The 57671-nt window shown below is 35.6% G+C and carries 61 protein-coding genes, 1 tRNA gene and 2 riboswitches (1 of these 64 running past the window's edge); of the genes, 36 read left to right on the top strand and 26 right to left on the bottom strand.

The annotated features are described in order from the left end of the window. From pepF to D2K40_RS03950, 3 genes are all read left to right on the top strand, one after another. Nucleotides 1-43, top strand: partial view of an oligoendopeptidase F gene (gene pepF / locus D2K40_RS03965; protein ID WP_117153244.1) — the 3' portion only. It extends 1775 nt beyond the left edge of the window; only the last 43 of its 1818 coding nucleotides appear in the window; its start codon lies off the left edge, out of view; its stop codon occupies nt 41-43. A gap of 1485 nt (nt 44-1528) precedes the next feature. Then, nucleotides 1529-1630: riboswitch (purine riboswitch) on the top strand. Nucleotides 1631-1791: 161 nt separating this feature from the next. Continuing rightward, entirely contained in the window at nt 1792-2394 is a 603-nt protein-coding gene (locus D2K40_RS03955; RefSeq protein ID WP_117153240.1) for a xanthine phosphoribosyltransferase, read from the top strand. 15 nt (nt 2395-2409) lie between these two features. Then, a complete protein-coding gene (locus D2K40_RS03950) occupies nt 2410-3942 on the top strand; it encodes an NCS2 family permease (RefSeq protein ID WP_117153238.1) in 1533 nt (510 codons plus the stop codon). 116 nt (nt 3943-4058) lie between these two features. Here D2K40_RS03950 and D2K40_RS03945 read toward each other — a convergent pair whose 3' ends face one another. The 3 genes from D2K40_RS03945 to D2K40_RS03935 all read right to left on the bottom strand — a co-directional run bounded on the left by D2K40_RS03945 (nt 4059) and on the right by D2K40_RS03935 (nt 6026). Then, nucleotides 4059-4952, bottom strand: a complete 894-nt coding sequence (locus D2K40_RS03945) for a ClpXP adapter SpxH family protein (protein ID WP_117153236.1) — start codon at nt 4950-4952, stop codon at nt 4059-4061. Continuing rightward, entirely contained in the window at nt 4949-5350 is a 402-nt protein-coding gene (locus D2K40_RS03940; RefSeq protein ID WP_117153234.1) for a globin domain-containing protein, read from the bottom strand. The genes D2K40_RS03945 and D2K40_RS03940 overlap by 4 nt, the downstream gene beginning before the upstream one ends. A gap of 106 nt (nt 5351-5456) precedes the next feature. Beyond that, nucleotides 5457-6026, bottom strand: coding sequence for a CYTH domain-containing protein (locus tag D2K40_RS03935; RefSeq protein ID WP_117153232.1), 570 nt, complete (start codon nt 6024-6026; stop codon nt 5457-5459). A 239-nt stretch (nt 6027-6265) separates the two neighbouring features. Here D2K40_RS03935 and yjbM point away from each other — a divergent pair, with 239 nt between their 5' ends. From yjbM to D2K40_RS03920, 3 genes are read left to right on the top strand one after another with little or no spacing between them, the layout of a single operon-like run. Then, entirely contained in the window at nt 6266-6943 is a 678-nt protein-coding gene (yjbM, locus tag D2K40_RS03930) for a GTP diphosphokinase (protein WP_117153231.1), read from the top strand. Then, nucleotides 6915-7715 carry an NAD kinase gene (locus D2K40_RS03925; protein WP_229666611.1) on the top strand — a complete coding sequence of 267 codons (801 nt, stop codon included), beginning with the start codon at nt 6915-6917 and terminating at the stop codon, nt 7713-7715. The genes yjbM and D2K40_RS03925 overlap by 29 nt, the downstream gene beginning before the upstream one ends. A gap of 49 nt (nt 7716-7764) precedes the next feature. Next, the gene (locus D2K40_RS03920) at nt 7765-8655 is read left to right on the top strand and encodes an RluA family pseudouridine synthase (protein WP_117153228.1); all 891 of its coding nucleotides are present in this window, start codon (nt 7765-7767) and stop codon (nt 8653-8655) included. Between the two features lie 21 nt (nt 8656-8676). On the opposite strand, the gene prpE is transcribed toward D2K40_RS03920, so the two are convergent. Together prpE and D2K40_RS03910 are read right to left on the bottom strand one after the other, a co-directional pair. Then, on the bottom strand, nt 8677-9417 hold the full coding sequence (gene prpE, locus D2K40_RS03915; protein WP_117153226.1) for a bis(5'-nucleosyl)-tetraphosphatase PrpE: 741 nt from the start codon (nt 9415-9417) through the stop codon (nt 8677-8679). A gap of 63 nt (nt 9418-9480) precedes the next feature. Then, the gene (locus D2K40_RS03910; protein WP_117153224.1) at nt 9481-10653 is read right to left on the bottom strand and encodes an FtsW/RodA/SpoVE family cell cycle protein; all 1173 of its coding nucleotides are present in this window, start codon (nt 10651-10653) and stop codon (nt 9481-9483) included. A gap of 231 nt (nt 10654-10884) precedes the next feature. Here D2K40_RS03910 and mgtE point away from each other — a divergent pair, with 231 nt between their 5' ends. The 4 genes from mgtE (at nt 10885) to D2K40_RS03890 (ending at nt 16056) form a co-directional block, all read left to right on the top strand. Next, nucleotides 10885-12249: a magnesium transporter gene (gene mgtE, locus D2K40_RS03905; protein WP_117153222.1), complete on the top strand. Its 1365-nt coding sequence runs from the start codon at nt 10885-10887 to the stop codon at nt 12247-12249. Between the two features lie 173 nt (nt 12250-12422). Further along, the gene (locus D2K40_RS03900) at nt 12423-14276 is read left to right on the top strand and encodes a monovalent cation:proton antiporter family protein (RefSeq protein WP_117153220.1); all 1854 of its coding nucleotides are present in this window, start codon (nt 12423-12425) and stop codon (nt 14274-14276) included. Nucleotides 14277-14408: 132 nt separating this feature from the next. Further along, nucleotides 14409-15188: an enoyl-ACP reductase FabI gene (gene fabI, locus D2K40_RS03895; protein ID WP_117153218.1), complete on the top strand. Its 780-nt coding sequence runs from the start codon at nt 14409-14411 to the stop codon at nt 15186-15188. A gap of 304 nt (nt 15189-15492) precedes the next feature. Continuing rightward, nucleotides 15493-16056, top strand: coding sequence for a CotO family spore coat protein (locus D2K40_RS03890; protein ID WP_117153216.1), 564 nt, complete (start codon nt 15493-15495; stop codon nt 16054-16056). A 100-nt stretch (nt 16057-16156) separates the two neighbouring features. Here the strand turns inward: D2K40_RS03890 and D2K40_RS03885 are convergent, their stop codons facing one another. Then, on the bottom strand, nt 16157-16609 hold the full coding sequence (locus D2K40_RS03885) for a CotY/CotZ family spore coat protein (protein ID WP_117153214.1): 453 nt from the start codon (nt 16607-16609) through the stop codon (nt 16157-16159). 255 nt (nt 16610-16864) lie between these two features. Between D2K40_RS03885 and D2K40_RS03880 the strand changes: the two genes are divergently transcribed. From D2K40_RS03880 to D2K40_RS03875, 3 genes are all read left to right on the top strand, one after another. Continuing rightward, a complete protein-coding gene (locus tag D2K40_RS03880; RefSeq protein ID WP_117153212.1) occupies nt 16865-17161 on the top strand; it encodes a hypothetical protein in 297 nt (98 codons plus the stop codon). A gap of 65 nt (nt 17162-17226) precedes the next feature. Continuing rightward, on the top strand, nt 17227-17400 hold the full coding sequence (locus tag D2K40_RS16335; protein ID WP_162879129.1) for a hypothetical protein: 174 nt from the start codon (nt 17227-17229) through the stop codon (nt 17398-17400). Between the two features lie 66 nt (nt 17401-17466). Next, nucleotides 17467-17748, top strand: a complete 282-nt coding sequence (locus D2K40_RS03875; RefSeq protein WP_117153210.1) for a hypothetical protein — start codon at nt 17467-17469, stop codon at nt 17746-17748. Nucleotides 17749-17767: 19 nt separating this feature from the next. On the opposite strand, the gene D2K40_RS03870 is transcribed toward D2K40_RS03875, so the two are convergent. From D2K40_RS03870 to D2K40_RS03860, 3 genes are all read right to left on the bottom strand, one after another. Then, nucleotides 17768-18445, bottom strand: coding sequence for a DUF421 domain-containing protein (locus D2K40_RS03870; protein ID WP_117153208.1), 678 nt, complete (start codon nt 18443-18445; stop codon nt 17768-17770). 62 nt (nt 18446-18507) lie between these two features. Beyond that, nucleotides 18508-18945, bottom strand: coding sequence for a GNAT family N-acetyltransferase (locus tag D2K40_RS03865; RefSeq protein ID WP_117153206.1), 438 nt, complete (start codon nt 18943-18945; stop codon nt 18508-18510). A gap of 124 nt (nt 18946-19069) precedes the next feature. Further along, nucleotides 19070-19663, bottom strand: coding sequence for a cell wall hydrolase (locus tag D2K40_RS03860; protein WP_117153203.1), 594 nt, complete (start codon nt 19661-19663; stop codon nt 19070-19072). A gap of 303 nt (nt 19664-19966) precedes the next feature. On the opposite strand from D2K40_RS03860, the gene D2K40_RS03855 reads away from it, so the two are divergent. The 4 genes from D2K40_RS03855 (at nt 19967) to D2K40_RS03840 (ending at nt 22824) form a co-directional block, all read left to right on the top strand. After that, nucleotides 19967-20038, top strand: a tRNA-Val gene (locus D2K40_RS03855). 949 nt (nt 20039-20987) lie between these two features. Continuing rightward, nucleotides 20988-21542, top strand: coding sequence for a TVP38/TMEM64 family protein (locus D2K40_RS03850; RefSeq protein WP_117153200.1), 555 nt, complete (start codon nt 20988-20990; stop codon nt 21540-21542). Nucleotides 21543-21683: 141 nt separating this feature from the next. Further along, nucleotides 21684-22571, top strand: a complete 888-nt coding sequence (locus tag D2K40_RS03845) for an RluA family pseudouridine synthase (RefSeq protein ID WP_117153198.1) — start codon at nt 21684-21686, stop codon at nt 22569-22571. A 22-nt stretch (nt 22572-22593) separates the two neighbouring features. Then, the gene (locus D2K40_RS03840; protein WP_117153196.1) at nt 22594-22824 is read left to right on the top strand and encodes an excisionase family DNA-binding protein; all 231 of its coding nucleotides are present in this window, start codon (nt 22594-22596) and stop codon (nt 22822-22824) included. 68 nt (nt 22825-22892) lie between these two features. Here the strand turns inward: D2K40_RS03840 and D2K40_RS03835 are convergent, their stop codons facing one another. After that, on the bottom strand, nt 22893-23342 hold the full coding sequence (locus D2K40_RS03835) for a hypothetical protein (RefSeq protein WP_117153194.1): 450 nt from the start codon (nt 23340-23342) through the stop codon (nt 22893-22895). Between the two features lie 210 nt (nt 23343-23552). Here D2K40_RS03835 and D2K40_RS03830 point away from each other — a divergent pair, with 210 nt between their 5' ends. Then, nucleotides 23553-24998, top strand: a complete 1446-nt coding sequence (locus D2K40_RS03830) for a DEAD/DEAH box helicase (RefSeq protein WP_117153192.1) — start codon at nt 23553-23555, stop codon at nt 24996-24998. Nucleotides 24999-25234: 236 nt separating this feature from the next. On the opposite strand, the gene D2K40_RS03825 is transcribed toward D2K40_RS03830, so the two are convergent. Both D2K40_RS03825 and D2K40_RS03820 read right to left on the bottom strand, forming a co-directional pair. Beyond that, complete coding sequence (locus D2K40_RS03825) at nt 25235-25681, bottom strand: S1 domain-containing RNA-binding protein (RefSeq protein ID WP_117153190.1); 447 nt, start codon at nt 25679-25681, stop codon at nt 25235-25237. Between the two features lie 87 nt (nt 25682-25768). After that, nucleotides 25769-27325, bottom strand: a complete 1557-nt coding sequence (locus D2K40_RS03820) for an ABC-F family ATP-binding cassette domain-containing protein (RefSeq protein WP_117153188.1) — start codon at nt 27323-27325, stop codon at nt 25769-25771. Nucleotides 27326-27531: 206 nt separating this feature from the next. Here D2K40_RS03820 and D2K40_RS03815 point away from each other — a divergent pair, with 206 nt between their 5' ends. The 3 genes from D2K40_RS03815 to D2K40_RS03805 all read left to right on the top strand — a co-directional run bounded on the left by D2K40_RS03815 (nt 27532) and on the right by D2K40_RS03805 (nt 31195). Next, nucleotides 27532-28458 (top strand): LCP family glycopolymer transferase, encoded by a 927-nt coding sequence (locus D2K40_RS03815; protein WP_117153186.1) that lies wholly within the window; start codon nt 27532-27534, stop codon nt 28456-28458. Between the two features lie 412 nt (nt 28459-28870). Then, nucleotides 28871-29827: a calcium/sodium antiporter gene (locus tag D2K40_RS03810; protein ID WP_117153184.1), complete on the top strand. Its 957-nt coding sequence runs from the start codon at nt 28871-28873 to the stop codon at nt 29825-29827. 21 nt (nt 29828-29848) lie between these two features. Next, entirely contained in the window at nt 29849-31195 is a 1347-nt protein-coding gene (locus D2K40_RS03805) for a DUF2252 domain-containing protein (RefSeq protein ID WP_117153182.1), read from the top strand. A 181-nt stretch (nt 31196-31376) separates the two neighbouring features. Here the strand turns inward: D2K40_RS03805 and D2K40_RS03800 are convergent, their stop codons facing one another. Together D2K40_RS03800 and D2K40_RS03795 are read right to left on the bottom strand one after the other, a co-directional pair. Then, a complete protein-coding gene (locus D2K40_RS03800) occupies nt 31377-31820 on the bottom strand; it encodes a S1 domain-containing RNA-binding protein (RefSeq protein WP_117153180.1) in 444 nt (147 codons plus the stop codon). A 172-nt stretch (nt 31821-31992) separates the two neighbouring features. Continuing rightward, nucleotides 31993-33105, bottom strand: a complete 1113-nt coding sequence (locus D2K40_RS03795) for a CapA family protein (protein ID WP_117153178.1) — start codon at nt 33103-33105, stop codon at nt 31993-31995. Between the two features lie 332 nt (nt 33106-33437). Between D2K40_RS03795 and zupT the strand changes: the two genes are divergently transcribed. After that, on the top strand, nt 33438-34238 hold the full coding sequence (gene zupT / locus D2K40_RS03790) for a zinc transporter ZupT (RefSeq protein ID WP_117153176.1): 801 nt from the start codon (nt 33438-33440) through the stop codon (nt 34236-34238). Between the two features lie 46 nt (nt 34239-34284). Here zupT and D2K40_RS03785 read toward each other — a convergent pair whose 3' ends face one another. Continuing rightward, a complete protein-coding gene (locus D2K40_RS03785; RefSeq protein WP_117153174.1) occupies nt 34285-34872 on the bottom strand; it encodes a LysM peptidoglycan-binding domain-containing protein in 588 nt (195 codons plus the stop codon). A 201-nt stretch (nt 34873-35073) separates the two neighbouring features. Here D2K40_RS03785 and D2K40_RS03780 point away from each other — a divergent pair, with 201 nt between their 5' ends. Beyond that, the gene (locus D2K40_RS03780) at nt 35074-35736 is read left to right on the top strand and encodes a ribonuclease H family protein (protein ID WP_117153171.1); all 663 of its coding nucleotides are present in this window, start codon (nt 35074-35076) and stop codon (nt 35734-35736) included. Between the two features lie 83 nt (nt 35737-35819). Then, the gene (locus D2K40_RS03775) at nt 35820-36005 is read left to right on the top strand and encodes an H-type small acid-soluble spore protein (protein ID WP_117153169.1); all 186 of its coding nucleotides are present in this window, start codon (nt 35820-35822) and stop codon (nt 36003-36005) included. 61 nt (nt 36006-36066) lie between these two features. Here the strand turns inward: D2K40_RS03775 and D2K40_RS03770 are convergent, their stop codons facing one another. Then, nucleotides 36067-36438: a YuzC family spore coat inner layer protein gene (locus D2K40_RS03770; RefSeq protein ID WP_117153167.1), complete on the bottom strand. Its 372-nt coding sequence runs from the start codon at nt 36436-36438 to the stop codon at nt 36067-36069. Between the two features lie 147 nt (nt 36439-36585). After that, a complete protein-coding gene (locus tag D2K40_RS03765) occupies nt 36586-36936 on the bottom strand; it encodes a SpoIIAA family protein (RefSeq protein ID WP_117153165.1) in 351 nt (116 codons plus the stop codon). Between the two features lie 171 nt (nt 36937-37107). Between D2K40_RS03765 and D2K40_RS03760 the strand changes: the two genes are divergently transcribed. Beyond that, the gene (locus tag D2K40_RS03760) at nt 37108-38070 is read left to right on the top strand and encodes an MBL fold metallo-hydrolase (RefSeq protein WP_117153163.1); all 963 of its coding nucleotides are present in this window, start codon (nt 37108-37110) and stop codon (nt 38068-38070) included. A 20-nt stretch (nt 38071-38090) separates the two neighbouring features. Here the strand turns inward: D2K40_RS03760 and D2K40_RS03755 are convergent, their stop codons facing one another. Further along, nucleotides 38091-38468, bottom strand: a complete 378-nt coding sequence (locus tag D2K40_RS03755; protein ID WP_117153161.1) for an SLAP domain-containing protein — start codon at nt 38466-38468, stop codon at nt 38091-38093. Between the two features lie 193 nt (nt 38469-38661). On the opposite strand from D2K40_RS03755, the gene D2K40_RS03750 reads away from it, so the two are divergent. The 3 genes from D2K40_RS03750 to D2K40_RS03740 all read left to right on the top strand — a co-directional run bounded on the left by D2K40_RS03750 (nt 38662) and on the right by D2K40_RS03740 (nt 41790). Then, the gene (locus D2K40_RS03750; protein ID WP_117153159.1) at nt 38662-39717 is read left to right on the top strand and encodes a M42 family metallopeptidase; all 1056 of its coding nucleotides are present in this window, start codon (nt 38662-38664) and stop codon (nt 39715-39717) included. A 131-nt stretch (nt 39718-39848) separates the two neighbouring features. Next, entirely contained in the window at nt 39849-40250 is a 402-nt protein-coding gene (locus D2K40_RS03745) for a hypothetical protein (protein ID WP_117153157.1), read from the top strand. Between the two features lie 200 nt (nt 40251-40450). Then, nucleotides 40451-41790 (top strand): IS3 family transposase gene (locus D2K40_RS03740; RefSeq protein ID WP_117153156.1). Its coding sequence is split into 2 segments (ribosomal slippage): nt 40451-40867 and nt 40870-41790, totalling 1338 coding nucleotides; the frame shifts between segments, so codons are not numbered across the junction. Nucleotides 41791-41852: 62 nt separating this feature from the next. Here the strand turns inward: D2K40_RS03740 and D2K40_RS03735 are convergent. Both D2K40_RS03735 and D2K40_RS03730 read right to left on the bottom strand, forming a co-directional pair. Beyond that, nucleotides 41853-42041 (bottom strand): hypothetical protein, encoded by a 189-nt coding sequence (locus D2K40_RS03735; RefSeq protein WP_117153154.1) that lies wholly within the window; start codon nt 42039-42041, stop codon nt 41853-41855. A gap of 71 nt (nt 42042-42112) precedes the next feature. Beyond that, the gene (locus D2K40_RS03730) at nt 42113-43306 is read right to left on the bottom strand and encodes a cation:proton antiporter (protein ID WP_117153152.1); all 1194 of its coding nucleotides are present in this window, start codon (nt 43304-43306) and stop codon (nt 42113-42115) included. Nucleotides 43307-43568: 262 nt separating this feature from the next. On the opposite strand from D2K40_RS03730, the gene D2K40_RS03725 reads away from it, so the two are divergent. Beyond that, nucleotides 43569-44084, top strand: coding sequence for an LURP-one-related family protein (locus tag D2K40_RS03725; protein WP_117153150.1), 516 nt, complete (start codon nt 43569-43571; stop codon nt 44082-44084). Between the two features lie 102 nt (nt 44085-44186). On the opposite strand, the gene D2K40_RS03720 is transcribed toward D2K40_RS03725, so the two are convergent. Genes D2K40_RS03720 through D2K40_RS03705 form a run of 4 tightly spaced genes read right to left on the bottom strand, consistent with a single transcriptional unit; the run spans nt 44187 to nt 48335 of the window. Beyond that, nucleotides 44187-45296: a GerAB/ArcD/ProY family transporter gene (locus D2K40_RS03720; protein WP_117153148.1), complete on the bottom strand. Its 1110-nt coding sequence runs from the start codon at nt 45294-45296 to the stop codon at nt 44187-44189. Nucleotides 45297-45317: 21 nt separating this feature from the next. Further along, nucleotides 45318-45509 carry a hypothetical protein gene (locus D2K40_RS03715; protein ID WP_162879128.1) on the bottom strand — a complete coding sequence of 64 codons (192 nt, stop codon included), beginning with the start codon at nt 45507-45509 and terminating at the stop codon, nt 45318-45320. A gap of 46 nt (nt 45510-45555) precedes the next feature. Next, a complete protein-coding gene (locus tag D2K40_RS03710) occupies nt 45556-46749 on the bottom strand; it encodes a Ger(x)C family spore germination protein (RefSeq protein ID WP_117153143.1) in 1194 nt (397 codons plus the stop codon). A 20-nt stretch (nt 46750-46769) separates the two neighbouring features. Then, entirely contained in the window at nt 46770-48335 is a 1566-nt protein-coding gene (locus D2K40_RS03705) for a spore germination protein (RefSeq protein ID WP_117153141.1), read from the bottom strand. Nucleotides 48336-48550: 215 nt separating this feature from the next. Between D2K40_RS03705 and D2K40_RS03700 the strand changes: the two genes are divergently transcribed. Beyond that, a complete protein-coding gene (locus tag D2K40_RS03700; protein ID WP_117153139.1) occupies nt 48551-51205 on the top strand; it encodes a cation-transporting P-type ATPase in 2655 nt (884 codons plus the stop codon). 229 nt (nt 51206-51434) lie between these two features. After that, nucleotides 51435-51893: a GNAT family N-acetyltransferase gene (locus tag D2K40_RS03695; RefSeq protein ID WP_117153137.1), complete on the top strand. Its 459-nt coding sequence runs from the start codon at nt 51435-51437 to the stop codon at nt 51891-51893. A 204-nt stretch (nt 51894-52097) separates the two neighbouring features. On the opposite strand, the gene D2K40_RS03690 is transcribed toward D2K40_RS03695, so the two are convergent. Beyond that, nucleotides 52098-52985, bottom strand: coding sequence for a J domain-containing protein (locus D2K40_RS03690; protein ID WP_117153135.1), 888 nt, complete (start codon nt 52983-52985; stop codon nt 52098-52100). 129 nt (nt 52986-53114) lie between these two features. Then, entirely contained in the window at nt 53115-53834 is a 720-nt protein-coding gene (locus D2K40_RS03685) for a DsbA family oxidoreductase (protein ID WP_117153133.1), read from the bottom strand. Nucleotides 53835-54081: 247 nt separating this feature from the next. After that, a riboswitch (TPP riboswitch) is annotated at nt 54082-54192 on the top strand. A 109-nt stretch (nt 54193-54301) separates the two neighbouring features. Between D2K40_RS03685 and D2K40_RS03680 the strand changes: the two genes are divergently transcribed. The 5 genes from D2K40_RS03680 to D2K40_RS03660 are packed head-to-tail and all read left to right on the top strand — an operon-like array spanning nt 54302 to nt 57490. After that, entirely contained in the window at nt 54302-55294 is a 993-nt protein-coding gene (locus D2K40_RS03680) for an ABC transporter substrate-binding protein (RefSeq protein WP_117153131.1), read from the top strand. Between the two features lie 15 nt (nt 55295-55309). Further along, nucleotides 55310-55600: a thiamine-binding protein gene (locus D2K40_RS03675; RefSeq protein ID WP_117153129.1), complete on the top strand. Its 291-nt coding sequence runs from the start codon at nt 55310-55312 to the stop codon at nt 55598-55600. Nucleotides 55601-55645: 45 nt separating this feature from the next. Further along, nucleotides 55646-56410: an ABC transporter permease gene (locus D2K40_RS03670; RefSeq protein WP_117153127.1), complete on the top strand. Its 765-nt coding sequence runs from the start codon at nt 55646-55648 to the stop codon at nt 56408-56410. After that, nucleotides 56407-57150 carry an ABC transporter ATP-binding protein gene (locus D2K40_RS03665; protein ID WP_117153125.1) on the top strand — a complete coding sequence of 248 codons (744 nt, stop codon included), beginning with the start codon at nt 56407-56409 and terminating at the stop codon, nt 57148-57150. The genes D2K40_RS03670 and D2K40_RS03665 overlap by 4 nt, the downstream gene beginning before the upstream one ends. Further along, on the top strand, nt 57143-57490 hold the full coding sequence (locus D2K40_RS03660; RefSeq protein WP_117153123.1) for a TatD family hydrolase: 348 nt from the start codon (nt 57143-57145) through the stop codon (nt 57488-57490). The genes D2K40_RS03665 and D2K40_RS03660 overlap by 8 nt, the downstream gene beginning before the upstream one ends. Nucleotides 57491-57671 lie beyond the last annotated feature (181 nt).

Genomic DNA, 57671 nt, shown 5'->3' with positions numbered 1-57671 from the left:
GAAGCTTACTGAAATGGAAGCTTTGCTGGATAAAATAGAATAAGTATTAAAAATAACCCCATCTCAATGAAAAAGAGGTGGGGTTATCTAAATCCGCGAAAAGTATGGCGATGTGTAAAAGAGAATAGTGTGAGATAAATAGAAATAAACAGTAATGGAACGGTAATGATTAATGGGATCATATCCATAATTGCAAATATGTTTAGGATAAAGGCACCACATGCAATAGCCAAAAACATAAAAGGAAAAAAGCTTCTCATTTATTAATCACTCCATTATGAATTTTACTATATACTATGCTTTAGATGATCATAATAGAAGTATGACATTTCTGTGAAACTATACCAAGAAGTATTGCATAGATCGGTAGAAATTGGTATATTTCACTTGTGAGATGTTTAACAAACAAAACCCCTTTGTTTGACCTGAAACTTTCTCCCATCCCCCCCTCGTCTTGTAGTAGGCGAGGTGAAGAGGATATATCTTAGTTGATATATTCTCTTTTTTTTATCTTGTAGAAAAGTATAAGTTTTTAGCTAATGTACCAGGGTTAAGAGCATTTATAAGATTTGAAAGTGAATGATAAAAAACTCTGTTCGTAAACATTGTTGCTTGTCAATATTCGGACTTGATAGAAAAAGCGCATTAACTGTAACGTGAGTTACTAACCCGCTTCGGAAGCAGGTGTCTTTGGTGGGGCGAGTAATCGCAGCCCCAAAGGCTTTCCCTTTCCACAGGCACGGCCTTAGCTAACTTAGTAAAGCATAAGTCACTTTACTAAGTGGATCTTCGGCTCGTGGGACTGCGATTACTCGCCCCTACGGTAACATTCGCTGTTACCGTAGGACAAGGTGTGCTTCTAGAATTGACAACGCACGCAGAAAATCGGTTTGTATTTTCAAGGAGTGTCAAGCCTTTGCTTCCTCCGCTGATTAGTAAATCTATATTTTAAACTGATTGCAATGTTTACGGTTTTTAACTCGTATTATAATCTTTTCTTAATTGTAGTGTACTGACTAGCATATCAAGTGAAATGGTCGAGACTCCTGAGGCCCGACAAGGGTCATGCAGGCGTTGTCCGACAAGGACGGTTTTAGCCTGTGGTCCTTTCATTACCCGCCAGCTGAAGATCCACTCGGAAGCGTTATTTGGGCCTGCGATTACTCGGCCCATCGAAAACATTTGCTTCCGAGTTAGCTGAAGCCGTGGGGCTGCGATTACTCGCCCCATCATAAAGCCCTGCCCACGGAAAGCGAGTCCATTTCACTGAGGAGCGGGTCAGAGAAACATAGACTTAATGCATATTTTATAGAAATTGTGTCATAAACTACGAACTTTTAGAAAAAAGCGCTTAACAAGGACCGGGCGATTTTTTGCCCGGTCTTTCTTATATTTTAAGTCTAGTCTCTTTTCCACTTTCGTTAACAAATTACGAACTAAAGTGTTGGTTTATAAAAAAACATTCGTATTAATTCATTTTGGGGTTTCATTTTTTAGTGAGTTATTATATAATCGCAATCAGACGCGAATAATTTAATAATTTTTTTCTTGTATAATAGTGGGGATATGGCCTACAAGTTTCTACCAAGTTACCGTAAATGACTTGACTACAAGTGACATTCTTAGAGAATAGCAAGCAGTTTTCTGCTTGTATACCTTAATATTCTCTGACTTATTTTACTAGTAAAAATAGAGTCGAATGAATGAAATCACTGTTAGTCAATAGTGGTGTCATTCATTCGGCTTTTTTTGTCTTTAAAAGTATTACATCAAGAGTAGGAGGTTATCGTTTTGGAACAATTAAAAAGAGCAATTGAAGAGAGAGGATCTGTTTTAACAGAGGGTGTTCTAAAGGTTGATCAATTTTTAAATCATCAAATTGATACAAGTCTGATGATAAATATTGGAAAGGAATTTGTTAGGAGGTTTGATGATTGTAAGATAACTAGAGTGCTAACGATAGAATCATCTGGAATTGCACCAAGCTTCATGGCAGCAAATGAACTAAATGTTCCACTTGTTTTTGCTCGTAAGAAGAAGTCACTTACAATGTCGGACAATGTATATACAAGTAGTATTTATTCTTTTACTAAACAAGAAACGAATGAAATCACCGTCTCAAAAAATTTTTTGTCTCCTAAAGATCATGTGTTAATCATTGACGATTTTCTTGCAAATGGTCATGCTGCACTTGGATTAACTGATATCGTAGAACAAGCAGGTGCTACTGTTGCTGGAATTGGAATTGTAATTGAAAAGTCATTCCAAGACGGTCGAAAGACGATCGAGGAAGAAGGGTACAGAGTAGAATCATTAGCCCGCATACAGTCTTTACACGATTCGAAAATTACGTTTTTAAATGATTTACCTATAAATAATAAAATTGCAAAATAGATAGGAGAACTGAAAATGAATAAAGTCGTTAGCTACCCTTGGTATAAAAAAGAAGATACAGATGCATTCTTTGCGTTATTTCAAAATAATTTAGCAAACTTTGTTATTATAGTAGTTTCAATGCTTGGAATGGGTTTTCCTAATAGTATAGTTTTTGGAAAAGTAATCCCCGGTGCTGCTCTAGCAGTAATGGTTGGAAATTTGTATTACGCTCATATGGCAAACCGTCTTGCACAAAAAGAGGAAAGAAGTAATGTCACAGCACTTTCCTATGGTATAAGTACACCTGTTATGTTTGTCTTTTTATTTGGTGTTCTTGCTCCAGCATATGCATTAACGAATGATCATGAACTAGCTTGGAAAATTGCTGTAGCTGCTGCATTTTTAAGTGGACTAGTTGAAGCATTGGTAAGTATCACAGGGAATTGGGTTCGTAAACAAATTCCAAGAGCTGCAATGCTTGGAGCTCTTGCTGGGGTGGCACTTACTTTTATCGCAGGTGAGATGTTGTTTAACACATTTTCTATTCCTGTTGTTGGTCTAGTAACACTTGTGATTATAATTGTTGGTGTGGTTGGGAAAATGACTATGCCGTTTAAAATTCCTGCCTCTTTATTTGCGATTGTAATTGGAACGGTATTAGCTTTCACGTTAGGTTATCAATCTACTGATAAGATTGCTGAAGGACTTGCGAATGTTAGTTTTTATCCAATGTTACCTAGTTTAGCAGCATTTGAGGGAATGGGTTACTTATTTACAGTATTAGTTGGTTTACTTGCAGTTATCATTCCTATTACATTATATAATGCAATTGAAACAATGAACAACGTTGATGCGATGTCTGCCGCTGGGGATTCCTATGATGTACGTGAATGTCAGGCTGTTGATGGTATTGGAACAATGCTTGGAGCGATATTTGGTGGACTGTTTCCTACAACTGTGTACATTGCTACTGTAGGTTCTAAGTCAATGGGAGCTGGACGTGGCTATAGTATATTAAATGCATTCGTGTTTGGAATTGCTGCTATGACAGGTGTTATTGCTGCATTATCAGCTATTATCCCAATTGCTGCTGTTGCACCAATACTAGTGTTTGTTGGAATTTCAATGGTTGGAACAGCTTTTCAATCTAATCAAAATAAATACTTCCCAGCTGTTACTATTGCAATGCTTCCATACTTTGCAAACTATGTCATGACTCGTTTTAATTCAGCTGCAGGTGAAACGGTTTCTGGTATATCTGAAGGGGTCGTCCCACTAGGCCAAGGTGCTATGTTTACTGCTGTGATTCTGGGGGCAGTGACAGTGTTTGTTATTGATCGACAGTTTATTAAAGCAAGTATGTTCTCGTTAGTCGGGGCCGCTTTATCTTTTGCAGGATTTATTCATGCGCCACAATTAGCATGGAATGCTGCACCACAATATTCCTTGGCTTACTTGTTGGTTTCTATTTTATTTGTATATTTTGCGTATCAACAGGCAGAAGTTTTTGTGGAAGAAACGGAGAGCGGATCAATCAAGCAAGGCGTTGCTTCGCATAATATATGATTTAAGTAATAAACAACCTTTAAAAAAAGCCAGTGATTTCTCTTATGAGATAATCACTGGTTTTTCTTAGTTTTCAAGAAGCAGTAAAAAGGATTCTGCAACAAACAAAATCCCATCTACATAATATATTTCCAAAAAACACCTTTTTTCACTGGTACTTTTTCTACCATTTGTTTCAGTTGTAATTTTTTCATTTCTTTTTCTGCTTGTTCTATTGACCAGTCGTAAACTACTGCTACTTCTTTAGTGCCGATAAATTGAAAGTAAGCAACAAAATCCTCAAGGCTAGGTTTTTTTGCTGGTTTTACTTGTCTTTGAAGCATTTCCTGTAACACGTTTACATATATATCATAAGGGTATACACCAGATAGCTTTAAACCTTCCTCATCATCAGCTTCATTAAAAAAGACGAGTGAAGGAACATTCTCAACTTCCATCTCTTTTGTTAATTTTAAGTCACATTGCAGTGCCTTTTTAGCTGAATTTGAGTGTAAATCATTTTTAAATTCTATAAGATCTAATTGTGCTTCTTTCGCACAAGTTATAAGGTTATTTTCTTTAGAAATATCTCTTTTATCTAGAAAGGCATGCTCTTGTAGTTTTCGTAAGAATTTTTTCCCCGCTTTTTTTCCTTGCAACTCTGCTGCTTTAATTGCAACAGAAACAATGTAGGGATAAGAAATAGGGTTCTCAACCCAAAGGTCACCATCACAACACATACCAGATCTGCTTGCCGTTTTTTCCCAATGTTCTTTTAAGCGTTGAGGTCTTTCTAAGATATCTTGATTTAATGTTTTTAACTTTCCACTTAATATTGGCCGAATGGTAAAAAAACGCCCATATTCAATGCCTAGTTTTTTGATTAGTGGTTCTAAAGACCAACAATCAGCACATAGAGGATCAACGAAGAGGTAGATTTCGATTGGTTTTTTCAATAGATCAAAGTAGCCACACTGCGCCGTATTATCTAGCTGCTTGTTTTCAAAAGGCTCAGTTGAATTCCAACTCACATCGATTCTCCTTTCTCATTTTCTGGTGTATTCATCATATGATGTGCTGTTCTTGTTAAACGCTCTAATACAATTGTGTGATAAGGTTCCTCCATCTTTACTTTTACAAGTGCTTGGTCCATACAAGATAGCCATGCATCTTTTCTGGATGGCGTAATTTCAAAAGGAAGGTGGCGCATTCTTAGTTTGGGATGTCCATGTTCTTCGTTATATAATAAAGGGCCGCCTAGAAATTGTGTTAAGAATTGTTTCTGTTTTCGAACAGTCTCAGTTAAATCGTCTGGGAAAATAGGCGTTAAATCTGGATGCTTACTTACAAGGTGGTAAAAAGCATCTACTAATTCATCTACTTTTTCCTGTCCACCAATCAATTCAAAGATGGAACGCTTTTCTGTCATGCTTTAAACCCCTTTAGTGTTGTTCAGTTAAATAGCTATATAAAATCATAATTGTCTCTAATAATTAATTGTAACAGTGAAATCTTTATAAGGGCAACTTATCTGTTTACAATGTCTCGTAAAAACGCTCAATCTTGTTCTTGGTAGGTTTTTTTGAGATATTCAATTGTTCAATTAGTTCCAATAATACTGCTTCGCTTTTTTCTTTTGTTTCTGATTCAACTTCCAATTCATAATCAAAGGTATTATTATATACACTATAATCTATGACAACTAATGCTTGTTTATACGGTGTTTCTATTCGATCCGTTTTCAATGCGCCTCCATAGTTTAGTGACTCAAATGTAATACCCATATTATTTAATTGTTTTTTTACATGTGGTTTGGGTATAAGTTGATTGGAAAGCCATTTTTCTGCTTCATCTGCTGTGAGATGATCATGTGTTTCTAATAACCCATTCTGATAAGGCTCTTTTAATGTTAACTGCCATTGTCCGTCTTTTACGCGTATACGCAATGCAGCTCCATGTGCTTTCAATTGGAAATCAGGAGTTTCAAAATAATAATTAGTCTGCTGTTTAATTTGGTTGGGGGTTAATTCTAGGTAATTAAATAACTTATTATATTCTGTTTCTGTTAACAGGTTTTTACTTTCCATTTCGATTTCTTGTGCCATTATTAATTCCTCCATACATTCGTGTCATAATAGATGCCGAATATTTAAACTAGAATTAGTATAGATGAAATACCCTGTAAAAGTCGAGTAATATGGTAACATAGTAGAAGCGATCAATATATATCAGTTAAAATGGAAAAGATTAATGTAACTATGTGTTACAATAAAAACAACTACAGGTAAAAATTAACCTGTTTATTTTTTAAAAAAAGTGTAAGTATCTTAAGGTGGTGTTTTGAATGAATTGGGAAGCTTTTTTAGCCCCTTATGTGCAAGTAGTTGAAGAATTAAAAGTAAAATTAAAAGGTATGCGAGCGCAATATGAATTTGAATCAAATCAATCTCCAATTGAATTTGTAACAGGACGAGTAAAACCAGTTGCGAGCATTTTAGAAAAAGCAAAGCAAAGAGACATACCAGCGGAAAAGTTTGAGGAAGAATTACAAGATATTGCTGGTGTTCGTGTCGTTTGTCAATTTGTTGACGACATCTATACGATTGTGGATATGTTGCGTTCAAGAAATGATTTTACAATAATAGAAGAGAAAGATTACATACAACATAAAAAGGAAAGTGGCTATCGCTCCTATCACATGATCATCCGTTACCCTGTTGCAACCATTCACGGTGAGAAACACGTTATTGCAGAGATCCAAATCCGTACATTAGCAATGAACTTTTGGGCAACAAATGAACATTCACTAAATTATAAATATGATTGGCAAATCCCTGTAGACGTAAAAGCAAGATTGAAGCGTGCAGCAGAAGCGGCTTTCAGGTTGGATGAAGAGATGGCTAAAATAAAAGATGAAGTTCAAGAGGCACAACGCATTTTTCATCAAAATAAAAGTAATCGTAAACAACTCAAAGAAGGAGATCGCCATAAAAATGAAATTTTCAATCACATCGAGAGGTGACCACAAGTCAGAAAGTATTAAAGCAATCATCCGCCAGTATTTGGAGGATTTTGATTTAGAGTATAATGAACAAGAACCAGATATTGCGATCTCAGTAGGAGGAGATGGAACCTTCCTGGAAGCGTTTCATTCGTATAGTGATCGATTAGATAAAACTGCATTCATTGGAGTGCATACTGGGCACCTTGGATTTTATGCGGATTGGGTGCCAGAAGAAATAGAAAAATTAGTGATAGATATTGCGAAAAATCCAATTCAAGTTGTGGAATATCCTTTGTTGTCGATGAAGATTCATTCAACAGATGATTCGAAATCTGAGCGTCACTTAGCATTAAACGAGTGCTCAATAAAAAAAGTGGAAGGCTCAGTTGTGCTAGATGTGAGTATTAAAGGCGAACATTTTGAACGATTCAGAGGCGACGGTTTATGTATGTCTACTCCTTCAGGAAGTACTGCCTATAATAAAGCGTTAGGTGGCGCTATTATCCATCCATCACTGGAATCAGTTCAAATCACTGAAATGTCATCGATTAATAATCGGGTTTATCGAACAATTGGCTCATCCTTAATATTACCAAAACATCATGTTTGTGAATTTAAACCAGTTGAAGATAACCAAAGCTTTCTTATTACAATAGACCATATTACAAAAAACGTAATGAATATTAAATCTATTGAATGCCAAGTGGCAGAGGAAAAAATACGCTTCGCTCGGTTTCGTTCTTTTCCTTTTTGGAAACGAGTGCGGGATTCCTTCGTTTCAGACGAGTGATATGCTTATTATACCAGCGATAGATTGAATAGAAAGGTGATACGTGACAGTGAAATGGAAAGTTACTAACGAACAAGAAGGTTTATTATTACGTGATTATTTGAGAAATGTGCAAGGTTTTTCTCGAAGAATAGTGAAAGGAATTAAATTTCAAGGTGGGAGTTTGTTAGTAAACGATGTCAGTGTTACTGTGCGTAAGGTATTACAAGAAAGTGACATAGTTGAAGTGCGTTTTCCTCCTGAAAATCGTAGTCCGTTTATCGTTTCAGAGCGTGTCCCATTTACTATTGTATATGAAGATAATGATGTCCTTGTAATTGAGAAGCCACAAGGAATTGCAACGATGCCATCGATTCATCATAAATCGGGTACGATTGCTAATGGTATTTTACACCACTTTGAAGAAAATGGTCTGGATTATACCGTGCATATTGTCACACGATTAGATCGTGATACTTCTGGTTTATTACTTGTAGGGAAACATCAACTAAGTCACTCGATTTTGGCGCAGAGTCAAAAAAAAGGTGAAATAGATAGGCGATACCAAGCATTAATTCCAGGTCAACTGGAGAAAAAAAAAGGTACGATAGACGCACCAATTGCCCGACATCCAGACTCGATCATTAAACGAATGGTAGATACAAGTGGGAAGCACGCAGTTACACATTACCAGGTGATCAAAGAAGTGAAGGGATATACACTTGTCCAGGTGAAGTTAGAAACAGGGAGAACACATCAAATTCGTGTTCATTTTGCTTATCTAGGTTATCCGTTAATGGGGGATAGTTTATATGGTGGAAGTAGGGAAGTCATTAAGCGGCAAGCTTTACATTGCACATCGCTTACTTTTAACCATCCAATCACAAAACAATCCTATACATTCACTTCACCATTACCTACTGACATGAAAAAATTAATCCAAGAAGGAACGTCGATTTAATGACAGTCCTTCTTGGATTTTTTAGTCAAAGTATTTAAATTTCTCAGCAATGTAAGGTTGGTTTGAGGGAACAGATACAAGTTTTTCTTCAGGTAAACGGTAAGCTGTTAGTTGATTGCCAAAGACGCAACCTGTATCAATATTAATTGTTTTATTCACAATTCTAGGTGTCCTTACTGGTGTGTGCCCATAAACAATCCAACGATCACTGTGATGTTCTTGTGCCCAATCACGTCTTACAGGTCGACCATCATCGTGTTTATCCCCTGTAATATCACCATATAACACAAATACCCTTACTTCTTTATCATAACGGCCGATTAGATCATCGCGAATACCAGCATGAGCAATGACTGCATTCACTTCTGGTAAGACCAAATACAAGTCAGCTTGTTCGTATAGTGTTATAAAGTTATCGCGTATTTGGTTTTGTTTCTCGTCAGATAGAGCCTCAAACTCTGCAACTGTAGTTTCTAGTCCATGTGTAACTTGCACCTTATTACCCAGGAAATATCGATATAATTTGTTACAGTGATTTCCAGGAACATAATATGCAATTTTCTCCGTGACAACCATTCGATACACAAGTTCAATTGACTTGATTGAATTAGGACCACGATCAGTAATGTCCCCAAGAAATGCTGGAATGCGCTTCTCAGGGTGGTAGGGAAGGCCATTACTAATTTGATATCCTAACTCTTTAAATAAATCGATTAACTCATTATAACAACCATGTACATCTCCGATAATGTCTACTTTCATATTTAACCTCCTGTACCGTATGTTTCCTTGATGTATTGAGGTAGGTATTGTTGCAATCTTTATTTAAGAATCAAACATATATACTTTTGTCCGATAATGAATATTTAATACAATCCCAATTGCAATCATGTAGGTAAGCGTTGAACTACCACCATAACTAATAAATGGAAGTGGGAGTCCTGTTATCGGGAGTAATCCTATTGACATCCCTATATTTTGAAAAATTTGATAGGTAAACATCCCAATAATTCCGGTTACTATATAACTTCCAAATGGATCATTACTTTGTAATCCAATATGGATAAGACGGTAAATCAATAAGAAAAATAATGTGATTAATATACTTGACCCAATAAATCCGAATTGTTCTGCAATCGATGTGAAGATCATATCGGTGTGGCGTTCAGGAATATGAGAGACTTCAAATCCTCCTACACCTTTCCCGCTTAATTGACCAGAACCAATTGCGCGCATTACCCGAATTAACTGATAGGCACCACCTTGGTTATGTGCCTCTGGGTTTAACCACGAGGTGAATCGGCTTTCTACATGACCAAATTCATTATCTTCAATAAACGTGTCTACTGCTTCAGGGAAATAAATATAAAGCATTAGGATAGACATCAAGGCTACGAGAGCAAGGCCAACAAGAGAAAAAATAATACGCCACCTAATACCTGAAACCAGAATCATACAAACGGTTATCGCACTTAGTACTAAAAAACCGCCTAAATCTGGTTGTAAGGCAATAAGTCCCATTGGCGGTAAAGCAACTAGTAAAATTTTCGCCAATAACCAACAATCACTTTTATTTGTGTGTTCTTTAAACTTTTCATTGTGTATGACAATTAGATGTGCCAGTGCAATAACTAGGAAAACCTTCATAAATTCTGCAGGTTGCAAGGTCCCTAAAACAGGGAATTCAAACCAACCCCATGCACCGTTAACTTCTTTGGCGATACCTGGTGGGAAATGAAAATGCAACATAATTAGCATGATCATACCAATGCTATAAAATACCCAAGATACTTGTCTTAGTCGATCATAATCAACTAGCATAATAACGCCAATGGTTATTGCCCCTGCTATATACCAAACAATTTGTTTAATATAATAATTAGGTAAAAGTAAAAAATCTTGTATTGTATAGATGGAGAAAACGCTGATAATGCCTAGTAAAATAATAATGAGAATTAATGTGTAATCTATATTAGCAGTTTTATTTTTTGATTCCATGATATACCTATCTTTCTTTAGTGCATTTTTATATGTTCTATTCCTTAGTGTACCTCATATTATACTATTTTTTAAGCAAAGTTTTTTCATTTTAATATAAAAAAGGGTAAAGTAAGAAAGAGGTAGATTAAAGGTATGGGGAAATATCAAATAGTAGCATAAAAATTTTTATTGACAAAATGTTTATAGGCAATTACGATAATACGGTCTAGCGATAAGGAGGGGAATAATATGGAGCATTTAGATAAACATGAACTTGAACAATTTTGGCAAAAAGTGCAGGATGCATTAATAAACGAACAAATTGATCAATTTCGTGCAGAATTTTTGGAAATTCATCCATATGATCAAGCGAAAATATTTGAGGAACAACCAGAGGAAATTCGTTTTCTGATCTATACCTATTTATCGCCAGAAGAAATAGCAGAAGTATTGGAACAAGTAGATGAAGACTTGGTAGGAGAGTTCATCACTGAAATGAATCCAACATTTGCGGCACAGGCATTAGCTGAAATGGCTACTGATGATGCTGTTGATATATTAAATGATTTGGATAAAAATAAAGTAGCAAGCTACCTAAGTCTCATGAAAAAAGAATCTGCCGAAGAGATAAAGGCATTACTTCACTATGAGGAGAAAACCGCTGGTAGTATTATGACAACAGAATTTGTTGTCGTGCAAACAGATCAAACGGTAAAACAGGCAATGCGACATCTTCGAAAAGAAGCGCCTGAAGCAGAGACAATCTACTACATTTATGTTATTGATCAGAGTAAACAATTGGTTGGGGTTATTTCATTACGTGATCTAATCATTGCTGAAGGAGATTGGATTATTTCTGATGTAATGAGTGACCGTATTGTTTCTGTTCAAGTAGGGGAAAATCAAGAAGACATAGCACAAATGATGCGTGATTACGATTTTCTTGCTTTACCAGTTGTTGATTTTCAAAATCATCTGTTAGGTATTATTACTGTCGATGATATCATGGATGTTATGGAAGAAGAAGCTAGTGATGACTATTCTAAGTTAGCCGGTGTTTCAGATATGGATCGTGCAGATGATAATGCATTTGCTTCGGCTAGTAAGCGGCTTCCATGGCTTGTTATTCTATTGTTTCTTGGTTTGTTTACGGCTAGTATTATAGGTCGATTTGAAGCAACTTTAGATCAAGTAGCAATTTTGGCTATTTTTATCCCATTAATTGCGGGGATGGCTGGTAATACAGGGACACAAGCATTGGCTGTTGCAGTAAGGGGAATTGCAACAGGAGAGATTGAAAAACAAGGTAAGTGGAATATTGTAAAGCGGGAAGCTATAACAGGGTTAATTACTGGTGTAAGCTGTGGGGTTTTAATTACAATTATTGTGTATGTCTGGCAAGGTGCCCTTTTCTTAGGCTTACTTGTTGGGATTTCAATCATGGCAACCTTGTTTGTTGCAACGATAGCAGGTGCACTCGTACCAATGCTGATGCATCGATTCAAAATTGACCCAGCTGTTGCCTCAGGACCATTTATTACAACGATTAATGACATTATTTCAGTTTTAATATACTTTGGATTAGCTACTGCATTTATGAATTTATTATTGTAAATAAAGAGTGTTTTTGACTAAATTTAAATAAACTATGCATTAACTAGTAACGTCTGTTACCTAATTAATGCGGATTTTATATGAAGTACAAACTTAAAAATGACATTGGGGAAATGTCAAAGATAAAAAAGAATGGGTGATACCCATCAGGGAAAATGAAGGGGGTTTTAATCATGGAACATGCTGAGTCTGTTAGCTCGCTTGTGATTGTTATTTTAGCAGCATTTTTAACACCGATCATCATGCATCGGTTTAAGTTGAATATGATTCCGGTTGTTGTAGCCGAAATTATCGTTGGTTTAATTATTGGGTACAGTGGCTTTAATATTGTAGAGGAAAGCAATTGGTTAGAAACACTGTCTACATTAGGATTTATCTTTCTAATGTTCTTAAGTGGTTTAGAAATAGATTTCAGTCTATTTTCGAGAAAGAAAAAAGGACAGAAGGTATCAAGTAATGCAAAAAATATTCCTAATCCTGTTGTGTTAGCAACAGTCGTATTCATTGGAATATTCTTATTCTCATTACTATTATCTTATTTATTTGTTCTTGCTGGTTTTATTGATAATGTATTCTTAATGACGTTGATCATTTCAACAATATCATTAGGTGTTGTTGTGCCAACTCTTAAAGAAGCACAAGCTATGAAAACACAGATTGGTCAAACAATTTTACTTATAGCTGTTATTGCAGATTTAGCAACCATGATCTTACTTGCAGTATTTGTTTCCTTTTATGGAGAATCTTCTGGAAGTATGTGGCTCTTACTAATTTTGTTTGGGGTAGGAATCTTACTATATTTTGTAGGGAAGCATTTCCGAAACCAAACATTTGTTGAAACGATGTCTAAAGGTACGATTCAGATTGGTACGCGAGCAGTATTTACTTTAATTATCTTTCTTGTCGCTGTCTCTGAATCAGTTGGTGCTGAGAATATTTTAGGTGCATTTTTAGCTGGTGCGCTTGTATCTTTATTATCACCAAATCACGAGCTAGTACAAAAATTAGACAGTTTTGGCTATGGATTTTTAATTCCAATCTTTTTTGTGATGGTTGGTGTTGAAATTGATCTTTGGTCCTTATTTGAAGATCCACAGGTCTTACTGCTAATTCCGTTATTATTGATAGCTCTTCTACTTTCAAAATTAGTACCAGTTGTCATATTAAAGAAATGGTATGATACAAGAACGGTTGTTGCATCTGGGATGATATTGACAACAACATTATCCCTAGTTATTGCAGCAGCTGCAATTGGTGAACGTATTGGTGTAATTGATAGTCAAATGGAAGGTGCACTTATTTTGGTAGCTGTATTGAGCTGTTTAATTACACCACCAATTTTCAAAAAACTATATGTGCATCAAGAAGAAGAGGTACCGAAACAAATTATATCTTTTATTGGCTCAAACCAAGCAACATTACCTGTTGTGCGTGAATTAGATCAAGACTTATTTGAATTTCATCTTTATCACACAAAGCTGGATAAAATTGATGAGAAAATCACACGATCTGTTTTTGATATTACCGAACTAGAATCTTACCAATTAGATCAATTAGAAGGTTTAGGAATATTCGATGTTGATATCGTAGTAGTATCTACAGGTAATGAAGAGACAAATGCGCAGATAGCTTGTCATGCGAAGCAAAAAGGTGTTGATCGTGTTATTGCACGTGCAGAAAAAACAACTACTGGTAATGAACTTAAGAAAAACGGTGTTGAAGTTTTCTCTGTATTGTTATCAACAAAAACGTTATTAAAAGCAATGATAGATGCACCACATGTTGTTGATATTTTAACTAACCAAGATAATGCTTTATATGAAATTCATATGAATAATTCACTTTATGATGGTATTATGTTACGTGAATTTCCGTTTACTGGTGATGTGATCATGGTACGAATTTTCCGTGGTGAAGATTCAATAGTTCCTCATGGTGATACGCGCTTGTTATTAGGTGATCAACTTGTTGTTACTGGGTCAACAGAATATGTAGAAGAATTACAAAGTGTGTTAGAATATAGTTAAGGTACAGCCTGCTTACATTGATCGTAAGCAGGCTGTTTTAAATATATATTATTGAGTTTATAATGATTTTGATATAATATAGTAGTAGGTACTAATAACAACTTATAATACTTATTAATAGGAGGATACAAAATGAATTTTTCACTAGAAGGTCGCACCTATGTAATTATGGGTGTTGCAAATAAACGAAGTATTGCTTGGGGTATTGCAACTTCATTGCATGCAGCCGGTGCGCGTTTGATTTTCACATATGCAAATGAACGTTTTGAAAAACCAGTAAGAGATTTAGCTGCAACTTTAGATGGGCAGGACGCATTATTTTATCAATGTGATGTTACAAGTGATGAAGCGGTACAAACAACATTTGATCAGATTAAAGAAGATGTTGGTACAATTCACGGTTTAGCACATTGTATTGCTTTTGCTCAAAAAGAAGATCTAAAAGGTGACTTTGTTGATACAAGTCGCGATGGTTACTTATTAGCACATAATATTAGTGCATATTCTCTTGTAGCGGTATCGCGTGCAGCACAACCATTGATGACAGAAGGTGGCGGCATTGTTACTTTAACATACCTTGGTGGAGAGCGTGTTGTGAAGAATTATAATGTGATGGGTGTAGCAAAAGCAAGTTTAGATGCTACGATGAAGTACCTAGCTAACGATCTAGGACAACATGGTGTACGTGTGAATGCAATCTCAGCAGGTCCAATCCGAACACTTTCAGCTAAAGGTGTAGGTGATTTTAACGCAATACTAAAAAATATTGAAGAAAAAGCACCATTACGCCGTACAGTAACACAAGAAGAGGTAGGCGATACAGCGTATTACCTATTAAGTAATTTATCACGTGGTGTTACTGGTGAGATTATTCATGTTGATTCAGGTTATAGCATTTTAGGTTTATCATAATATAGAAATGTAGAAGGCCAGCTCATTTTTCATGGAGTTGGTCTTCTTTCTTGTTTATAAATCTGCAGATATGTTCACTAATGGGCACATTTAATTTGCTCCTTACATATATTATCAGGGATATTGATTTATCCCGGTGTAATCGTCCGTAAAACTCCCACTTCAAAACATCGAGAAAAATAAAGTTGTTTAAGTGGGAGTAAACGGACGCTAACACCCCGAATGGTTCAACTAACAATCAGTGGGGAAAGGCAAAAAAACCACTGATTGAAGGTTCACTTTATTGTGAGGGAGGAAGCCCAATATGAGAAAACGAAGGAAGAGGTATACAGAACGACCAACTGTTTATATTGCACAACCCGATTTTGAAAAGCCAGCAGCATCCATGCAATCAGAATATCGTACACCAAAAAAAGTTGAGTCTACTAAAACGACTAATAAGCCAGAAATACCAGTTCGTCCAAAAAAAACAAAGCGAAAAGCAGTAAATGTAGCAGATAAGGAGCAGTCATTAGATAAAGTAGAAAGTAATAGTGATTTAGATGTAGATCGTGAGGAAGTAGAGAATGATCACTATGAATCATCGGATGATATAGCTTTGCAAGATAACGAAGTGGAAGAATCAAAGAATTCATCAGACAAAAAAGCCTTTGTAGACATGTCTGTAGTTGAACAAGTTGACTACTTAGCAACATCAAGAGCACATGTCCCTAAAATAAAATGTGAAATTACAACAGAAAAAGAAAGGTATCGTGGTATTGTTAGAGAAATTGAAGATGATATTGTAAAATTTGAATCATTTAGACGACCGAAATTTCATCAGATTAAAATTGAAGAAATACAGACGATTCGATTACTTGGATTTTAAATTTTTTTTGAATATCTTGTTAGATTAGAATAAGTAGTAAATATTAAGATAATGGTTAATAAAAAAGGTCTGGCACATTGGCCAGACCTTAATTTTTTGATTATAGTGCGCTGATTGCTGGTAGACAAGTAATGTGACAGAAGCAGTCTAGATCTACAGTGATACAAACACCTGTTACTTCCAAATCGCTTGTGTTTTGTTTAACTGGAGAACATGGGTCTGCATCGTCATTATCCTCACGAAGCAATTCTAGAACAGCACAATTGTCTTCATCTACTTGTTTAACTCTGAAGTAGAAGCTACTAAACGCTGCTCCTAAATCTTCTACTGGAACGCCATATCCTTTAAAAGGTTTGCAGTTTCCTTCACAGTATAAAATTACGGGTACAGTATCTAAGTTGTTAGCTGCTGGTGCTGTGTCTCCTAATAAATCAGCTATAGATTGTTCACAGCTTGTTGTGCAATCGCTTAATAAATCTGATTGTGCATCTGCAATCTCGCGAAGAATATCAGCTACACAATTCCCAGAATCAAATTTCTTTCCACATGCCATGTTATTTTTCCCCTTTCCATATTTGTGTTAATGACTTTATCGTCACTTATAGAGTATGTATCATGTACTTTGTTGTGTGGGCATATAGCTCAAGGGTAAAAAATGAGTTATATAACTAGTTTTGATCAAAAGGAAGTTAGCAATTGAGTTTTTTAGGCAAAATTATTAAAAATGGGCGAATATCACTTGCGACATAGTTAGATTCACATAGACTAGTAGCGGTTAAGCTTTCAATAAAAAGGAGTGAAGCAGGAAATGTCAGAGGAGAAAAAAGAACCTAAAAAAGTAATTCACGTGAAAGACCTCGTAATAAAAGCAGATAATGTATATTTTGAACCACAACAAGAACAGCATCGACCATATGAGCGCCAACGTCCATTTGATGCTTTTTTCGGGCAAAGAAGAGAAGAAGGACCACATGAAAGAGTAGAAGCAGTTCAAGAGGAAGAGTATAAAGAAGATAAGCATGAAGAAGTGGAAGAAGAAATTTTAGAATCAAAAGACGAACATAAAGAAGAGAGAAACGAGAGACGTCCATTTTCCTGGCTATAACGCAAATCAAGGATAGCAGTTAATTGTTATCCTTTTTTTAATAAGATTGAAAGAAGTGGATCAGAGTGAGAGTTGATCGTTTTATAAAAAATATCGGAATCATTCGTAAGCACTTAGAAAAAAATGAAAAGTATCTTCGACGTCCAGAAAAGAAAGTCGCGCCAGTTATTAATGATGTTGAAAAGGAAATGCGAGCTATCGAGAAAAAGATGAATGAATGGGAAAAGCATCTCGAATAGTATGAGGATTTCATGCATAAAAATAAGTTGTAAAGGGTATAGAGTGATATAAGGGAGGAATGGCATATGGGTTATATACTTCCAATCGAAAATTATCAATATCAACAGTATCAGAATCGAGTGACACAACCACAGAGAGATCCATATCCTATTGAAAGGTTATACCCTGCACAATTAGATATGGCGTATGAAAAGCAGTCTACTAATGAAGATGATTATATTACTGATTCTGATAAACCAGAAAAAAAGAAGCAAAGATTAGCAATGACTAATCATACGACATCCAGTGCTGAAAAAGTATATGCCGAAATGACGGGAATTGGTCGAACAATTAATAAAACAGTATAATATAGAGAAAAGGAGAAACTCAGATCGTTTGAACGAATAGAGTTTCTCCTTGTATGTATTCCGCATAAAATACATCTTTATAAGAATTGATATTTTGTCGTTGTAACTCATTTTCTAACCAGGCTTGATCTTGTTTTATCTCTTTTAAGTTATCCTTGATAATTTCTCCATCATTAATTAATGCGAACGATAACCGCACATCTTCTGGATTTAAGTTGAGGTCTAAACGAGTAGGTGTCTGAGAATGTGATTTTTTCAAAACAGAAACAGTACCGTCTGTTTCAAGAACTGCGTAATCGACATCACGAATTGAAAATACATCCTTAGAACGTAACATGCTTAGAAGCTGGTTAACATCAAGCTTGCTTTTAGCCATTACTTCACGTTGTAATTTTCCTTTGTGAATCACAATTGAAGGGCGTCCTTCTAAAAGAGATCGCGTCCGCTTAAACTTTTGTGTAGCAATTTCTGTGACATAAAGCAGAGTCCCCCATAAAAGAATGGCGAATCCAATATGAAATAGGCCAACTTCATCATCATATAACGCGTTACCCACTAATTCCCCAAGAATAAGAGCAGAGATAAAATCAAAAGCAGTAAGTTGTCGGATTTGTGATTTTCCTAATACTTTTGTTAGCAAAAATAATAAGAAGAAACCAAATAACGTTTCAATTAAAATTGAACTTGCATCTTCCATCAACGCACCACCCCATTTTTATACTATCTTTTTAGGATAGCCAATAGAGTGGCTTTTATACGTTAACTCGTTTTAGCAATTAACTTTTTTTCCATTGTAACATGCGGCATACCAGCATCGAGAAAAGTATTCGATATCGTTTGATAGCCCAATGCTTGGTAAAAAGATTCAGCATGGGTCTGTGCATTTAGTTTCGCTCTGCGGATGTCTTTTGCAACAAGTGCTTCTTCGATAGCTAGCATCAGTTCTTTGCCTAAAGATTTTCCGCGATATGCTTCTAAGACACAGATTCGTTCAAACTTTCCGTAATGATCAACAATGCGCACTCTGCCAGCAGCAACAGGCTTATTGTCAAGGTAACCGACAAAATGGTGCGCTTCCACATCTAAATCATCTCGTTCAAGTTCGGCTGGAACGCCTTGTCCTTCAACAAAAACATGGTGTCTTACTGTATATGCATCTTGCAGTTCTTTATCATTTAATGCTTGTACAATCTTCATCTAATGGTACTCCTTTATCAATCGAATATTGATTAGTATATCACTTATTGGTGCAATTTTGGATAAAAAACAGGCGCTTAATCAGAATTTTCATTCGATTAAGCGCCGTGTTTAGTGATAAAGTTTATTTTGCGAAGCGATGGTTTCCGATTGTAATAGTCACTTCACGTGTTAAAATCCAGTCACTTTTTGCTGTTCTTGGATTATAAAAATAGATTGATCCTTGACCTTGGCCGCGGAATGCCAAAGCTTCCTTTACAGCACGTTTTGCTTCTGCATCAGCAGGTTGATTGATTGTACCATTTTTTACTGGTGTAAAGGCGTAATAGCCACCAACAGATCGTTGATAGATAACACCACTAACTGTGTTAGGGAAATCTTTGTGATCAACTCGGTTTAAGATAACTGTTGCAACAGCAACCTTACCAGCATATGATTCTCCCTTTGCTTCCGCATGTACCATTCGTGCCATTAAATCTTGGTCACTTGCTGAAAGGGTGGTAGGAATCGATAACGTTTCTCCAGGGTAAATTAATGCACTATATCTATTATTTATATGTTGTAAGCTTGCTAGAGAGACACCATGTCTATTCGCGATTTTCCATAAAGAATCACCAGATTGTACTGTATATGATGTTGCTGCATCAGCTATTGTTGGTAGACTAAAAAGACTTAACGTTAAGCCAAGTGTTACTGCAATTTTTTTAATACGTTTCATTTGTAGCCCTCCTTGTAATCTATCGCTCTATTAAAAGGCTACCAGTTGTAACATAGTATTTCATCGCCCAAAAATTGGCTTTTATTTGATTGGTACTGTGACACTCAGAACTGATCTAGATTGCGAGATTAATAGGAAATGTTTACTAAGTGATGAATTTTGGAGAAAGCTGGTTCTATTTGCAGGGATAGGTATGTTTGTTTCATTACTGTTGCAGCAGTATGACAGGTGTTTTTTTAAAATATTGACAAACGCGATATTGCAGATTATGATATAACTTATTAAAACCTATTAGAATATCGTGTCTCGTTAGCTCAGCGGGAGAGCACTTGCTTGACAGGCAAGGGGTCACTGGTTCAATCCCAGTACGGGACATATTACTTAAAAAATCTTGGTAGAATTATACTGAGATTTTTTTGTGTGAAAATAATAAAAAAAGCTAAAATTCTAGTTGTAACGCCACAGTCATGCTGTGTTACGCCAAGTAGAATTTTAACTTTTCAATCCAGTATAGCATATAGTATGAAACCCGTTTCATAGCAAGGTTAAATTTGTAAAAGATTGTTTACGACATAATTTATATAAACTATGCATTTAAAAGAATTTCTTGATCCGCTCCTCAAATGAAATTGCCTCCCTTTCCGCAGGGCACGACCTCAGCTAACTCGGAGGCAAAGAACACCTCCGAGTGGATCTTCAGATCGCGCTGTTCCTGCAGGAGTGTCGGCAATTTCATTTGATACGCTAGATAGTCTAAAAATAAAATAATAAATTACAGCCTTGTTTAGCAACAGAAAACTTATTGATTGTTAGTAAATAAATCATAATTAGTTCTTCTAACTAGTGGAGGAAGCAAATGGATGACACACCTGTGGGAACAGCTAATGTTTTCGATGGGGCGAGTAATTGCAGTCCCACAAGTCGCAGATCCACTTGTAAAGTGTTTTTCTTTACCAAGTTAGCTGAGACTGAGCCCACGGAAAGGAAATCCATTTGGGGCTGCGATTACTCGCCCCACCAAAACCACTGCTGACGGAGCGGTTAGTAACTTAAGTTACAGCTAATCTACATTTTCTATCAAGTCCGCATGTTTACTAAGCAACAATGTATAAGAAATGGGTCTTTGTAAAATATGTTACACCATATTAAAAACTTCAATTTTGGGGATATAATATAGATAACATGAATAGTCTAGTTAAAGAAGGTAGTCCGACTAAAGCGAAATAGGCTGTTCACTCGGTAGATTTCGGCCTATTGCAAATCATTTGTTTTTGAGTTATCCTACATTGTTAGTAATATATTTAAGCAGATAGGAGGGAAAAACATGGATCAATTTGATCAATCCCTTGAAATGTTTATAAATGGAGCGGGATGGTTAGCTCCGGTTCTATTTGTTCTTTTACATGTGCTTCGACCGCTTTTCTTCTTACCAGTTATTGTGGTTTGTATTGCTGGCGGTGTGTTATTCGGACTTGTCGAAGGCGCAATATTATCCTTAATCGGACTCTCACTTATGAGTCTTATTTCTTATAAACTGGTTAATCGTTTTCCAAAATTCCGTCGAAATGTTACACGTTTAAAAGAAAAAGTATTTCCTAATCGAATACTTACTGTTGGGCAAGTGATGGTTTTGCGAGTTATGCCATTTGTTCATTTCCATTTACTCTCACTGTATCTCATGGAGATGACAAAGTCGTTTAAAGATTATATGTATTATTCTGTTCTAGGACTAATTTCACCTGCAATTCTATACACTGCGTTTGGTGAGGCAATTACTGAATTACCTTGGTATGTAACCATCACTTTAGTAATCTTCTTGGTTGGACTTTACAAATATTTAGATAGACGAAATAACAAATTAAATATAAATCTTGGTTAATTTAACCTTTATTCGTTATTAAAGAAATTAAAGTAGAGAAGCTCCAGCCTCTGTTCTAGGTTGGAGCTTTATGCATTGTGGTATGTCTTTTAAGGAATGTTATAATAAATTATAAGTAGAAATGAAGGAAGTAGGAATAACATGGCTAAAAAAAATAATGCATCAACAAACGAAACAAAGTATATGGTAGAGGAAGAGGCAGAATTATTACCTTTTCTTTTACAAGTAATTGATCGTGGTAGAAATCATGTCAAAGCAGTCCTAGCACGTGGACAAGTCTTAGTAGATGATCAGGTTGAAACAAAATACAATGCAACACTTAACAAAGGCCAAACGGTTACGGTATTGAAAGAAGCGGTAGAAAAAGCATCAATAACAGGGCTTACTATCCTACATGAAGATGACGCTATTATTGTGATTAATAAACAAGCAGGATTACTTTCGATTGCCTCTTCAAAAGAAAAAGAAATGACAGCATACCGCCAATTAATGGCACATGTCCGTCAACGTAATCCTAAAAACCGCGTATATATTGTTCATCGTCTGGACCGGGATACATCAGGTGTGATGCTTTTTGCAAAAAGTGAAGAAGTGAAACGCAAGCTACAGGATAATTGGAAGGACAGTGTGAAAGAACGGACGTACATTGCACTAGTCGAAGGAAAAGTAAAGAAAGAAAAAGGAACCATCTCATCGTGGTTGAAAGAAAGTAAAACACATAAAATGCATTCGAACAAAGAACCAAATGGTGGGCAAAAAGCAGTAACACATTTTAAGAAAATACAGGCAAATGCTAAATTTTCTTTATTAGAAGTAGAACTTGAAACAGGTCGAAAAAATCAAATTAGAGCACATATGGAGGATATCGGCTACCCGGTTGTTGGTGATAAAAAGTATGGTGCAAAAACAAATGAAATAAAGCGGCTTGGGCTCCATGCTAAAGTGCTTGCATTTAGGCATCCGACTACGGGCGAATTTTTAAGATTTGAAGCTGACGTACCAAAATCTTTTTTCAGTAAGTCAAGATAATTTAGTTAGAAGGGTGATATAAATGTACTTAACGATTAAAGAGACGGCAGAATATCTCGAAGTGGCGGAAGCGCAAGTAAGACAACTGATCTACCAAAAACAAATTCGTGCCCTACATGATGGTGAGAAATATTTGATTAATGATGATCAGTTTAATACCCATTTCGAACAAGTGGACAACTACAAGAAATTGGTACAGGAGATCTTAGAAGAGCCAATTCCAGAAAGTGTTGATGTGAAAGATGAAGATTAACAAAAGATAACATGATAAAAAATCCCACCTGCAGCATATGGTAGCATGCGATAGGTAGGGATTTTTTTCTAGCGACTAGGTCTAAAACCTTCTTGTTTCAGGTAATCAACGGCACCATTATAGGTAGCATATGTGGCTTCTAATAGGTTGCCAGCATATATGTTCCAGGAATCAAAGTCATTAACCAGTAGCAATGTTTCCTTATCTCTATTGATCCATGTTTCTTCAAAAGGTTCTTGTTCAGACAGTGAGGCAATTGATTGATCGATCACTTTACGTAAGGCTTTTTCGGAAAAGTCACGGATATTTACCATACCTTTTGTATCAATGTCATAGTCATCATCAATTAATTCTGCGAAGACATAGCCGTTCCCATTTGGATGTAGATGGTAAACAACATTTTCTTTATCGATCACACTTTCTTTAAATTTAAAATTGACGCGTCCAAGTGATACATCATTACGCTCCAACATAGGGTAAGATTCAATTATTGCAAGTTTTTCTTCAAATGTAAGCATGGTACCTCCAAATTTAGGTTGTTTTTTAGGATGCAGTCCATATTATAACACTTGTATTTTGAAAAATACCACTTTTCTAATGAGAATTCCACAAAAGAACTGCATTCTCTAATTTTTCTAGTATAATGAACATATTCCGATTTTGCATATGCTTTTTCTCCTAAGGGAATTCTATATAGAAGTCGAACAAACAAAAGGTGAGGTTAATACATGAATGAAAGAAAATTTAAGGATTATAATTTAAGTGAAGAGGTAACAAGGGCGCTTAGTGTTTTAAAGTATCAAACACCTACAGAAGTCCAAAGTAAAGTAATTCCAAGAGCATTGGAGAGTCAAGATCTTGTTGTTAGATCTGAGACTGGTAGCGGAAAGACTGCAGCTTTTGCAATCCCAATTTGTGAAAAAATCGAATGGGAACAGAAGAAGCCGCAAGTGTTAGTACTTACACCGACAAGAGAGCTTGCTGTTCAAGTGCAAGAAGATATCACAAACATCGGTAGGTTTAAGCGGATTAAAGCAGTATCTGTTTATGGCAAAGAACCGATTGCTAGACAGAAAGAAGAATTGAAGCAAAAAACACATGTAGTTGTTGGGACACCAGGACGCATTATTGATCATATTGATCGTGAAAATGTGGCATTAGATGAAGTGAAGTATCTTGTCATCGATGAAGCAGATGAAATGCTCCATATGGGATTTCTTGATAAGGTCGAACAAATAATTGCGGAACTTCCGAAAGATAGGATTACGATGGTGTTTTCTGCAACATTGCCTAAAGATGTGGAATCTCTTTGTTATAAGTACATGAAAGATCCCGTCAATATTGAGATTGAGACATTTGGAGTTACAACCGCAACGATTGATCATCGTCTGATTGAAGTTAGAGAAGATGATAAATTAGCCTTGCTAAAAGATGTAACAGTTGTTGAGAATACAGAGAGTTGTATTATCTTTTGTAATACAAAAGAACATGTGGAAACAGTCTATGCAGAGTTAGAAGCGGAAGGATATTCTTGTGAAAAACTTCATGGAGGCTTGGAACAAGTCGATCGTTTTGCGGTAATGGAAGGCTTTAAAAAGGGGAATTTCCGTTATCTGATTGCGACTGATGTAGCAGCTCGAGGAATTGATGTTGATAACATTACTTTAATTATTAATTATGATATTCCACTAGAAAAAGAAAGCTATGTCCATCGCACAGGAAGAACCGGACGTGCTGGTAGTACTGGAAAGGCCATTACATTTGCGACACCAAATCAAGGGAAATATTTGCGAGCAATTGAGCGCTATATTGGATTTGAAATCCCTGAAATTGAAGTGCCTAATAAAAAAGAAGTAGCTCGTAATAAACATGCGTTTGAAGAAAAGATGAACACGACTAGAATAGTAAGAAATAATAAAACAGAACGAATCAATAAGAATATCATGAAGCTACAATTCAATGGCGGGAAAAAGAAGAAGATCCGAGCGCTAGACTTTGTTGGAACAATTACAAGTATTCCTGGTGTAGAAGCGGATGATATTGGTATTATCACGATTAAAGATAGCCAATCCTTTGTTGATATTTTAAATGGAAAAGGTTCATTGGTATTACAAGCAATGGAGCACACAACAGTTAAAGGGAAATTGCTGAAAGTGAAAGAAGCAAAAGAGTAAGAGATTAGTTTAACATTTATAATCAATCGAAAAGTGACTATTGAATTGTGCAGCACAATTCAATAGTCAATAATATGACGTTTGCCGAATAATTGCAATTTTTGCTGAATTAGTACTCACATTTGCTCAATAATAGCAGATTTTGCTGAATTACCGCACGTATTTGCTGGATTATCATCAAATTGCGTATATAAAAAAGACAAGCCAGAACTGGCTTGTCTTTTTACATACAAGGATTAGCCGCGTCTTCCGCCTCTGCCACCTTGTTTTGATTCTTTACTACGTTTTAGTGTGTACTGATTCTCTTCACTCGTTTTTAAGAAGTTAGCTATTTTATCTTCAAAGCTCTCTTTCGGCTTAAAGTTACCTTTAGAGCGTCCATTTTTAGAGTTTCTGTCATCATTACCTTGACGAGGACGTTTTGTGTAAGAAGTTTTTTCTCTTTCGGGTCTATCTATTGCTTTTTTGATAGACAAGGCAATCTTGCCATCCTTCTCACTAATTACTTTAACTTCAATTTGGTCACCTACAGTAAGATGATCATTCACGTCTTTTACATAGCTATCTGCTACTTCACTAATATGCACAAGACCAGTTGTGCCACCAGGTAATTCTACGAATGCTCCAAAATTAGTGATACCAGTTACTTTACCCTGAACCTTACTACCTATTTCGATTGACAAAAAATTTCCTCCTCAATAATAATGAAACCAACTTATTATAACAAATTACCTTGTAAAATTCAATTCAATTCCTGTAAAAAATATAAGCTAAAATACCTTTGTTGTCCAGTCCTCACAGTTCCAAACGTCTGTTACAATCCCTTGATAAAAATCTGGTTCGTGTGAGATAAGCAAGACACTGCCCTTGTATTCCTTAAGTGCTCGCTTAAGTTCATTCTTTGCATCAATATCTAAGTGGTTAGTAGGCTCATCCAATACAAGTAAATTGGTGTCCTTATTAATCAATTTACACAGTCGGACTTTCGCTTTTTCGCCACCACTTAATACTTGAACTTTACTTTCTATATGTTTTCTAGTAAGACCACATTTTGCTAAGGATGCGCGAACTTCTTGCTGGGTAAAATGACGGAATTCCTCCCAAATTTCTTCAATACATGTGTTTTGGCTTGTTTCTTTTAATTCCTGCTCAAAATAACCAATATGCAAGTGCTCACCTTGTTGAACAGAACCAGATACTGGTTTTATTTCACCAAGAATACTGCGTAGCAGGGTCGTTTTTCCGATCCCGTTTGCTCCAGATAAAGCAATCTTTTGACCGCGTTCCATTGATAAATTCAGTGGTCTCGATAGCGGTTCATCATAACCGATTACAAGATCTGTTGTTTCAAACAAGTATTTACCAGGTGTACGGGCTTGGTTAAAATGAAAATGCGGTTTTGGTTTTTCTGCATCTAACTCAATAACATCCATCTTATCTAGTTTTTTCTGACGAGACATGGCCATTTTACTAGTGGCAGCATTAGCCTTATTACGTGCAACAAAGTCTTTTAGATTAGCAATTTCTTTTTGCTGTTTTTTATGTGCTGATGCAAGCTGCTGCTTTCTCATTTCATATACACGTTGAAATTCATGATAATCGCCTGGATAGCGATTTACTTGTTGATTTTCCATATGATAGATTAAATTAACGACACTATTCAAAAATGGAAGGTCGTGCGAAATTAAAATAAATGCGTGATCATATTCTAATAAATAGTTCTTTAACCATTCAATATGCTCTACGTCAAGATAGTTAGTTGGCTCATCTAGTAATAGGATATCTGGCTTTTCTAGCAATAACTTCGCGAGCAATACTTTCGTACGTTGCCCACCACTTAAGTTATGGACTTCGCGATCTAGACCAAATTCATTTAATCCAAGACCATTTGCAACTTCCTCAACTTTTGCATCAATCATATAAAAATCATTATTTGTAAGGGCATCTTGGATACGTCCGGTTTCTTCAAGAAGTTTTTCTAATTCGTCGGGTTCAACCTCACCCATTTTTCCAAATAGGTTATTCATTTCTTCTTCCATATTATAAAGGTACTGAAACGCGGTTCTAAGGACGTCGCGAATCGTCATACCTTCTTTTAAATTCGTATGTTGGTCCAAATAACCAACTCGAGTATGTTTTGACCATTCAACTGTACCAGCATCGGGTTCTAGTTTGCCTGTAATGATATTCATAAAAGTGGACTTACCTTCACCATTGGCTCCAATAAGACCAATATGTTCGCCTGCTAATAAACGAAAAGAAACGTCATCGAAGATCGCACGATCACCGAATCCATGACTTAAATTTGTTACTGTTAATAAACTCATAATTTAAACACCTTTTCTTCTTAATAGTTAATCCTTATCTATTATAAAGGGGAAACGTGAAAAGTGATAGAGTTATGAGTAATAATATCTTGGAAAGATTCAGTAAAAGGTGTATTATTGAAAAAGAATGCTTTGATATCAGATATGATACTAAGGTTGCAAAAGATCTAGTCTAAATGTTTTGTATTTTAAAAAAGAGGTGCAATATGGGTCGAATAGAGAAAAGGAAGAAAAATAGATGGTGGAAAATCACCTTACTAGTGGTTGGTTTAGTTGTACTAGTAGGAGGATTGTATGCTTATTCGGTCTATTCTGACGTAAAGCATACCGTAAATGAGGACCTACATGAATCTGTCACTTCGATTGATAATAAGGTGACAAAAGAAAAGGTAGAAGAGAAAGAACCTCTTAATGTTCTTTTGTTAGGAGTAGATGAAAGGCAAGGCGATGTAGGACGTTCAGATACAATGATTGTGATGACACTAGATCCTGATAATGATCGGATGCAAATGGTTAGTATTCCAAGAGACACTCGAACAGAAATTATAGGTCGTGGTACGGTCGAAAAAATAAACCATTCTTATGCTTATGGTGGTAGTAATATGGCTGTAGATACTGTTGAGAATTTCTTGGATATTGAACTTGACTACTTTGTTCGTGTAAATATGGAAGGATTAAAACAGCTTGTAGATGCTGTCGATGGTATTACTGTAAATAATAATTTAGCTTTTAAGAATGGTGGGCATCAATTTGATGAAGGTGAATTAGAGCTAAATGGAGAAGAAGCATTAGCATTTGTACGAATGCGGAAACAAGATCCTAAAGGTGATATTGGTCGTAATGAACGTCAACGCCAGGTAATTGAAGGTGTGATTAATAAAGGGGCCAGCTTTGGTGGGGTTAGTAAGATTAATGATATCTTAGAAGTTCTAGGGAACAATGTAAGTACTAATATGGACTTTTCTGATATGAGGTCACTCGTGACAGACTATAGTAGTGCACGTAAAAACACAGAAACCTATCAAATTACTGGTAACGGTAAATTTATTGGTGATTTATGGTATTTAATCGTGCCGGAAGAAGAAGTAGAAAAAGCACATGAGATGATTACAAATTTCCCATCGAAACAGTAAACAGTAAAAAAGGATAACATATGACTTTAAATAGGCGGTTGACAACTATTGTCAATTGTCTATTTTTTCATAATACTTTATATTAGAATAGATGGTTTATAATTGCCCATAATCCTGAAACAAAAGCCATTCCTAAAATAATTCCCAATACTATTAAGAAAAACTTCATTGATTTCTTTTCCATGAAGATACCCCCTTTTGCAATTTTTCTGATCCGGTAGTGAAAGAATAATTTCAATATTGTTTTAACATAAATATCCAATGTGATTAAATTGGATATTTCTATGCTGATATTAAGGTTTTTTGTTGAAAATGTATTAAATGTATTTAAATTAGGGTAAACAAGGAAATGATTGGGCAGGTAATCGTGTCCTAATCACATAGTATTTTAAAATGAGAGGATAATAGCAACATGACATATATTTTATTAATTATTGGGTTCGTTTTATTAATTAAAGGTGCCGATTTCTTTGTAGATGGCGCTTCAAAAATTGCAACAGCATTACACGTATCACCGTTACTAATTGGTTTAACTATTGTCGCGTTTGGGACAAGTTCACCGGAGGCAACAGTCAGTATAGTATCTGCTTTAGAAGATAGTGCAGGTGTTGCGATTGGTAATGTCATCGGTAGTAATATATTTAATATTACACTTGTAGTTGGGTTAACAGCATTAATTAACCCATTGAAAGTAGAAAATGAGACGATTAGAAAGGAAATTCCATTTACGCTACTTGCAAGTCTTGCTTTACTCATCTTAATGAGTGATGTAGCACTTCAGTCATTGACCACAAATTATATTTCAAGAAGTGATGGGTTTATTTTTCTATTGTTCTTTGCTGTTTTTTTATACTATATTTTCGAAGTGGCGAGAAAGAGTCGCACAACTGCTATGCAAGATACGACTCCTAAAGAAAAACCAGCATGGGGAAAAAATATCGTATTTACAGTGAGTGGCCTGTTGGCGATCATTTTTGGTGGAGAGTTAGTCGTTCGAAATGCAACGGAAATTGCGTTACTGTTTGGTATGAGTGAAACGTTGGTTGGTTTAACGATTGTCTCAGTCGGTACGTCTTTACCAGAGTTAATCACCTCTATTACCGCTGCAGTTAAAAAGCAAAGTGAGATTGCACTTGGAAATATAATTGGTAGTAATATATTTAATATTTTACTTGTATTAGGATCGTCTTCTGTAATAGCACCACTAGCAGTCGATAGTGTACTGTTTGTTGATGTAGTTGTAATGATCGCATTAACGATTATCTTACTTCTTTTCTCAGGGACGAATTATCGTATAGGAAAACGGGAAGGTATACTCTTAGCTAGTTTTTATATCATGTATATGATTTATATCATTATCAGGAATTAGGAGCAATTAGGAGGGTACTAAATGGTTCAAGATGTTAAAGAACAGATCAAACATACAAATGACTATTTGCGAAAACAGACGATCCATGAAATATTAGAGCAATTTGATGGGCAAATTATGTTGTTAAGTAAAAAGAATCGACGCGCTAAATACGCGAAAATGAAGGAAGATGCCTATAGTTTTTTTCGAGGTAGTATCTTTTTGTTTTATTATGATGTAACCAAAATTCCATTTTCTTATCATACAACAGAAGATAAACCAGCCTGGATTCTTGGTGATTTACATTTTGACAACCTTAGTGCTTTCCAAAATGAAGATGGCGATATTGTATTTGATGTCGATGATTTTGATGAAGGGTACTTTGGCTCTTATCTATATGATGTACTCCGAATGGTTGTTAGTATCCGATTAGTTGCTGAAAAACAAGGATTTGATGAAGATGAACAGGACAAGCTAGTTAAGATTTACTTAAAGAAATATTATCAGCATTTAAAGAAATTCTTAAAAGGGGATAAAGATCCTGTTACAAGACAATTCACGATGGACAATACAAAAGGTCCAATTAAGCAAACCTTAGAAAAGTTAGTGAATCGTGATGCAACACGTAAACTTGAGAAACAAACGTATATAAATGAACAAGGTGAACGGAAATTTAATCGCGAAAAAACTAAATTGGATAACGTCTCCAGTAATGAATATAAGGAAATTATCAAAGTATGGGATAACTATTTAAACAGTTTAAACAAGGAAACGTTTCAGGGAAAAGCGCATTACAAGATTAAGGATATTGTGAAAAAAACGGGAGCTGGGATTGGCTCAACAGGATTGAAGCGGTTCTATATATTAATTGATGGCCAAAATGAAAATGATAATCATGATTGCGTCCTTTTAGAAGCAAAAGAAGCTCGGACATCTGTAGCTGCATACTTTTGTGCCTATAATGAAACATTTTGGGATGAAAATGATCATCAAGGAAAACGTGTAATCAGCACACAAAAGGCGATGCATCACAAAGCTGATCCGTATTTAGGTTATTTTTCAATCAAAAACCGGCAATTTTATGTGAGAGAACGATCTGCTTATGAAGAGGATTTAGATACAACGAATCTCGATGATTATAAAGAATTGAAGCGAACTTTAAAGACAATGGGTAAAGTTACCGCAAAAATTCATGCACGCGCTGATGTAGATATTGAACATGGTATCTTAGACTATCATGGAGAAGAAGAAATTTTGAAAGCAATAGGCGATGATAAAAAAGGATTTAAAAAGGAAATGGTAAAATGGTCTAAATTCTATAAAGAACGTGTGGAAAAGGACTATATTCTATTTCAACAATGGTTAGAGGAGTATTTTTACAAAGGGTGAAAATAGAGGGGTTCTTTAGTAAATGCGCATAGTTATGTACGATCTTTTGGAAGTTTAACTAAAAGAGAAAAAGAAATAAAGAGACTTTATCCTGCTACTTTGGGTGAAGTCTCTTGTGCATTTCTTTGAAGAAAGTTTCAATTGAATTTAAACAAGGGATTAATTTGATTTCTGAGGAGTATTATCCTCGTTTTGAGCCTCTTCCACCTTGTTTCGATTCTTTACTACGTTTTAGTGTTGATAAATTTTCTTCACTTGTCTTTAGAAAATTTGCCATCTTATCTTCAAAGCTTTCTTTCGGTTTGAGATTCCCTTTAGGGCGACCATTTTTGGAATTTCTATCATCTCTTCCTTGACGTGGGCGTCGAGAGTTTCCTGTTTGTCCTTCTGGTTTTTCTACTGTTTGTTTGATAGATAAGGCAATTTTGCCATCCTTTTCACTAATTACTTTGACTTCAATCTCATCACCTACAGTAAGATGATCATTCACATCTTTTACATAGCTATCTGCTACTTCACTAATATGCACAAGACCAGTTGTGCCACCAGGTAATTCTATGAATGCTCCAAAATTAGTGATACCAGTTACCTTACCTTTTACTTTACTACCTATCTCGATTGACAAAAAAATTTCCTCCTCAATAATATTAAAACCACTTTATTATAACATGATACGAAATATGATTACAATTATACAATATGCTTGCTATAAAATAACTAAATATTCGACGTAAGCTTTTAGAGAAGCTACGTCGAAATACTTATAAGATACATGAGAATAGATAGGTTTTATAATATTATTCTGGATCTTCTATTAAGTATGCAACGTTATCTAGTAAAGTGTAGGCGTTATTAGGAACACGGTCATCTATGTTTAAGTCCGCGCTTAAGGTGAGAATCTTGTTAATCAGCCGATCTGCATCCGCACCTTCTAATTGAGTTGGTTGATAATTATTGCGAGCTGTTGTAGATGAAATTCTAGTTGGAATGATTTTAATATCTTTTTTATTTGTTAAGCTATTAAATGAGAAGTGAAATGTTTGCTGGAAAATAAATGTGTCTTTATCGCTAGGGTTTCGATTCCCCCCAAACATGAAGTTACCTAGACTGTATATAATAAACTTATCCTTATAGTTTTCAACACCTTGAACGACATGTGGGTGATGTCCAAGAACTAGGTCTGCTCCTGCATCAATTGCAAATCTACCTAATGCTTTTTGTGTCGCATTTGGATGATATTGTCGTTCATCTCCCCAATGAAAGTTTGCAATGATTAATTGTGCTCCATTATCTCTTAGTGTTGTTATGTCTTTTTGAATCGTTTCTCGAACATCAGCTGAATCTAACCAACCTTTATATCCAATTGCACCGACAGTGATTCCTTTAATTTCTTTCAATAATAATCTGTCATAGCCGAATGAATTTACTTGATACTTTTCCAAGTTTGCAATCGTATCATCGTAGCCTTTTTGGAGATAATCGAAGGTGTGGTTGTTTGCCAAATTAACAGCTTCGATGCTTGAAGACGTTAGTATTTCTGTATAAGCAGGCTTCCCTTTAAAACGAAACTTCTTACTCGCTTTTTGATTACTGTCTGTTAAGGTTGTTTCTAAATTAACAATAGTGAGATCATCATTCTCAAAAATAGACTTTACATTTTTACCGAAGAAGTCTACACCTTGATTATCCATTTCATGATGGAATGTACCATGGTAGCCAAAACTATCGTCACTACCGATTGTGACATCCCCGGCTGCGCTGATTGTTAGTTCTGTTCTAAAAGAAAGTGCGGTTATCGGTTTGAAATAGACTTTTTTGAAGATGAAATCTTGAACAAGTAAGGGTTCAGTACTTTTCGGTGTAAACAGAGCACTATAAGCATAGGTTACTTTTTCTTTCCCAATAAACATAAATGATAAAAACAAGAGCAAAAAGGCGAAAATAGGAATAATGATTCTATAACTTTTAAGTTTACTGATTTTGTCCACCACCAATATATTAGTTTTTCAATTAAATATATTGATGAGAAACACCTAATATGTTCCTAATTTTTTTAAATGATAGTTTGGATTTCAAGGAAAGTACATTGAAGAAATGATATGTGTTTACAGAAGTAAGGAAATACTTTATAATTAAGTTGGTCAAAGGAAACAATTATTTATTTGTGCAACTTATGATGTTTTTCACATATAATAAATTCTAAAAAATGAGATTATTTTTATGAAAAAGGAGGAGAAAAAGTATGCCTGAAAATTTATTACTGGCGTTCGGATTAACATTATTTGCTGGGCTTGCAACGGGAATTGGAAGTGTACTTGCATTTTTTACATCTACCACAAATACAAAGTTTTTATCATTATCACTGGGGTTCTCTGCCGGGGTGATGATTTATGTCTCGATGGTTGAAATATTTGTGAAAGCGCAAGATTCGCTTGTTCTTGCTTTAGGAGAAGGATTAGGGAAGTGGATGACAGTTGTCGGTTTTTTTGGAGGAATGGTTTTAATTGCTTTAATAGATAAATTTATTCCAAAACAAGGGAATCCTCATGAATTGAAAAAAGTAGAAGATATGAGCAAAAAACCCCATGATCCAGCTTTATTAAAAATGGGAACATTTACAGCGATAGCAATTGCAATTCATAATTTTCCTGAAGGAATTGCTACTTTCACTTCAGCAATCCAGGATCCAACTTTAGGTATAGCGATCGCTACTGCAATTGCGATTCACAATATCCCTGAAGGAATTGCTGTATCTGTACCGATCTATTTTGCTACAGGTAGTAAGAAGAAAGCTTTTAAATGGTCATTTTTGTCTGGGTTATCCGAACCCGTAGGTGCGGTTGTGGCTTACTTGATTTTGATGCCTTATTTGAATGACGTAATGTTTGGAATTATTTTTGCATCCGTAGCTGGTATTATGGTTTTCATCTCTCTTGATGAATTATTACCTGCTGCAAAAAAATATGATGAGACACATCTGCCGATATATGGTCTTATTGGTGGCATGGCAGTTATGGCCGTTAGTTTATTACTATTCATATAAAAATAATAGCTCCTGCATCTGATGCAGGAGCTAATTTTTAAGTTTTTTATTTAGTTGGAATTTTGACTTCTGAACCAATTTGCAATAGATACGCATCTACATCTGGATTTGCTTCAAGTAAATCATCTACAGTTATACCATCATAAATACTTGCAAATTCATAGAATGTGTTACCAGGCTGAACTGTGTGATAGACAAAATCTTCATCTTCTGCGACATCTTCACTACCATAGTCGAAAACTACGATCTCTGAGCCAATCATTAGGCTCTCAGGGTCGACGTCAGGATTTAATTTTGCTAAATCATCTGCAGTTACACCTTCATATACTGCAGCAATATCCGAGAGTGTGTTTCTTGGCTGAACTACGTGTGTCACTACATCTTGTCTTGTGTCACTACTCTTTTCTGACTCATCTGTCGGTATAACAATCTCTGCTCCAATAGGAATCATTCGAGGAGCATACTCATTTGCTTCTACTATTTCTTCAGTAGAGACATTTTCATAATCTTGAGCTAGTCCCCAATACGTGTCACCAGGATCTACTGTTACTGTCTCGGATGCTGAAACGCCGATTGCCCCAAAAATCATCCCACCTCCAACTACAGATGCTATCATTTTTGTGATCTTCTTCATTATAACTCCTCCTTTTAGTAACGGTATATTAGACTATACCACGCGTTAGAGGTGTTAAACATGAATAACTAAATATATAGATATATTTGCTTAGATAAGCTCAAGTGTTTAAAAGAAAGATGGTAAAATAGAATAGAATGCATTTTGAAAAAAGTGGGATATTAATACAATCATATTTTAGTGAAAAAGGATGGTTCTATAATGGAAGTCAGAATCGAACTAACATACAAAACGCCTAAGGGAGCAGAGATTTCCTTTCGATCAGACTACATGCGTGCAGCAAAAGCGGTTTTAATTGCGGAAGATTTTGAAAAAACGGGGCGCACAAAAAATATCCTGTTTGTTGATTACCATGATACAACCTGGACAATGAAGGATTTAAAGAAATTGTTAAAGGAAGTAGAAACAGAACCACATAATGTTACGTTGTATTTTGACGGAGGATTTGACCTTGAAACAAAGCGGTCAGGTTTAGGATGTGTAATATATTATCAACAAAATAATAAAAAGTACCGTCTTCGTAAAAATGCTGAAGTAGAACAATTAAATACCAATAATGAAGCGGAATATGCAGCGCTTCATTTAGGGTTACAAGAACTGGAGCAATTAGGTGTACATCATCAAACTATTACGCTCATCGGAGATTCTCAGGTTGTTTTGAACCAGTTAAGTGGTGACTGGCCTTGTGTGGAAGAAGATTTAAATAAATGGGCAGATCGGATTGAAACGAAACTAGATGATTTAGGGATTACACCAGAATATAACGTCGTGTCACGTAAAAAGAATGGTGAAGCTGACCAACTAGCATCCCAAGCGTTAAAAGGAGTCGAGATAACAAGTACAATGGAGCTTGATAAAAAGTAAATCTCTTATAAAAAATCGTGAAAATATGTATATTTAACTGTGTATGGTCAAACATAAACCTAAATAGGTAGGAGGTTATGTTTATGGACGCAAAACGCGCACAAGAAATTATTTTTTCACCAGAAATGGTTAATGTTACGTATAATGATGGAAAGGTTTATATTGAGCATGTTGATGAAGACACGGGTAACGCAACTGTTCATCCCCTTGATAACCCAGAAATAAAACAAAGTGTTTCTGTAACAGAATTAGTAGAGAAACCATTATAATTGCACATAACTAACCGCACCGCGAATAATCGCGGTGCTTTTGTATAGATTTACTTATAACCTAACGCCAACGTAATGCAACTGTTAATCTGCAACAATCTATATTATCTACATCTGACTTAAATTCTAATCGCAATCCATCTGGGTTAAAATGTACTTCTAAATCCGTTTTTAAACCTAGTGAATGGATTAAACGATCAACCTCCTCGTAATCTGAAATCTGCGCAGCATTCATTAATTTTTCATCAAATTCCTTGGAATCTGACAACTTGTCAAGGACAATAACAGCATCGTCCATAAGTTTTTTCGTTTCAGTTGCTGATTGACACAGGAGATCAGAATTAACAGGTGCTGGCTGTCTGTAACTTGGGTAGTAACGTGTATCAGGGTAATAAACAGGATAATAATAGTAACCGTTTTGATAATAATACATAAGTGATATCCTCCTAGAAAAATAGCCTAAGACAATATATTCACTTTCATATGCGTTAGTGATGAAAACTGCCTAATAATTAATAAAACTGATTTTCACCCACAAAAAAAGAAGTGGACCTCTCCACTTCTTTTTAACTACAATCCTTTATTGAAGCCAAGCTAATGCTTTTTCTCTTTCATCTTTGTTAAAGTGTTCCACTTCGACTTTAGGGAATATTTCCATCACTTTTGTACCAAATTCAATCCATTTTTTATCGCTAACAACAGCAATTTTGTTAAAATCATCCCAATGATTTTTATCGAATTTGAAATCTTCTATTAAACCTTTTGTAGAATATCTCACACCGTTTAGCACCATAAGAAGATTTATCTTTCCTTGTTCTGCTTTTTTCTCCTCAAAATAGTGTTCAAAATCCTTAATATCTTGTTCCATAATCGCACCTTCAACTTCGATTTCGATCACATTTTCAATATTATTTGTTTTAAATTTAATCATTATAATTCTCCTTTTAAAATTAGTCTTAATAGAAATATACCCGCATTATTAAAAGTAAAACTATGATAAAGTAAAGAAAGAAACTGTAGAAAAATAGTGGCTAAGCATTTAGGGTTATAATAGAGGAATATTAATTATTCAAATTAAATAATGAAAGCTGGTGTAGATTGTATGGAACAACCAAAAGATTTAGGAAAACGTGTAAGTATAATTGATTTGTTTGATTTAGAATTGGAACAGCGGACAGGCTCATATGTGCTTCATGAAGAAGAACTAACGTTAATTGAAACGAGTGCAAGTCCTTCTATTCCACATTTGTTAGAAGGTTTAGATAAGCTACAGATTGATCCGAAAGAAATAAAGTATATCATTGTTACGCATATTCACTTAGATCACGCTGGTGGTGTTGGGCTTTTATTAGAAAGTTGTCCAAATGCCTCCGTTATCGTGCACCTTCGGGGAGAACGTCACCTCGCAGATCCAACGAGATTAATTCAAGGGGCGAAGGCTGTTTATGGGGAGACATTTGATGGACTATTTGATCCAATTTTACCAGTCCCTGAAAATCGATTGATCACAAAGGAAGACGGAGAGAAACTTAAAATAGGAAAGGATCGAACGCTAACCTTTTTGGATACACCTGGACATGCGAAACATCATTTTTCTATCCATGATTCCTATAGTAATGGTGTTTTTACAGGTGATACGATTGGCATTCTTTATCCAATAGATAAAACAAATGGGATTGAATTAGTGCTCCCGACAACATCACCGAATCAATTCGATCCAGATGTAATGTTAAACTCGTTGAAGAAAATAGAAAAACTAGATGTTGATACGATCTACTTTGGGCATTATGGGCCTACTCAAAAACCGAAAGCTGCTTATCAACAATTAAGATCTTGGCTACCTAAGTTTGTAGATGTAGCTGAAACTGTCATTGCAGCAAATCCAGGTGGAAATTTTGATGAGAAGGTAGAAGCAATCTTTCAAGGCTTAACTTCAATGGTGTCAAAGGGAATAGTTGAAATGGGAATTGAACCGAATGAAGAGCTAAACAAACACATAAAGCTAGATCTACAAATCTGTGCAATGGGGTTAGCAGATTATTTAGAGAAAAAAAAGAAAAAATAGGAGCCATAGTGAATGGGTTATCAAATTTTTTCAATACTACCATTCACTAAGTTGGCATCAGATGCAAGGCTGTTTTCCGGAAAGATAAATGTCCAAGGCATACTTGTCTGTGCAGGGATCATTGGAGTAGGCAACGCGAATCTATGTCTAGCAACGAGTTGATTGTTTTCTTTATATTCTAGTGTTTCATCCTTAATCTGATAAGGTTCTAAACTAAAATTATGAATTAGTACCATTACCAATAAATCTTTTTTATGGTTTCTGGCTACGTTTAATAAGGTAAAAACAATATTTTGCTCGTTTTTATGTCCCGTTTCAGAAAAAATCTTTTCGATTCGTTTACGATCTTCTTGGGCTATGGTTCGATCCCAAGCTTTTTCAAACTCGAGTCGTTGCATGTATGTATCCTCCTTTATTTGTTACTTGTGTCATTTAGTATAACAGAAAGTGGAGTTAAGCGTGGCATGAAAATAGTTTTGTATCGTGTTATGCGGGGTATTGATTTGATAAAAGTGGCAAGTACTTAACCTGTACGAAAACTAGTGAGATCGAATAAAAGTATCAATTATTAATGTTGAGAGGAGAATTTACATGGCTCTATATCCAAATGTGACAGAAACAAAGTTTTTAATAAAAGAACTCGTATCCATTCCAAGTCCTTCAGGCAACACAAGCAATGTGATTCAGTTTGTGGAGGGGTTTTTACGAGACTTAAACGTGGAAACGAAGCGTAATCGAAAGGGTGGCTTGATTGCGACGTTACCTGGTAAAAATGATAAAGAACACCGTATGTTAACAGCTCACGTTGATACCCTTGGTGCGATGGTGAAAGAAATAAAGCCAAGTGGACGATTGAAGCTTGATCTGATTGGTGGCTTTCGTTTTAATGCAATGGAAGGGGAGTATTGTGAGATTCAAACATCCAGTGGAAAGACCTATACTGGGACAATTCTCATGCACCAGACTTCTGTTCATGTTTATAAGGATGCAGGTAAAGCAGAACGTAACCAAGAGAATATGGAAGTGCGAATAGATGCGCAAGTTCGTAGTGCTGAGGATGTGCGTGCGTTAGGTATTGAGGTTGGTGATTTCGTTTCTTTTGATCCAAGAGTAGAAGTTACCGATCATGGTTTTATAAAATCACGTCATTTGGATGATAAGGCAAGTGTCGCAATCTTATTACAGCTAATCAAGCGTATAAAAGATGAAAATATAACACTGCCGTATACAACGCATTTCCTTATTTCCAATAATGAAGAAATCGGCTATGGTGGTAATTCGAATATTAGCCCGGAAACGGTAGAGTATTTGGCAGTTGATATGGGTGCAATCGGTGATGGCCAATCGACAGATGAATATACGGTCTCCATTTGTGCAAAAGACTCAAGTGGTCCGTATCATTATGAGATGCGTAAAAACTTAGTGCAGTTATGTGAAGCACATCATATCGCTTATCAAGTAGATATTTATCCTTATTATGGGTCAGATGCATCTGCAGCAATTCGCGCTGGTAACGATATTGTGCACGGATTGATTGGACCAGGAATTGATTCTTCTCATGCATATGAACGCACACATGAATCATCATTAGAACAAACAGAAAAGCTTGTTTATCATTATGTACAGTCTGAATTAGTGACGTATTGAAGATAAACAAAACAAAAAATGACTAGTATGTATAGTCATTTTTTTGTTTAAAATTTTAATGTTCTACGTAAGGATGTGATGATATCCGACATATTATCAAATTATTCATATTAGTATTATTAGTTGTACTAATGGCTTGCGGTCAGCAAATAGAGAATGGAATAGTACTTCATAATGAGAGAACAGCACCAGATGACCCTTTTTCAGGTAACAAAATTGTGGGAATTATGGATGATAAAGATGATTTTATTAATTCATGGGATTCGTTTAATTTTGAAAAAGATAGACCTAATGTTGACTTTGAGGAAGGTGCGATTATATTTGCCCATACAACGGAAAACTCATGTGCAAAAGATATTAATCAGTTAGAGATAAGTGACAATCGTTTATTAATTGATACAGATCAAGAGAGTGGGCCATGTGATGATATTGGTTATCAAAGGACTTTTATCATCCAACTAGATAAAGAGAAATTAGAAAATGTTAAGACGGTAGTTTTTGAAAATGAAGAATTCAGGTTTGTTGAGCAGTAGTATGGTAAGTCGATAGATTGTATTCGGAAATGGGTAAAGGGTATTCAAATAAGTATTCATGGCGCAATATTTGAGTACGACAAAAAGCTAACTGACTTATATATTAAAATGTACCCTATAGAGTAGACACTTTAAAAAAAGTCTACCTATAGGGTACTTTTATGTATAATTAAGAAAAAATTAGTAAATGGGGAAGAGATATGAGTACGAGGTTATTCAGTGGGAAAGAAATAAAAGAATTGTATAAAAACCCTTATGTGACAGCCGTTAGTAACAAGGGAATCACATACACGGATGAATTTAAAAGAATCTTTATTACGGAGAATGAAAAGGGAAAATTTCCAAGACAAGTTTTTGAGGAACATGGATTTGATATAGATATTATTGGGATAAACCGTGTCGAATCATCAGGTAAAAGATGGCGTGCTGCATATAGGAAGAATGGAATAGCGGGGTTGCAAGATACACGTAAAGTTAAGTCTGGTCGACCAAATGAGAAGGAGCTTTCGATAGAGGAGAAATATGAACGATTGAAAGCACAGAATAATTTATTAAAGGCAGAGGTAGAGTTACTAAAAAAGATCGATATGGCAGAGAGGAGACTGGGGAAGAAAAAGAAATAACCATTCCTGCATCGCAGAGGTTTGAACTCATTAAATCTGTAATTGATAAGTTTAAATTAAAAAATAAATTAAGGTATTTATGTAAGGTAGCTGGTGTATCCCCTTCTGGATATTATAATTATTTCTCTCAAGACTCATTGGAAAGAAGGGGACAACGCGAAAAACGAGATAACATGGCCAAAAAGAAGATATTGAAAGCCTTTAACTACAAGGGACGAAAAAAGGGTGCTCGTCAAATTAAAATGACGTTAGATAATGTTTTTCAGACAAACTATAACCTAAAGCGCATTCGCAGAATTATGAAGAAGTATGGCATTGTATGTCCCATCAGAAAAGCTAATCCTTATCGTCGGTTGGCGAAAGCGACGAAAGAACATACTGTATTACCAAACAAATTAAATCGTCAATTTAAACAAAATGTACCTGGAAAGGTATTATTAACAGATATCACTTATTTATTTTATGGAAAGGGTAAGAAAGCTTATTTGTCCACGATTAAAGATGGATCAACAAATGAAATTTTAGCATATAACGTTTCTGATCGTATCACTTTAGATATCGCAACAGACACGCTATTAAAGTTAAAAAATAATAGAAGAGTAAAATTGGCAGAGGGAGCCTTCATTCATTCAGACCAAGGATTCCACTACACAAACCCAGTCTTTCAAAAGATGGTTAAGCAATATGGTTTAGGCCAGTCTATGTCAAGACGAGGAAACTGTTGGGACAACGCTCCACAAGAATCCTTTTTTGGTCATTTCAAAGATGAGGCATATATTAAACCCTGTGAAACACTTGATGAGTTAAAACGAGAAATTAGAAGTTATATGACTTATTACAACAACTACAGATATCAATGGAATCTAAAAAAGATGACCCCTGTAGAATACAGGAATCACCTTTTTAGTGTCGCATAGTCTTTTTTTAAAAAGTCCTTTACAAAGGGTACAGATTATATAAGTCAGTTAGCTTTTTCTATTCATTTAAATTTCTGCGGTTTCTCTACTTTGATTGAATCTACTTCACCACAACTATTACAAAAGCGAAGGATCATCGCGGATCCTCCAGAAAAAATCCGATCAACTGGTCGTATAGCAGCATAGCCATCCAATTTTCCTTCAACGAACGAATCATTGCCACAGCTAGGACATATTTTTTCCTCTGACATATACTAACCCCCATTATTGCTTGTTACTATTACTATACGTATGAAAAACGAGAATAGTTCCCTTTTCTCAATTATTGTCTAAGTTTTTTTGATAAGGGATAAATGCCTAAACTTTGCACAATAAGTGATAGAATAACAACGGCAAATGAAAGGGAAACGATCCAGTCAATTTCAGCGTTTACTGTGTTCTTTGCATGAAGTGTGAGAATAAGAAAAATAGAGATTGTTCCTTTTAATCCAGACCAAGATATGAGAAAAGTTTCACTCCAATTTGTAGTGCTACGCCAGTTTGAAAAAAGCTGTTTCGTACCAGTAATTAATATGAATCGAATCATGATTGTTGCGATGAAAATAATAATTGCAAAAAACCAACCATCAAAAATAAGATAATCAGCAGCTTCGATCCCAATCACTAAGAAAATTAACGAAAGAATAGCCAGTTCAACAATTCCCCAGAATCCGTCAAGTGCCTCTTTAAAATGCGCTTCTTTAATTGTACGACCATATTCAAATGATAGCATCATACCGCTTGCTACCGTTGCCAACACACCAGACACTCCAATAAATTCAGCGATATGAAAAATCCCGTAAGCAAGTACAATACTAAGCATTACTTGATATTCTTTATGATGGGTATAGTGCACCCCTTTACTCATCAGCCAGCCGAATCCAATCCCAAGTAAAGCACCACCAATTGATACATATAAGAATTCAAATACGAATGACAAAGGGGAAAAGGTTTGCTGATTTGTTAGCATGCCTGCAAGAACTGTGAAGACAACGATACTTGTCCCATCATTCAACATGGATTCGCCTTCTACAATAGAGGCAACCTTCTCATCTCCAGTCGATTTTTTTAAAATGGAAACGACAGAGACTGGGTCAGTAGGTGTTAATATAGCAGCAATAATGAGTGCACCAAGAAAAGATATGGATGTAAAAAAGTTGCCTAAGACAAAAATTGATCCGCCGAGTAAACCTACTGTAAGTAATAATCCAATTGTTGCTAGGAATAAAATAATTCCGGCATTTTGTTTAAAATCTTTTGGTGGAAATTGATAAGCAGAGATGAATAGTAATGCCGGTAGGAAAATATGATAGATCATATCTGCTGTTACATTAATTGTGGAAAAGTAAGGAATAAATGATAATACAATTCCGAGTACTAAAAGAATCGTTGGTACAGGAAAATTCTCTTGCTTTTTATCAATTGTAAAAATTATAAAGCCGATAAATAGTAGCCAGATGATTTGTGCAATTTCCACAGTTGTTCCCACCTTTTTAATGTAATACGTATTACTATAGCCGAAAATAAAAGCGAATAAACCCTATGAGATGCTGGAGGGTAGATAAATTATGGAGAAGGGCAGATATTCTAGATGGAAGGGGCGATTTAGTATAAAAAATAACTGATATCGACCCTTCATGGAAGAGGAGCTTACAAGTAGTGGAAATTGATTTAAAATGGAACTTTTTAGCTAGTATAATCGTTAATAAATAAACCAGCTTTTGAAAGGAGTCAATTAAATGAGTGAATCTTCCTTATATTTTTCAAATAATTTATTCTCAGCAGGAAAAACAGAAATTCTCACTGAAACAAAAGAAGTTGTTGGTGAGCTAGATTTGAAGAGTATGTTTTCATCAGGGGTGGATGTACTAGATGCGAACGGTAATATTGTAATGAAAGGCTCTTTTAAATTCATGAGTTCTAAGTGGATCACCAAGGATAAGAACGATCAAGAAATAGGTCTATTAAAAAAACCTTTCTTTTCGATTGGAAAAAAATATGTTTACACTTCGTATCAATATGGAGAGTATTACATTGAATCAGCAGCTTTTTCAAAGGATTATACAGTTTTAAATCAGCAAAACGAACAAGTAGCAACTTTCAAAAAAGTGAGTGGATTTATGCAATCATCAGCATATCAACTACAAAATTTCTCGCCAAATTTGTCAGATGAAGAATTAATCGTTGTTGTAATGGGTGTTAACATGATTACTAGGCGAAGAAGGAACGCTGCCAATAATAGTGCTGCTACTTAATATCTAACTGTTGTCTATCATACAGCGACGAAAAAGACTAACAACGGAACCGAATCGTCAGAATAAAAATTAGAATCACTCAAAAAAAGAACAATTTAGGGATTACTTTCTTTTGTTGAGTGATCCCGTACTTTTTCGCACTCTAGACACCACTAACAATAAAAGTGGCAGAAATAATCCATATGTTAAGGAATAGGGTGTCCATGTTTTTTCCATTATGTAATGAAAATACGTAACATTAGGACTAATAATAATCGCTAAAATAACTAAGATCATACCAAGGGGATAAACCAACGATCTATAGTCTTTTAATCGTAACATTTGAGCAAGTCCTAGTGTTGTTGCATAAAAACAAATCACAAGTTTGAAGAAAATGGTAAGAAACCAGATAATCGCAACAATTACTTCCAGACGTTCTAAAATTTCAGTAATTCTCATTTTTTTTCCTAAAACATAACTAGGATAATTATTTCGTGCTGTTAAGTCTGGACCAAGTACAAGCAAGCAAGCGACTGTAATAATAATCAAAGTTAGCCCACCAATTAATGTTCCAATTAAAAATGCTTTCCCTGCTTTATTTTGGTTTTTTACATAGGGTAAAATCATTAAAAATACAACAAGTTCCAAAAAAGGTAGTCCTAAAAAAGGAAATGTTGCTTGTAATACTGGCTTGAAACCGTTACCTAAAAGTGGTTGTACTTTTGTAATATCGATTTCTGGTGCAGAAAATGTAATAAGTAATGTAAATAAGATAAAAACCCAAGGGAAAAAGATCTCTGTAGCACGACTATATGTCTCCAGTCCAAGACGTACACCAATCATAACTACCACAGCAAAAAGAATTAATATCGCTTCTATTGGTGTATCCAGCATAATTTGAGTAGTTACAAAATCGCCTATTTCTCGTAAAAGTACACTAGCAAGAATAAAGAAATAACTTAAAAAGGAGAGTGCAACAAGCTTTCCTAACCACTTCCCAAGAATAATCTCAGAGCATTGAACTAGCGTTTTATCAGGAAATTCTTTTTGTAAGGAATTGTATAGTGTCACAAATAATAAACCGATGAGAACACCAAGGATACTGGAAATCCAAGCATCCTTTTCTGCTGCTTGTGCTAGACCAGACGGAGCAACTAAAATGGAACTTCCAATTGTAAAAAAAATAACTAAAGAAGCAAGCTGCTTAATACTAATTCTCCCGTTTTCTAACATGAGCGCCCCCATCCTTTCTACCTATTTCAATAAACTTGCAAAAAAATTACTTAACGGTTTGTAAATAGTCTCGATAGCATCCATTGGAGTTGGAATTGTTATATCGAGAAAATGAATTGTACTTAAAACAATCGCAATAAGTAAAATAGTTATAAACGCAGCTAAATCTTTGAAAGCTTTTTGTTTTAACAGAGATGGGATTTCTACATACATGATAATGCTACTGAGTATAAGTACGCCAAATATTTTGATAAACATTTTATTCGTCCTTCTCTCTTTGGAACGATTCCATAATTGTTCCAGTACTCCTGATTTTGAAGTTAACTTTTATCTCAATCTCTAAATCGATAAAGTATTGTTCCCAATCTTGCTTTATCTCTTTCCAAGCTTGTGGATTAGCGCGATATATCGCCTCACCAAACCCAAAGATATCACTTTCTAGGTCATCTTTTGCTTTCTTGATACTATTTTCAATGATAGCTTTTGTTTTATCAGCAAACGCTTCTTCTAATTCCTTAATGATCTCCTGTTTAGTGACATCCTTTTTACACTGTACTTCTCCTATATTTGCTTCAGATTTAACTTGGATGTTAATTTTAGGTGCGCCTTTTTGAACTTTTCCTGTGACATCTGTGGATGAATTGATTACTTCTACAGCAATTATTTCATCTTCACATGGAACATAACCAACAGTACTCTCAACATTATCTGTAATGTAGTTAAAGCCTTTACTTTCTTCTTGATTCAGCCAACCGACAAGTTTGTCTTTTTTAAATCCTGCCAATCCTGTAAGTTTTAGTTTAGCTAATGCATCAATTTGATGGACATTACTATTCTTATTCCCAGCTTGTGAATTTCCTTCTATTATAATACTTGTTAAGACTGGACTTGAACGTCCATTTGTGAAATTAACGATTAACTCGTCTATTGTGACAGCTTTTGTAGGTGCCCACTCATTTTCAGAGGTTTGCAAGGAAGAGAAAATCTTATTAGCCGGGATTTTATTAATTGCAGTTAATACTTTTAAGACATTACTAGCCTCAGTATCTTTAGCAACTAGAATAAAAAAATCAGTTCTGAAATCATGATCTCTTGAGATTAGATCTAATGGCTTTTTTATACTATCTTTCGCTAATTCTTCACCAAAAATGATTACCCTTGTGTGTGCAAAGTAAATTTTTCTTGGAGATTTAGTTGTTAATTTTCTTAAAGCTTCAAAAATTGTTTTTCCGGTTGTTTCGTATGTTGTGACCTCTGTTCTGTCTGTATTCGCTTGGCTTGCAATTTCCCCGGGGTTTAATATTTGAACAGTTACAAGGTAATCCTCTCCACTTTTATCAATCCCCAAAGCTGTTGCGATTGCCATTTCATCTAATTCTTTACGACTCCAACATCCACTTAACAAACTTAGTGTTATGAAAAGGAGTATAAGTAATTTGAATTTCCGTTTCATATGAAGCCCCTTTACTTGTCTTATCTTGGTTTTGGTTTAGCCTTGGAGACTGGTTGTTGTCGTTTTACATTTTTTTTGCTAATCGAACGAGGGCGTGAAGTCATCCCCCATAAAGGCATTCGAAAAATGACATCTTTTTGTTCTTTTGCCTCAAAAGGCGCAAAAGGAGTTAAATAGGGTACACCAAAAGAACGCAGGCTACATAAGTGAAGTACCATCGTGATCAGTCCTAAGATAATCCCAAATAGTCCAAAACTTGCAGCTAAGCCCATTAATACAAAACGCAACATCCGAAATGTGATTGCTAAATTGTAAGCAGGCATAACAAAACTTGATATTGCAGTAAGAGAAACAACGATTACCATAGAGGCAGAAACGATCCCAGCTTCAACTGCAGCTTGTCCAAGCACTAATGCACCAACAATTGAAATAGCTGGACCAATTGCTTTTGGCATACGTAGGCCAGCTTCGCGCAAGATCTCAAAGGTGATCTCCATTAGTAGAGCTTCAAGAAAGGCTGGAAAGGGTACTCCTTCACGCTGTTCTGCCAGACTTATTAAAAGCTGTGTTTGCAACATTTCTTGATGAAAGGTTGTAACAGCAATATACGCTGAAGGTGTAACTAATGATAGAAAAAAAGCTAAATAACGAATTAATCGAACTAAAAATGCAAGATCAGCACGTTGGTAGTAATCTTCACTTGATTGGAAAAATTGTATAAAAAGTGCAGGTACAACAAGCACAAATGGCGTACCGTCTACGATAATTGCGATTCTACCTTCTAAAAGATTTCCTGCTATCACATCAGGCCGTTCTGAATTATAAATGGTTGGGAATGGCGTATATGTCTCATCTTGTATCAGCTCTTCAATGTAACCACTTTCTAAGACCGCATCTATATCAATACGATCCAGCCTTTTCTGTACTTCCTTCACTACTTTTTCATCAGCAACGCCATTTATATACATAATCGCAACGTCTGTTTTTGTTCTTCTTCCTATTTTTTTCATTTCTAGACGAAGATTAATATCCTTTATCCGACGGCGAATCAGTGTAATATTTGTAAGTAATGTTTCAGTAAAAGAATCTTTTGGTCCTCTAATTACGTTTTGTGTACTCGGTTCTGTTACACCACGATCTTCCCAGCCCCTTGTACTAGTCGAGAATCCTTGTGGTTCTCCATCAAGTAGTATGATTGAATTCCCTGATAGAAGTTCATTATAGAGATCTTCAAAATCAAAAATATCCTCTATTTTTCCGATTGTTAAAAGTGAATCTTTTAATAGTGCCACAGCATCTGAGTTGTCAATTTGCTTTAGATTAGTTGGTTCGATCATAAGTGATTCCAGTATGTAATCTTGTATCATTTGTTTATCTACTAAACCACTAACATAGATGATACCAGCTTTTGTTTTTTTCTTGGTACCAATCTTAAATTCCCGTATAATAACATCTTCAGCTGGTAGGTCCTGTTTTATCCGATCAAGATTAGCTGTTAGATTACTGTGTAATGTTATGGATTCTTTCGATTCTCGGTTCGATTGATTAGACTTAGCTATATTTCTTTTTCCTACTTTCTTAAACATCGAAGAAACCCCTTTTAACATATTAATTATGACAAGAATTATTTTAGTATTATGTACCAATCTTGCTAAATTAAACATGTATAGAGAGCGTGAAAATAATCCAAGTGATCGCCACGTTTACTTAAGTTCGAATTGGGAATAGGGTATATAAATATATGCTCGAATAAGTAGTTGTTGGAGACGTCTAATAATATGAAGGGAAAGGGAAATGCGAGATGGATGATGATGCACAAAAGAATTGGTTCGCAAAAAATATAGATGATCTACAGAAAGAATTAAAAACAGATATAGAGTTAGGTTTAGCAGAAGATGAAGTGAAGGAAAGGTTAGACGAATTTGGTGAAAATAAGCTTGATGACATTAAGAAAGAATCAACATTAAAAAAAATCATCAAGCAGTTTCATGACATTATTATTTATGTGTTAATCGCAGCTACAATTATTACCTTTTTAATAGAACATTATATTGATTCAGCTGTTATTGGTATGGTAGTGATTGTTAATGCATTAATTGGTTATTTTCAAGAAAGTAAAGCGCAAAAAGCATTAGATAGTATTCGTAACATGTTGTCAGTTGAAGCAACGGTAGAACGTGATGGAAGTCGTGTTGAAATAGATGCCAAACAACTGGTTAGAGGGGATGTTGTCTACTTATTCCCTGGCGACCGTGTACCTGCTGACATAAGGATAGTAGATGCGGATAATCTGAAGGTTGAGGAATCAGCCTTAACTGGAGAATCTGACTCTGTTGAAAAACAAGTAGGTGCTTTACCAGATGATACTGTATTGGCAGATCGTATTAATATGGCATTTTCCGGAACATCTGTTACATCTGGTACAGGTGTTGGTGTTGTGGTAGAAACGGGTAACCACACGGAAATTGGTAAAATTAACGAACAAATGACGGAAGTAAAAGAGATGGAGACACCTCTAACGAAGCAAACAGCTGAATTTGGCAAAAATATAACGATCGCTGTTGTCTTAATTGCTATTGCATTCTTTGTCTTTGCCTATTTTTTCCGCGACTATGAGATTGGTGAACTGTTTCTATCTGTTATTGCTATGGTAGTCGGATCAATTCCAGAAGGTTTGCCGGCAATTATGTCAATGATTCTAGCAATTGGTGTTCAAAAAATGGCCAAACGAAATGCAATTGTCAAAAGCTTGCCATCCGTTGAAACCTTAGGATCTGTGTCAATTATTAATTCGGATAAAACCGGAACATTAACCAAGAATGAAATGACTGTAAAAACAGTCATAACACCAAATCAGACTTATTCTATAACAGGGGAAGGCTACGCACCTGAGGGAGAAATACAATCAGAAACAAAAGAGAAAGATCCTCTATTGGAAAAGTTCCTGCTTGCTACGAAGACAGCAAATGAATCGGAATTGTTTCAAGATGAAAACGGACGTTGGAACATCACTGGAGAACCCACAGATGGTTGTTTTATCACGTTAGCAGAAAAAACTGATCTATCTTTACCAGAAACAGAAGAGATAGATAAAATCCCATTTGATTCTTCTTACAAATATATGGCGACATTAGCTAGCGGTGAAGAAGGTAGGATGATTTATATTAAAGGGGCACCTGGGGAAATCTTTGATATGCTTCATGGTAACAATGAATTTGATCGGAACTTTTGGGAACAACAAATGGAACAAATGGCTAAACATGGCCAACGTGTTATAGCTGTTGCGTATAAAAAAGTATCAGATCAAATGGAAGACTTAACACATGATGACGTAAAAAAAGATATTGAATTTCTAGGATTGGCTGGAATTATTGACCCACCACGTGAAGAAGCAATTCAGTCAGTTAAAGCAGCACAAACTGCTGGTGTGCAGGTAAAAATGATTACAGGAGATCATCCATCTACAGCAGTTGCAATTGGTAAAAAAATAGGAATTCTAAAAAACGATAAAGCGATAACTGGAAAAGAAATTGATCAAATGTCTGATGATGAGCTAGCAGAGGTAATTGAGGATTATGCGGTTTTTGCTAGAACGAGCCCAGCGAATAAATTAAGAATTGTTAAGGCATTGCAGAAAAATGGAGAAGTAACCTCCATGACAGGAGATGGTGTTAATGATGCACCAGCCCTGAAAAAAGCAGATATTGGTGTAGCAATGGGGATTAAAGGAACTGAAGTCTCTAAAGATGCATCAAATATGATCTTAACGGATGATAACTTTAGTACAATAGTAGATGCGATTGAAGAAGGACGTCGTGTGTACGATAATGTTAAAAAGACAATTTTGTTCTTACTTCCAACAAGTGCAGCAGAAGGTTTTATTGTAATGGCAAGTATATTGTTAGGGATCTCCATGCCATTAAGTCCAGTTCAATTATTATGGATTAACATGGTTACAGCTGTTACTATTTCGTTTGCCTTTGTTTATGAACCTGCGGAGAAAGATGTTATGGTTCGGAAGCCAAGGGAAAAAGGATCTCAGCTTTTAAGTAAGTATTATGTGTTTCGAATTTTCTATGTAGCCGCCATTGTGGCAGGTACAGGTTTAATTGTGAACACAATCATGGTTGATAATGGTTTTGATCACGCAGTAGCAAATACAGTTACATTAAACATTGTTGTATTCGGTAAAATGTTTTATTTATTTAATGTCCGGAATGAGCATGGTTTCGCATTAAATAAAAGCTTTTTCACTAATAAGGTAGCATTCATCGTTTGTGGTATATTAATTGGATTACAACTCGCCATAACATATGCACCATTTATGCACACGGTTTTTGCAACAGCACCATTAGAATTTGGACTATGGTTCATTCCGATAGCGCTAGGCTTGGTTGTATTTATTGTGGTTGAAATGGAGAAATACCTGAATAGGAGATTTTTTTCTAAGCATTAAAAGCGATTTATTTTGTGGGATTTTCAGATTATCCAAAAGCTTCAGCTCACAATTTATTGTGTTGCTGAGGTTTTTTTGATATTCACATTAAGTAGTTATTTTTATGCGTATAATGAGTTGTAAAGAATGTACTTAAACTAAAGCAAACTGATATACTACATATAAGGTTAGTTCACTGGAATAACACCATATTTGTAACTTCGATGAATAAAAAAGAGGGAGGGACGTCATGACTTCATATCAAATAAAGAAACTAAATATCAAAGACTATAATAAGTGCAGTGATATTTGGGATATGGATAATAATCCAAAAATGGCAAAGTTTTTTTATGATGACTTAGTAAGCGGAAACAGAATTACCTTTGTATATTTAGAAAATAATTTATTTATAGGAGAAGGGTCGTTAGTTTTTAGAAATAATGACCCAGATTATACTATTCCAGGTAAACGTATTTATCTATCTCGTATGATTGTTAAAGAAGAATATCGCAATCGAGGAATCGGAGGCATTATTCTTGATTATTTAATAGATTATGCGGAACAGCTTGGATATTCAGAGATAGCAGTTGGTGTTGATATAGATAACTTAAACGCAAGACACCTGTATGAAAAGAAAGGATTTACAAATGTATTATTTATCGGTGAGGACGAATATGGTGAGTATGTAAAACTTCTAAAAAAATTATAGCGTTTTTACATAAAGTTAGATCAAATGAATTGTTAAAATCATTCTATTCTTAGGGTGCTAAAAAAGCGTATGTAATTTCAGAGCAATCATCTTATAACTGGCACAACTGATTTTGGCGTCATATGTAAAATGAACGGAAAAGGAGAAGCAAGTATCCTTCATTTAAGAGGATAGATGCTTCTCCTTTAAAAAAAACGGGTTATGCTAATCTTCATTGTCAAGCGTTTTAGCTGTTTCATTAATAAATGCTAAGGCATTTTCATAGTTTTCTGCTGTGTTAAAGATTACAGCAATTTTTTTTCCGGGTAGATTTGTTTCTTGAAAGATGCTGCTATCAGTTATATTTACACCGTAAAGCTGCTCTGGTCTATCGTCTACTTCTTGAGCGAATAATAGATTGTTTTCTGCAGCATCTTTACTTGACTGTGATAAGTCATCTAAAGCTAAAAGAGAACCATTAGCAACAAAGGTTTTAAAATGACTCGAATCAACAATTAAAACATCAGGGGAATTTTGTGCTAAATTTACCTGATTTTTTATCGTCATCCCTATATCAGTTTGCGATCTTACTTCTGGTGGTGAATAATATAAGTCAAGTTCGATTCGTTCCCACTCTGGAAAGAAAGAAGCTATTTTTTCTTGAATAGGTGTTAGTTCTTCATTAAGATTATCTTCTAATAATTCCGTTAGATCTTCATTAACATAATCACCTAATAACACTATTTTAAGTGCTGCTGGTGGTTGATCTGCAAGTTTTGCTTGTTCATTTCTGTTATCTATTACGGTATTAACAATCACACCTACTCCTAAAATAATAGCCAATACACCTATGACGTGTAATTTATAATACCGAAAGAAGTGTTCGATTTTCTCTTTTAAACCGATTTTTGACTCCGGCTCTTCCTCATCAGTTAAATAGTCTCTTAAGACTCGATAAGCTGTATTTATTTGGTCTGCATTAAGCTCTTCTTTGACATTATTCGCACTTACGGATTGTTCACGTTTAATTAAAATAATAAATCTATCTTCTAAATCATCTAGTGTAGCATCTTTTGGAAGCTCCAATATTTCGTAAGCCGTTTTTATGTCCATCTCGATAACATCCTTGTCTTTTTATACTGTGTTATTAGAATAACATTATTGCAGTAATTAGGGAAGGTTCGACACAACTGACTTAAACAAAAAATATCCTTTAGAGTGATTTGCTCTAAAGGATATATGTTACTTATCGATTTCTCCACAATCATTACCTGTACAAAATTCTGTTTTAGAACTAGAAAGATCCTTAAATCGTGGCTTTGGATTTTCTTCTTCCCATACTTGTTCTAGCGCACTAGTAAAGGTTTCAAGCGGCTGTGCACCAGAGATGGCGTATTTGTTATTAATGACAAAAAACGGTACACCAGTTACACCATATTGTTGCGCTAATGTTTCATCAGCTCGGACCTCTTTGGCATATGCATTTTCATCTTGAAGTACTTTTAATACGCTTGCTTTATCAAGACCAGCATCTACAGCGATAGCAGCTAATGTGTCGATATCACTTAAATTAACAGAATCAGTAAAATAACCGTGTAACAGTTTTTCTGTTAGGATTGTTTCTTTGCCAAGGGTTTTCGCATATTTCGCTAGACGATGTGCGTGAAATGTATTGGTTGGCTTCATCGTTTCGAAATGAAAAGTTAGACCAACAGCTTCAGCTTGGTGCGCAAGCCCTGCGTTTGTCTCTTTCGCTTGTTCAACTGGGATATTATATTTTTCTGCAATTGCTTCGTGTATACTTTTACCAGAATAAACAGCTGCGTTAGGGTCTAATTCAAAACTCTTAAACTCTATAGCCACATCATCTTTATGTGGGAATTGCTCGACTGCTTGTTCTAAGCGGCGTTTACCAATATAACAAAATGGACAAACAAAATCTGACCATACATCGATTTTCATTATTAGAACACCTCAATTTTTATTACTTACTACTTATTCTGCCATAAAGTTGAAAAAAGATGAAATAACTTGCTTAATCGAGCTGTGAAATTGTAATCGTGTATTTCAGCTCGTTAATCGTGCGAGAATTGTATCTATTCGTGCATTTCGACAAATTAATTGTGTGTTTCAATAGACTCAAAAATAAAATACTTGAATTTATGAACAATCTGTGGCAAAGTGAAAAATGTAGGTAATTGAATAGCAAGTTTCAATGTAGGGGGACCAGTATGGCTGGTTGAGATCGTATCCAATAAGATACAGACCCTTGGAACCTGATCTGGCTCAGACCAGCGTAGGGAACATATATGAACACGAAATAATTGTGATGATATATGCGCTCTAGGCCTAGCCTAAGCGCATTTTTGTTTTTATTCGTGCAAGTTAAATATGTTCCTCCACAAAAAATAAAAGGGGGATTTTTAAGAATGAAAAAAGTATTATTTTCTATCGCTCTAATAGCACTACTTGTTATAACAGGTTGTGCGAATGACGATACAACTCATCAAGAACAATCACTAGAAGAAGTAACAATGGTGCTTGACTGGACGCCAAACACAAATCATACAGGGCTTTATGTTGCACAGGCAGAAGGCTTTTTTGAAGAAGAAGGTTTAGATGTTGAGATTACTTTACCAGGGGAGTCTGGTGCGTCTCAAGTCGTTGCTTCAGGTAAAGCGGAATTTGGAATAGGTGCACAGGAAGGTCTTACACAAGCACGTACGCAGGATATTCCGATTGTATCAATTGCAGCGGTGATCCAGCATAATACATCTGGATTTGCTTCACCAGCTGACAAAGGAATCACGTCACCAGCCGATTATGCGGGTAAAACATATGGTGGTTGGGGTGCCCCAGTTGAAGCAGCAGTTCTTGACTCACTCATGCAACAAGAAGGTGCTAGTGTAGAAGATGTGAATATTGTTAATATGGGTAATTCAGATTTCTTTACAGCAGTAGAACGTGACATTGACTTTGCTTGGATCTATTATGGATGGACTGGAATCGAAGCAGAACTACGTGATATTGACCTTAATATGCAGTATCTAACTGATTATTCAGAGAAACTAGATTATTATACACCAGTGATTACAACGAATGAAACAATGATTGAAGAAAATCCAGAAACAATCGAAAAGTTTTTAGCAGCTGTATCAAAAGGGTATAACTATGCAATAGATAACCCAGAAGAAGCTGCAGATATTCTAATTGAAGCAGTTCCTGATTTAGATGAAGAGCTTGTAAGAGCAAGTCAAGAATGGTTGTCACCAAAATATCAAGATGATGCATCCCAGTGGGGCATACAAGATGAGCAAGTTTGGGCAAACTACTCGGATTGGATGTATGAAAATGATCTATTAGATAGAGAACTTGATACAAACGGAGCATTTACTAATGAATTTTTACCTGAACAAGAGTAATAAGGGGGCTTCAAAATGGCAAACGCACTTGTAAGTATTCAAATAATCCCAAAAACCAAAAATGGTGAAGACGTGATTCCATACGTTGATGCAGCAATTGAAGTGATTGAACAAGCTGGTGTGAAGTACCAGGTGAATCCACTTGAAACAACGATGGAAGGCGAATTAACAGAGCTTTTTCAAACGATAGAAAAAATGAATGAAAAGATGGTAGCGCTTGGATGTCCAAGTATTATCTCACAAGTGAAAGTCGTATATAAGCCTGATGGTGTTTCAATGGACGCATTAACAGAGAAGTATCGTTAGAATGGGAGGGTAGGGCGATGTCATTGTTGGCATCGCCTTTCTATTATGAATAAAATTGCAACAAAAACGGTTAGTCCTATTTTAGTAATAGTAGCGCTACTTTTGATATGGGAAGCAAGTAGTCGTTTATTGGATGTCCCAGCATGGCTACTGCCGGCACCGACAGTGATTGTGCAGGAAGGTGTTGCTGGTTGGGTGAATTATCAGCATCATCTACTTTCCACTATCAGATTATCACTAATCGGTTTTGCGATTGGTGTTACGGTCGGCCTCGTCGTTGCGATCAGTTTACATCTACTACCGACTGTTAAACAGGCCTTTTATCCATTATTAATATTATCGCAAAATATACCGATTATTGTGCTAGCACCATTACTTGTGATTTGGTTTGGATTTGGTGTGATGCCGAAGCTAATCGTGATTACACTTGTCTGTTTTTTCCCAATTGCTGTGTCAACTTTAGATGGCTTTCGGCAAACGAGTTATGAATTGATGCATTATATGCAAATGGCAGGTGCATCCAAGCGCCAGATTTTCACAAAATTAGAATTGCCGCATGCGTTACCATCGTTTTTTTCAGGGTTAAAAATTGCAGCAACATATAGTGTGATGGGGGCAGTGATCTCTGAATGGCTTGGTGCGAATCAAGGAATTGGTGTTTACATGACATTAGCTCAGTCTTCGTTTAGAACTGATCGAGTCTTTGTTGCGATTTTCTTTATTATGGTGTTATGTATGATCTTTTTCGGAATTATTATTGCGTTAGAAAAATTACTCATTAAAGGACGGGTTAAGGAGGAGAAAGTATGAGTGAATTAGTTGTCGAACAGGTCACCAAATCATTTGGAGATGAACAGGTATTAGCTGATGTTTCTTTTTCTGTTAAGCACGGTGAATTTGTTTCGTTACTTGGCCCGTCTGGGAGTGGAAAAAGTACGTTATTCCATCTCATCGGTGGTATGTATCGACCAGATGCTGGGACGTTTTATTTAGATGGGAATGACATTACGGGTGAACGCGGTGCGATTAGTTATACCCCACAAAGTCCTGCGCTTTTTCCATGGCGAACGATTTTAGAAAATGTTGTGCTTGGGGCAGAAATACAAGGGAAACCTGATTATAAAAAAGCACGTGCAATGCTAGAGAAGGCTGGATTGGCAGGGTATGAAGATGCTTATCCACATCAATTATCAGGCGGCATGCGGCAGCGTGTTGCATTTGTCCGGGCGTTACTTAGTCCACAAGACTTTATTTGTTTAGATGAACCATTCTCAGCATTAGATGAGTTTACCAGGCTTGAAATGCAAAAGTGGTTGTTGAATATATGGGAAGAAAACCGACAATCAATTCTTTTTGTGACCCATAATATCGAAGAGGCACTTTATTTATCTGATCGCGTAATTGTCCTATCAAATAAACCGGCTGCGATTAAAAAGGAGTTTACTTTGCCTTTTGAGCGCCCACGTGATCAAGAGTTACTCTTGTCAGAAGAATTTTTACAATGGAAAAAAGCGATTTATAAAGAATTGCAGGTCGTGAATCATGCATAAGGTGATAGATGCGCATATTCATTTGGATGTCTATGAACGTTCGGAAAGATTGCAGATTTTAAAGGAGCTAGATCAAGCGGATGTTTCCGCGTTAATAGCTGTCTCGAATGATTTTAAATCAGCAAAAAGTGTCTTAAGCTTAGCCAAGTGCGATTCGCGTATCAAACCAGCGATAGGTTTTCATCCAGAACAGGAACTGCCAAGTGAAGCTGAAATGGATTGGATCATGGAACTAATCGAAACCCATCAAGATGAAATTGTGGCAATCGGAGAAGTTGGACTTCCTTATTATACACGTCAAGAAGACCCTGGTTTGGTGCTGAAACCGTATCTGGAGTAGTTAGAGTGCTTTATCGAACTTAAGCGAGAAGACTCCTTCCTCAAACACGTCAGTGTTAGGTGGGAGATGAATCGCTTCTTTTTTTTGAAATTAAAAAGCAAATTACAAGACAAACGTCAGTTCGGTTTGGTATAATTATGGTACCAAAACTTTCAGAAAGGGTGTGTTGAAATTGACAATG

It is taken from the genome of Paraliobacillus quinghaiensis, assembly GCF_003426025.1.
GTDB classification, from domain to species: Bacteria; Bacillota; Bacilli; order Bacillales; family Amphibacillaceae; genus Paraliobacillus_A; species Paraliobacillus_A quinghaiensis.
The sequence above is the reverse complement of the archived record's forward strand: the minus strand, read 5'-3'. Positions and strand labels throughout refer to the sequence as shown.

Excerpts from the sequence above, each read along its gene's own strand:
- D2K40_RS03950 (WP_117153238.1), top strand. The coding sequence starts at position 2,410 with ATGAATAAAGTCGTTAGCTACCCTTGGTATAAAAAAGAAGATACAGAT.
- D2K40_RS03940 (WP_117153234.1), bottom strand. The coding sequence starts at position 5,350 with ATGACAGAAAAGCGTTCCATCTTTGAATTGATTGGTGGACAGGAAAAA.
- D2K40_RS03935 (WP_117153232.1), bottom strand. The coding sequence starts at position 6,026 with ATGGCACAAGAAATCGAAATGGAAAGTAAAAACCTGTTAACAGAAACA.
- yjbM (WP_117153231.1), top strand. The coding sequence starts at position 6,266 with ATGAATTGGGAAGCTTTTTTAGCCCCTTATGTGCAAGTAGTTGAAGAA.
- D2K40_RS03925 (WP_229666611.1), top strand. The coding sequence starts at position 6,915 with ATGAAATTTTCAATCACATCGAGAGGTGACCACAAGTCAGAAAGTATT.
- prpE (WP_117153226.1), bottom strand. The coding sequence starts at position 9,417 with ATGAAAGTAGACATTATCGGAGATGTACATGGTTGTTATAATGAGTTA.
- D2K40_RS03910 (WP_117153224.1), bottom strand. The coding sequence starts at position 10,653 with ATGGAATCAAAAAATAAAACTGCTAATATAGATTACACATTAATTCTC.
- mgtE (WP_117153222.1), top strand. The coding sequence starts at position 10,885 with ATGGAGCATTTAGATAAACATGAACTTGAACAATTTTGGCAAAAAGTG.
- D2K40_RS03900 (WP_117153220.1), top strand. The coding sequence starts at position 12,423 with ATGGAACATGCTGAGTCTGTTAGCTCGCTTGTGATTGTTATTTTAGCA.
- fabI (WP_117153218.1), top strand. The coding sequence starts at position 14,409 with ATGAATTTTTCACTAGAAGGTCGCACCTATGTAATTATGGGTGTTGCA.
- D2K40_RS03890 (WP_117153216.1), top strand. The coding sequence starts at position 15,493 with ATGAGAAAACGAAGGAAGAGGTATACAGAACGACCAACTGTTTATATT.
- D2K40_RS03885 (WP_117153214.1), bottom strand. The coding sequence starts at position 16,609 with ATGGCATGTGGAAAGAAATTTGATTCTGGGAATTGTGTAGCTGATATT.
- D2K40_RS03880 (WP_117153212.1), top strand. The coding sequence starts at position 16,865 with ATGTCAGAGGAGAAAAAAGAACCTAAAAAAGTAATTCACGTGAAAGAC.
- D2K40_RS03875 (WP_117153210.1), top strand. The coding sequence starts at position 17,467 with ATGGGTTATATACTTCCAATCGAAAATTATCAATATCAACAGTATCAG.
- D2K40_RS03870 (WP_117153208.1), bottom strand. The coding sequence starts at position 18,445 with ATGGAAGATGCAAGTTCAATTTTAATTGAAACGTTATTTGGTTTCTTC.
- D2K40_RS03865 (WP_117153206.1), bottom strand. The coding sequence starts at position 18,945 with ATGAAGATTGTACAAGCATTAAATGATAAAGAACTGCAAGATGCATAT.
- D2K40_RS03860 (WP_117153203.1), bottom strand. The coding sequence starts at position 19,663 with ATGAAACGTATTAAAAAAATTGCAGTAACACTTGGCTTAACGTTAAGT.
- D2K40_RS03850 (WP_117153200.1), top strand. The coding sequence starts at position 20,988 with ATGGATCAATTTGATCAATCCCTTGAAATGTTTATAAATGGAGCGGGA.
- D2K40_RS03845 (WP_117153198.1), top strand. The coding sequence starts at position 21,684 with ATGGCTAAAAAAAATAATGCATCAACAAACGAAACAAAGTATATGGTA.
- D2K40_RS03840 (WP_117153196.1), top strand. The coding sequence starts at position 22,594 with ATGTACTTAACGATTAAAGAGACGGCAGAATATCTCGAAGTGGCGGAA.
- D2K40_RS03835 (WP_117153194.1), bottom strand. The coding sequence starts at position 23,342 with ATGCTTACATTTGAAGAAAAACTTGCAATAATTGAATCTTACCCTATG.
- D2K40_RS03830 (WP_117153192.1), top strand. The coding sequence starts at position 23,553 with ATGAATGAAAGAAAATTTAAGGATTATAATTTAAGTGAAGAGGTAACA.
- D2K40_RS03820 (WP_117153188.1), bottom strand. The coding sequence starts at position 27,325 with ATGAGTTTATTAACAGTAACAAATTTAAGTCATGGATTCGGTGATCGT.
- D2K40_RS03815 (WP_117153186.1), top strand. The coding sequence starts at position 27,532 with ATGGGTCGAATAGAGAAAAGGAAGAAAAATAGATGGTGGAAAATCACC.
- D2K40_RS03810 (WP_117153184.1), top strand. The coding sequence starts at position 28,871 with ATGACATATATTTTATTAATTATTGGGTTCGTTTTATTAATTAAAGGT.
- D2K40_RS03805 (WP_117153182.1), top strand. The coding sequence starts at position 29,849 with ATGGTTCAAGATGTTAAAGAACAGATCAAACATACAAATGACTATTTG.
- D2K40_RS03795 (WP_117153178.1), bottom strand. The coding sequence starts at position 33,105 with ATGTTTATTGGGAAAGAAAAAGTAACCTATGCTTATAGTGCTCTGTTT.
- zupT (WP_117153176.1), top strand. The coding sequence starts at position 33,438 with ATGCCTGAAAATTTATTACTGGCGTTCGGATTAACATTATTTGCTGGG.
- D2K40_RS03785 (WP_117153174.1), bottom strand. The coding sequence starts at position 34,872 with ATGAAGAAGATCACAAAAATGATAGCATCTGTAGTTGGAGGTGGGATG.
- D2K40_RS03780 (WP_117153171.1), top strand. The coding sequence starts at position 35,074 with ATGGAAGTCAGAATCGAACTAACATACAAAACGCCTAAGGGAGCAGAG.
- D2K40_RS03775 (WP_117153169.1), top strand. The coding sequence starts at position 35,820 with ATGGACGCAAAACGCGCACAAGAAATTATTTTTTCACCAGAAATGGTT.
- D2K40_RS03770 (WP_117153167.1), bottom strand. The coding sequence starts at position 36,438 with ATGTATTATTATCAAAACGGTTACTATTATTATCCTGTTTATTACCCT.
- D2K40_RS03765 (WP_117153165.1), bottom strand. The coding sequence starts at position 36,936 with ATGATTAAATTTAAAACAAATAATATTGAAAATGTGATCGAAATCGAA.
- D2K40_RS03760 (WP_117153163.1), top strand. The coding sequence starts at position 37,108 with ATGGAACAACCAAAAGATTTAGGAAAACGTGTAAGTATAATTGATTTG.
- D2K40_RS03755 (WP_117153161.1), bottom strand. The coding sequence starts at position 38,468 with ATGCAACGACTCGAGTTTGAAAAAGCTTGGGATCGAACCATAGCCCAA.
- D2K40_RS03750 (WP_117153159.1), top strand. The coding sequence starts at position 38,662 with ATGGCTCTATATCCAAATGTGACAGAAACAAAGTTTTTAATAAAAGAA.
- D2K40_RS03745 (WP_117153157.1), top strand. The coding sequence starts at position 39,849 with ATGGCTTGCGGTCAGCAAATAGAGAATGGAATAGTACTTCATAATGAG.
- D2K40_RS03735 (WP_117153154.1), bottom strand. The coding sequence starts at position 42,041 with ATGTCAGAGGAAAAAATATGTCCTAGCTGTGGCAATGATTCGTTCGTT.
- D2K40_RS03725 (WP_117153150.1), top strand. The coding sequence starts at position 43,569 with ATGAGTGAATCTTCCTTATATTTTTCAAATAATTTATTCTCAGCAGGA.
- D2K40_RS03720 (WP_117153148.1), bottom strand. The coding sequence starts at position 45,296 with ATGTTAGAAAACGGGAGAATTAGTATTAAGCAGCTTGCTTCTTTAGTT.
- D2K40_RS03715 (WP_162879128.1), bottom strand. The coding sequence starts at position 45,509 with ATGTATGTAGAAATCCCATCTCTGTTAAAACAAAAAGCTTTCAAAGAT.
- D2K40_RS03710 (WP_117153143.1), bottom strand. The coding sequence starts at position 46,749 with ATGAAACGGAAATTCAAATTACTTATACTCCTTTTCATAACACTAAGT.
- D2K40_RS03705 (WP_117153141.1), bottom strand. The coding sequence starts at position 48,335 with ATGTTTAAGAAAGTAGGAAAAAGAAATATAGCTAAGTCTAATCAATCG.
- D2K40_RS03700 (WP_117153139.1), top strand. The coding sequence starts at position 48,551 with ATGGATGATGATGCACAAAAGAATTGGTTCGCAAAAAATATAGATGAT.
- D2K40_RS03695 (WP_117153137.1), top strand. The coding sequence starts at position 51,435 with ATGACTTCATATCAAATAAAGAAACTAAATATCAAAGACTATAATAAG.
- D2K40_RS03690 (WP_117153135.1), bottom strand. The coding sequence starts at position 52,985 with ATGGACATAAAAACGGCTTACGAAATATTGGAGCTTCCAAAAGATGCT.
- D2K40_RS03685 (WP_117153133.1), bottom strand. The coding sequence starts at position 53,834 with ATGAAAATCGATGTATGGTCAGATTTTGTTTGTCCATTTTGTTATATT.
- D2K40_RS03680 (WP_117153131.1), top strand. The coding sequence starts at position 54,302 with ATGAAAAAAGTATTATTTTCTATCGCTCTAATAGCACTACTTGTTATA.
- D2K40_RS03675 (WP_117153129.1), top strand. The coding sequence starts at position 55,310 with ATGGCAAACGCACTTGTAAGTATTCAAATAATCCCAAAAACCAAAAAT.
- D2K40_RS03670 (WP_117153127.1), top strand. The coding sequence starts at position 55,646 with ATGAATAAAATTGCAACAAAAACGGTTAGTCCTATTTTAGTAATAGTA.
- D2K40_RS03665 (WP_117153125.1), top strand. The coding sequence starts at position 56,407 with ATGAGTGAATTAGTTGTCGAACAGGTCACCAAATCATTTGGAGATGAA.
- D2K40_RS03660 (WP_117153123.1), top strand. The coding sequence starts at position 57,143 with ATGCATAAGGTGATAGATGCGCATATTCATTTGGATGTCTATGAACGT.